The 53,674-nt window shown below is 74.1% G+C and carries 57 protein-coding genes (2 of these 57 cut by a window edge); 16 read left to right on the forward strand and 41 right to left on the reverse strand.

The window, feature by feature from the left end:
• From AB0O53_RS28965 to AB0O53_RS28980, 4 genes are all read right to left on the reverse strand, one after another.
• Positions 1 to 403: the 5' portion of a TetR/AcrR family transcriptional regulator gene (locus AB0O53_RS28965; RefSeq protein WP_350997180.1), read on the reverse strand. It extends 209 nt beyond the left edge of the window; 403 of the gene's 612 nt are visible here — the first part of the coding sequence; the start codon lies at positions 401 to 403; its stop codon lies beyond the left edge, outside the window.
• Positions 404 to 462: 59 nt separating this feature from the next.
• Positions 463 to 1,365: an NmrA family NAD(P)-binding protein gene (locus AB0O53_RS28970; RefSeq protein ID WP_365199509.1), complete on the reverse strand. Its 903-nt coding sequence runs from the start codon at positions 1,363 to 1,365 to the stop codon at positions 463 to 465.
• On the reverse strand, positions 1,362 to 1,787 hold the full coding sequence (locus AB0O53_RS28975) for a nuclear transport factor 2 family protein (RefSeq protein ID WP_365199512.1): 426 nt from the start codon (positions 1,785 to 1,787) through the stop codon (positions 1,362 to 1,364). Before AB0O53_RS28975 ends, AB0O53_RS28970 begins: the two co-directional genes overlap by 4 nt.
• A gap of 160 nt (positions 1,788 to 1,947) precedes the next feature.
• Positions 1,948 to 2,586, reverse strand: a complete 639-nt coding sequence (locus AB0O53_RS28980) for a TetR/AcrR family transcriptional regulator (RefSeq protein ID WP_350997188.1) — start codon at positions 2,584 to 2,586, stop codon at positions 1,948 to 1,950.
• Positions 2,587 to 2,663: 77 nt separating this feature from the next.
• Between AB0O53_RS28980 and AB0O53_RS28985 the strand changes: the two genes are divergently transcribed.
• On the forward strand, positions 2,664 to 3,203 hold the full coding sequence (locus AB0O53_RS28985; protein ID WP_365199515.1) for a DUF3995 domain-containing protein: 540 nt from the start codon (positions 2,664 to 2,666) through the stop codon (positions 3,201 to 3,203).
• 54 nt (positions 3,204 to 3,257) lie between these two features.
• Here AB0O53_RS28985 and AB0O53_RS28990 read toward each other — a convergent pair whose 3' ends face one another.
• From AB0O53_RS28990 to AB0O53_RS29010, 5 genes are all read right to left on the reverse strand, one after another.
• Complete coding sequence (locus AB0O53_RS28990; RefSeq protein WP_350997193.1) at positions 3,258 to 3,623, reverse strand: hypothetical protein; 366 nt, start codon at positions 3,621 to 3,623, stop codon at positions 3,258 to 3,260.
• A gap of 209 nt (positions 3,624 to 3,832) precedes the next feature.
• Positions 3,833 to 4,369 (reverse strand): GtrA domain-containing protein, encoded by a 537-nt coding sequence (locus AB0O53_RS28995; protein ID WP_365199519.1) that lies wholly within the window; start codon positions 4,367 to 4,369, stop codon positions 3,833 to 3,835.
• Between the two features lie 204 nt (positions 4,370 to 4,573).
• A complete protein-coding gene (locus AB0O53_RS29000; RefSeq protein ID WP_365199522.1) occupies positions 4,574 to 6,052 on the reverse strand; it encodes an RNB domain-containing ribonuclease in 1,479 nt (492 codons plus the stop codon).
• Between the two features lie 166 nt (positions 6,053 to 6,218).
• Positions 6,219 to 6,464 carry a protealysin inhibitor emfourin gene (locus tag AB0O53_RS29005; protein ID WP_350997202.1) on the reverse strand — a complete coding sequence of 82 codons (246 nt, stop codon included), beginning with the start codon at positions 6,462 to 6,464 and terminating at the stop codon, positions 6,219 to 6,221.
• 168 nt (positions 6,465 to 6,632) lie between these two features.
• Positions 6,633 to 7,439: an alpha/beta fold hydrolase gene (locus AB0O53_RS29010; RefSeq protein WP_365199525.1), complete on the reverse strand. Its 807-nt coding sequence runs from the start codon at positions 7,437 to 7,439 to the stop codon at positions 6,633 to 6,635.
• A 206-nt stretch (positions 7,440 to 7,645) separates the two neighbouring features.
• On the opposite strand from AB0O53_RS29010, the gene AB0O53_RS29015 reads away from it, so the two are divergent.
• Together AB0O53_RS29015 and AB0O53_RS29020 are read left to right on the forward strand one after the other, a co-directional pair.
• Positions 7,646 to 8,347: a DUF4232 domain-containing protein gene (locus tag AB0O53_RS29015; protein ID WP_365199528.1), complete on the forward strand. Its 702-nt coding sequence runs from the start codon at positions 7,646 to 7,648 to the stop codon at positions 8,345 to 8,347.
• Positions 8,348 to 8,530: 183 nt separating this feature from the next.
• Positions 8,531 to 9,652 (forward strand): nucleotide disphospho-sugar-binding domain-containing protein, encoded by a 1,122-nt coding sequence (locus AB0O53_RS29020; RefSeq protein WP_350997210.1) that lies wholly within the window; start codon positions 8,531 to 8,533, stop codon positions 9,650 to 9,652.
• Positions 9,653 to 9,734: 82 nt separating this feature from the next.
• On the opposite strand, the gene AB0O53_RS29025 is transcribed toward AB0O53_RS29020, so the two are convergent.
• Positions 9,735 to 10,433, reverse strand: coding sequence for an alpha/beta hydrolase (locus AB0O53_RS29025; RefSeq protein WP_365199530.1), 699 nt, complete (start codon positions 10,431 to 10,433; stop codon positions 9,735 to 9,737).
• Positions 10,430 to 11,023 carry a TetR/AcrR family transcriptional regulator gene (locus AB0O53_RS29030; protein ID WP_365199533.1) on the reverse strand — a complete coding sequence of 198 codons (594 nt, stop codon included), beginning with the start codon at positions 11,021 to 11,023 and terminating at the stop codon, positions 10,430 to 10,432. Before AB0O53_RS29030 ends, AB0O53_RS29025 begins: the two co-directional genes overlap by 4 nt.
• Before the next feature lie 72 nt (positions 11,024 to 11,095).
• On the opposite strand from AB0O53_RS29030, the gene AB0O53_RS29035 reads away from it, so the two are divergent.
• Entirely contained in the window at positions 11,096 to 12,277 is a 1,182-nt protein-coding gene (locus tag AB0O53_RS29035) for an FAD-dependent monooxygenase (RefSeq protein ID WP_365199536.1), read from the forward strand.
• 106 nt (positions 12,278 to 12,383) lie between these two features.
• On the opposite strand, the gene AB0O53_RS29040 is transcribed toward AB0O53_RS29035, so the two are convergent.
• From AB0O53_RS29040 to AB0O53_RS29060, 5 genes are all read right to left on the reverse strand, one after another.
• On the reverse strand, positions 12,384 to 13,250 hold the full coding sequence (locus AB0O53_RS29040) for an alpha/beta hydrolase (RefSeq protein ID WP_350997563.1): 867 nt from the start codon (positions 13,248 to 13,250) through the stop codon (positions 12,384 to 12,386).
• 140 nt (positions 13,251 to 13,390) lie between these two features.
• Positions 13,391 to 13,804 (reverse strand): response regulator, encoded by a 414-nt coding sequence (locus tag AB0O53_RS29045; protein ID WP_350997222.1) that lies wholly within the window; start codon positions 13,802 to 13,804, stop codon positions 13,391 to 13,393.
• A gap of 55 nt (positions 13,805 to 13,859) precedes the next feature.
• Positions 13,860 to 14,390, reverse strand: coding sequence for a DUF3291 domain-containing protein (locus AB0O53_RS29050; RefSeq protein ID WP_365199540.1), 531 nt, complete (start codon positions 14,388 to 14,390; stop codon positions 13,860 to 13,862).
• 38 nt (positions 14,391 to 14,428) lie between these two features.
• Complete coding sequence (locus tag AB0O53_RS29055) at positions 14,429 to 15,103, reverse strand: helix-turn-helix transcriptional regulator (protein WP_365199543.1); 675 nt, start codon at positions 15,101 to 15,103, stop codon at positions 14,429 to 14,431.
• Positions 15,104 to 15,290: 187 nt separating this feature from the next.
• Positions 15,291 to 15,806, reverse strand: a complete 516-nt coding sequence (locus tag AB0O53_RS29060; RefSeq protein WP_435886688.1) for a DUF2199 domain-containing protein — start codon at positions 15,804 to 15,806, stop codon at positions 15,291 to 15,293.
• 198 nt (positions 15,807 to 16,004) lie between these two features.
• Between AB0O53_RS29060 and AB0O53_RS29065 the strand changes: the two genes are divergently transcribed.
• Positions 16,005 to 17,315, forward strand: a complete 1,311-nt coding sequence (locus AB0O53_RS29065) for an MFS transporter (RefSeq protein WP_365199546.1) — start codon at positions 16,005 to 16,007, stop codon at positions 17,313 to 17,315.
• Between the two features lie 158 nt (positions 17,316 to 17,473).
• Positions 17,474 to 17,965 (forward strand): SRPBCC family protein, encoded by a 492-nt coding sequence (locus AB0O53_RS29070; RefSeq protein ID WP_365199548.1) that lies wholly within the window; start codon positions 17,474 to 17,476, stop codon positions 17,963 to 17,965.
• Between the two features lie 180 nt (positions 17,966 to 18,145).
• Here the strand turns inward: AB0O53_RS29070 and AB0O53_RS29075 are convergent, their stop codons facing one another.
• Positions 18,146 to 19,036 carry a tetratricopeptide repeat protein gene (locus AB0O53_RS29075; RefSeq protein WP_365199551.1) on the reverse strand — a complete coding sequence of 297 codons (891 nt, stop codon included), beginning with the start codon at positions 19,034 to 19,036 and terminating at the stop codon, positions 18,146 to 18,148.
• 465 nt (positions 19,037 to 19,501) lie between these two features.
• Between AB0O53_RS29075 and AB0O53_RS29080 the strand changes: the two genes are divergently transcribed.
• Positions 19,502 to 19,750 (forward strand): DUF8825 domain-containing protein, encoded by a 249-nt coding sequence (locus tag AB0O53_RS29080; protein ID WP_365199553.1) that lies wholly within the window; start codon positions 19,502 to 19,504, stop codon positions 19,748 to 19,750.
• Between the two features lie 111 nt (positions 19,751 to 19,861).
• A complete protein-coding gene (locus tag AB0O53_RS29085; RefSeq protein WP_350997241.1) occupies positions 19,862 to 20,314 on the forward strand; it encodes a hypothetical protein in 453 nt (150 codons plus the stop codon).
• 34 nt (positions 20,315 to 20,348) lie between these two features.
• On the opposite strand, the gene AB0O53_RS29090 is transcribed toward AB0O53_RS29085, so the two are convergent.
• Positions 20,349 to 20,978: a GNAT family N-acetyltransferase gene (locus AB0O53_RS29090; protein WP_365199557.1), complete on the reverse strand. Its 630-nt coding sequence runs from the start codon at positions 20,976 to 20,978 to the stop codon at positions 20,349 to 20,351.
• Positions 20,979 to 21,212: 234 nt separating this feature from the next.
• Here AB0O53_RS29090 and AB0O53_RS29095 point away from each other — a divergent pair, with 234 nt between their 5' ends.
• On the forward strand, positions 21,213 to 22,037 hold the full coding sequence (locus tag AB0O53_RS29095; RefSeq protein WP_365199559.1) for a peptidoglycan recognition protein family protein: 825 nt from the start codon (positions 21,213 to 21,215) through the stop codon (positions 22,035 to 22,037).
• A 145-nt stretch (positions 22,038 to 22,182) separates the two neighbouring features.
• Here the strand turns inward: AB0O53_RS29095 and AB0O53_RS29100 are convergent, their stop codons facing one another.
• Positions 22,183 to 22,821 carry a response regulator transcription factor gene (locus tag AB0O53_RS29100; protein ID WP_350997248.1) on the reverse strand — a complete coding sequence of 213 codons (639 nt, stop codon included), beginning with the start codon at positions 22,819 to 22,821 and terminating at the stop codon, positions 22,183 to 22,185.
• A gap of 156 nt (positions 22,822 to 22,977) precedes the next feature.
• Here AB0O53_RS29100 and AB0O53_RS29105 point away from each other — a divergent pair, with 156 nt between their 5' ends.
• The gene (locus AB0O53_RS29105) at positions 22,978 to 25,896 is read left to right on the forward strand and encodes a helix-turn-helix transcriptional regulator (RefSeq protein ID WP_365199563.1); all 2,919 of its coding nucleotides are present in this window, start codon (positions 22,978 to 22,980) and stop codon (positions 25,894 to 25,896) included.
• A 194-nt stretch (positions 25,897 to 26,090) separates the two neighbouring features.
• Positions 26,091 to 26,465 (forward strand): STAS domain-containing protein, encoded by a 375-nt coding sequence (locus AB0O53_RS29110; protein WP_350997253.1) that lies wholly within the window; start codon positions 26,091 to 26,093, stop codon positions 26,463 to 26,465.
• Positions 26,466 to 26,535: 70 nt separating this feature from the next.
• On the opposite strand, the gene AB0O53_RS29115 is transcribed toward AB0O53_RS29110, so the two are convergent.
• Both AB0O53_RS29115 and AB0O53_RS29120 read right to left on the reverse strand, forming a co-directional pair.
• Positions 26,536 to 27,489, reverse strand: coding sequence for an AraC family transcriptional regulator (locus AB0O53_RS29115; RefSeq protein ID WP_365199565.1), 954 nt, complete (start codon positions 27,487 to 27,489; stop codon positions 26,536 to 26,538).
• Between the two features lie 103 nt (positions 27,490 to 27,592).
• Positions 27,593 to 28,810, reverse strand: a complete 1,218-nt coding sequence (locus AB0O53_RS29120) for a cytochrome P450 family protein (RefSeq protein ID WP_365199568.1) — start codon at positions 28,808 to 28,810, stop codon at positions 27,593 to 27,595.
• A 210-nt stretch (positions 28,811 to 29,020) separates the two neighbouring features.
• On the opposite strand from AB0O53_RS29120, the gene AB0O53_RS29125 reads away from it, so the two are divergent.
• Positions 29,021 to 29,557, forward strand: coding sequence for an NUDIX hydrolase family protein (locus AB0O53_RS29125; RefSeq protein WP_350997262.1), 537 nt, complete (start codon positions 29,021 to 29,023; stop codon positions 29,555 to 29,557).
• A 37-nt stretch (positions 29,558 to 29,594) separates the two neighbouring features.
• On the opposite strand, the gene AB0O53_RS29130 is transcribed toward AB0O53_RS29125, so the two are convergent.
• A complete protein-coding gene (locus AB0O53_RS29130) occupies positions 29,595 to 30,167 on the reverse strand; it encodes a TetR/AcrR family transcriptional regulator (RefSeq protein ID WP_350997265.1) in 573 nt (190 codons plus the stop codon).
• Positions 30,168 to 30,314: 147 nt separating this feature from the next.
• Between AB0O53_RS29130 and AB0O53_RS29135 the strand changes: the two genes are divergently transcribed.
• Entirely contained in the window at positions 30,315 to 31,106 is a 792-nt protein-coding gene (locus AB0O53_RS29135; RefSeq protein WP_350997266.1) for an SDR family NAD(P)-dependent oxidoreductase, read from the forward strand.
• On the opposite strand, the gene AB0O53_RS29140 is transcribed toward AB0O53_RS29135, so the two are convergent.
• Positions 31,103 to 32,149, reverse strand: coding sequence for an MBL fold metallo-hydrolase (locus AB0O53_RS29140; RefSeq protein ID WP_365199573.1), 1,047 nt, complete (start codon positions 32,147 to 32,149; stop codon positions 31,103 to 31,105). The genes AB0O53_RS29135 and AB0O53_RS29140 overlap by 4 nt on opposite strands.
• A 201-nt stretch (positions 32,150 to 32,350) precedes the next feature.
• On the opposite strand from AB0O53_RS29140, the gene AB0O53_RS29145 reads away from it, so the two are divergent.
• Complete coding sequence (locus tag AB0O53_RS29145; RefSeq protein WP_365199576.1) at positions 32,351 to 33,358, forward strand: hypothetical protein; 1,008 nt, start codon at positions 32,351 to 32,353, stop codon at positions 33,356 to 33,358.
• Positions 33,359 to 33,379: 21 nt separating this feature from the next.
• On the opposite strand, the gene AB0O53_RS29150 is transcribed toward AB0O53_RS29145, so the two are convergent.
• The 4 genes from AB0O53_RS29150 to AB0O53_RS29165 all read right to left on the reverse strand — a co-directional run bounded on the left by AB0O53_RS29150 (position 33,380) and on the right by AB0O53_RS29165 (position 36,407).
• On the reverse strand, positions 33,380 to 34,546 hold the full coding sequence (locus AB0O53_RS29150; RefSeq protein ID WP_365199579.1) for an alanine--tRNA ligase-related protein: 1,167 nt from the start codon (positions 34,544 to 34,546) through the stop codon (positions 33,380 to 33,382).
• Between the two features lie 308 nt (positions 34,547 to 34,854).
• The gene (locus AB0O53_RS29155) at positions 34,855 to 35,493 is read right to left on the reverse strand and encodes a class I SAM-dependent methyltransferase (RefSeq protein ID WP_350997278.1); all 639 of its coding nucleotides are present in this window, start codon (positions 35,491 to 35,493) and stop codon (positions 34,855 to 34,857) included.
• Positions 35,490 to 35,858, reverse strand: a complete 369-nt coding sequence (cutA, locus tag AB0O53_RS29160) for a divalent cation tolerance protein CutA (RefSeq protein ID WP_350997280.1) — start codon at positions 35,856 to 35,858, stop codon at positions 35,490 to 35,492. The genes AB0O53_RS29155 and cutA overlap by 4 nt, the downstream gene beginning before the upstream one ends.
• Before the next feature lie 147 nt (positions 35,859 to 36,005).
• The gene (locus tag AB0O53_RS29165) at positions 36,006 to 36,407 is read right to left on the reverse strand and encodes a cofilin family protein (RefSeq protein ID WP_365199582.1); all 402 of its coding nucleotides are present in this window, start codon (positions 36,405 to 36,407) and stop codon (positions 36,006 to 36,008) included.
• Between the two features lie 299 nt (positions 36,408 to 36,706).
• Between AB0O53_RS29165 and AB0O53_RS29170 the strand changes: the two genes are divergently transcribed.
• The gene (locus AB0O53_RS29170; protein WP_350997286.1) at positions 36,707 to 37,252 is read left to right on the forward strand and encodes a hypothetical protein; all 546 of its coding nucleotides are present in this window, start codon (positions 36,707 to 36,709) and stop codon (positions 37,250 to 37,252) included.
• A 25-nt stretch (positions 37,253 to 37,277) separates the two neighbouring features.
• On the opposite strand, the gene AB0O53_RS29175 is transcribed toward AB0O53_RS29170, so the two are convergent.
• The 3 genes from AB0O53_RS29175 to AB0O53_RS29185 form a co-directional block, all read right to left on the reverse strand.
• Positions 37,278 to 37,793: an SRPBCC family protein gene (locus tag AB0O53_RS29175; protein ID WP_365199584.1), complete on the reverse strand. Its 516-nt coding sequence runs from the start codon at positions 37,791 to 37,793 to the stop codon at positions 37,278 to 37,280.
• Between the two features lie 81 nt (positions 37,794 to 37,874).
• Positions 37,875 to 39,158 (reverse strand): ClC family H(+)/Cl(-) exchange transporter, encoded by a 1,284-nt coding sequence (locus AB0O53_RS29180; protein ID WP_365199587.1) that lies wholly within the window; start codon positions 39,156 to 39,158, stop codon positions 37,875 to 37,877.
• A 3-nt stretch (positions 39,159 to 39,161) separates the two neighbouring features.
• Complete coding sequence (locus AB0O53_RS29185; protein WP_365199590.1) at positions 39,162 to 39,776, reverse strand: dihydrofolate reductase family protein; 615 nt, start codon at positions 39,774 to 39,776, stop codon at positions 39,162 to 39,164.
• A 270-nt stretch (positions 39,777 to 40,046) separates the two neighbouring features.
• Between AB0O53_RS29185 and AB0O53_RS29190 the strand changes: the two genes are divergently transcribed.
• The gene (locus AB0O53_RS29190) at positions 40,047 to 42,170 is read left to right on the forward strand and encodes an MMPL family transporter (RefSeq protein WP_365199592.1); all 2,124 of its coding nucleotides are present in this window, start codon (positions 40,047 to 40,049) and stop codon (positions 42,168 to 42,170) included.
• Here AB0O53_RS29190 and AB0O53_RS29195 read toward each other — a convergent pair whose 3' ends face one another.
• The 11 genes from AB0O53_RS29195 to AB0O53_RS29245 all read right to left on the reverse strand — a co-directional run.
• On the reverse strand, positions 42,171 to 42,908 hold the full coding sequence (locus tag AB0O53_RS29195; RefSeq protein WP_403140261.1) for an alpha/beta fold hydrolase: 738 nt from the start codon (positions 42,906 to 42,908) through the stop codon (positions 42,171 to 42,173).
• Positions 42,909 to 42,971: 63 nt separating this feature from the next.
• Entirely contained in the window at positions 42,972 to 43,793 is an 822-nt protein-coding gene (locus tag AB0O53_RS29200) for a DUF1295 domain-containing protein (protein WP_365199597.1), read from the reverse strand.
• Between the two features lie 43 nt (positions 43,794 to 43,836).
• Positions 43,837 to 45,177, reverse strand: a complete 1,341-nt coding sequence (locus AB0O53_RS29205) for a class I SAM-dependent methyltransferase (protein ID WP_434094449.1) — start codon at positions 45,175 to 45,177, stop codon at positions 43,837 to 43,839.
• A 35-nt stretch (positions 45,178 to 45,212) separates the two neighbouring features.
• The gene (locus tag AB0O53_RS29210; RefSeq protein WP_435886690.1) at positions 45,213 to 45,962 is read right to left on the reverse strand and encodes a DUF1365 domain-containing protein; all 750 of its coding nucleotides are present in this window, start codon (positions 45,960 to 45,962) and stop codon (positions 45,213 to 45,215) included.
• Positions 45,956 to 47,215, reverse strand: a complete 1,260-nt coding sequence (locus AB0O53_RS29215) for an NAD(P)/FAD-dependent oxidoreductase (protein ID WP_350997311.1) — start codon at positions 47,213 to 47,215, stop codon at positions 45,956 to 45,958. Before AB0O53_RS29215 ends, AB0O53_RS29210 begins: the two co-directional genes overlap by 7 nt.
• Before the next feature lie 123 nt (positions 47,216 to 47,338).
• Complete coding sequence (locus tag AB0O53_RS29220) at positions 47,339 to 48,091, reverse strand: anti-sigma factor (protein ID WP_365199604.1); 753 nt, start codon at positions 48,089 to 48,091, stop codon at positions 47,339 to 47,341.
• Positions 48,088 to 48,690 carry an ECF RNA polymerase sigma factor SigK gene (gene sigK, locus AB0O53_RS29225; RefSeq protein WP_350997316.1) on the reverse strand — a complete coding sequence of 201 codons (603 nt, stop codon included), beginning with the start codon at positions 48,688 to 48,690 and terminating at the stop codon, positions 48,088 to 48,090. Before sigK ends, AB0O53_RS29220 begins: the two co-directional genes overlap by 4 nt.
• Before the next feature lie 335 nt (positions 48,691 to 49,025).
• The gene (locus AB0O53_RS29230) at positions 49,026 to 49,451 is read right to left on the reverse strand and encodes an ATP-binding protein (protein ID WP_350997319.1); all 426 of its coding nucleotides are present in this window, start codon (positions 49,449 to 49,451) and stop codon (positions 49,026 to 49,028) included.
• A gap of 88 nt (positions 49,452 to 49,539) precedes the next feature.
• A complete protein-coding gene (locus tag AB0O53_RS29235; RefSeq protein ID WP_365199608.1) occupies positions 49,540 to 50,022 on the reverse strand; it encodes a hypothetical protein in 483 nt (160 codons plus the stop codon).
• Positions 50,023 to 50,282: 260 nt separating this feature from the next.
• Positions 50,283 to 52,988: a DUF6777 domain-containing protein gene (locus tag AB0O53_RS29240; RefSeq protein WP_365199609.1), complete on the reverse strand. Its 2,706-nt coding sequence runs from the start codon at positions 52,986 to 52,988 to the stop codon at positions 50,283 to 50,285.
• A gap of 470 nt (positions 52,989 to 53,458) precedes the next feature.
• Positions 53,459 to 53,674, reverse strand: the 3' portion of a protein-coding gene (locus AB0O53_RS29245) for an alpha/beta fold hydrolase (protein WP_365199611.1). Its footprint extends 744 nt past the window's final position; the window shows 216 of its 960 coding nt (coding positions 745-960); its start codon lies off the right edge, out of view — the gene reads right to left on this strand; it ends in the stop codon at positions 53,459 to 53,461.

Genomic DNA, 53,674 nt, shown 5'->3' on the forward strand with positions numbered 1-53,674 from the left:
CCTGGTAGGGGCTGCTGATCCCGGCGTCCTCCGCGGCGGACATGAGGTTCCGGTTCTCGATCTTGAAGGACAGGGCGGCGTCGAGGAGGTCCGCCACCTGTCGGCGCGGGGCGGATCCCGGCGTCTCCTGGACCTCCCGCACCGTGCTCCGGAGCGGTTCGAGGCGGGAGGTGATCACCGCGGCGATCAGGCCGGCGCGGTCGCCGAAGCGCCGGAAGAGCGTGCCCTTGCCCACTCCGGCGGCTGCGGCGATGTCGTCCATGGACACGCTGTGGGGGCTGCTGCTGGCGGCGAAGAGGGCGTCGGCGGCTGCCAGTACGGCCTCTCGGTTGCGCTGGGCGTCCGCGCGTTCGGTGCGCCCGGTGGGTTCGGTGCGCGCCGTGCGCTCTGCTCGTCGGGCCACGGGTCCTCCTCGGTCTGCGGCCTCTGCGGCCCCCGGGAATGATATTCACCCGGTGGGTGTCAGTGGCTCGCGGCCGCCCGCAGCTCCCGTTCGGCGAAGGCGCGGAGGGTGCCCGGGGGGCGTCCGGTGAGGCGCTCGACGGTGTCCGAGGTGCGGTCCTCGGCGCCGTCGGCGATGGCGCGGTCCATGGCTGCCAGCATGGTGGCGAACTCCAGCGGTATCTCGGCGGCCCAGCGGTCGCGCAGTTCCTCGAAGGTCAGCCGGCGGTGCACGACGGGCAGGCCGGTGACCTCGGTGACGATCGCGGCGACATCGGCGTAGCTCAGGGCCTGCGGCCCGGTGAGGATCAGGTCGGTGTTGGGGGCGTGTTCGTCGGTCAGGGCGCGTACGGCCACGGCGGCGATGTCCTCGGCGTCGATGAATCCGACGCGGCCGTCGTCCGCGGCCGTGAGGATGGCGCCGTCGTCGCGGATGGTGCGTGCGTGGGGGGCGGAGCCGGCGAAGTTCTGCATGAACCAGGAGGGCCGCAGCACCGCCCATTCCTCGAACAGGCCGGGCAGTCGCTCGTGCACCCGGCCCACGGCGGGGCCGCCCGCGGGGATCGCCGACGAGCTGAGCAGCACCGCACGGCGTACGCCCGCCTCGCGCGCCTGTCGGAGGAAGGGCAGCATGACTTCGGCCGGGTCGGGGGAGCCGGTGGGCGGGACGAGGTAGACGCGGTCGACGCCGTCCAGGGCCCCGGTCCAGGTCGCGGGTTCGTTCCAGTCGAAGCGGACGGGCTGCGCGCCCGGCTGCGGGGTGGGGGTGGGGGTGGGGGTGCGGCCGGCGGCCTTGACGCGGCGGCCCTCGGCGATCAGTCCGGCGGTGACTCGGCGGCCGGTGGTGCCCGTGGCCCCGATGACCAGCGTGGCGTGGGTGCCGTCGGTGGCGTGGGTGTCCGGGGTGGCGGGGGTGGTCGTCATCGGGTCGCTCCGGTGAAGTCGGCGCCCGGCTGGGACGCGGCGAGGGGGTTCCAGTAGTCGCGGTAGGAGGTGATGAGGCCGTCCACGACCGTGACCACGGCGATGTAGGTCATGTCGTAGGGGGTGTCGGTCTTCACCAGCCGGCCGACCCCGCGCATCTCGACCACGATCGTTTCGGGGACCGTGGTCTGATGGATCGTCACTTCGGGGAAGTCGTGCAGGTCGACGTGGTCGGGGTAGTGGCGCATGTACGCGGCGACCGCGGCCCTGCCTTCGAGGCGCGGCGGCCAGCCTTCGGGGGCGAAGGGGAATTCGAGGACGCCGTCGGCGTCCCACAGGTCGACCCAGGCGGTGATGTCCTTCGCCAGCAGCAGGCTCAGGCCGTGGCGGTAGAGCTCCGCAGCCGTCATGGGGATGGTCATGGTCGGGACTTCCGTTCCGCTCGAAGGGGCAGCGATGCCCGGCGCCGCACGCGAACGCGGCGACCACAAGAAACGGACCATCGGTCCGTATGATCTCGAGCGTACGGACCGTCAGTCCGTTTAGCAAGCGCGGGACGCTGCACGAGTCAGCCGTGCGGGTTCAGCCGCCCGCCTCCGAGCCCACCCCTCCGCCCGTCCGGCGATCCGTGGCGCCACCGGACGCCGGCGGCGCCCCCAGGAGGGAGACGAGGTGCTCCAGCGCCGCCTCGGCGGCCGGCGTGCCGGGCACCACCTCGGGGACGATGTCCGGTGCGGTGCGGCGGAGGTCCAGCCAGCCCAGGTACGCGGCGTACGCGGCCACCGCGCGGCGGCGGGCGTCGGCCGGATCGAGCCCGAGGTCGGCGAACACGGCCTGCAGGTACCCGATCCGGGTGCGGGTCACCCGGTCGACCACCTCGGCCACCGCCGGGTGGGCGGCGCGGGCGGCGCCCAGCGCGGGTTCCAGGCCGGCGATCTCCTCGTCACCGAGGGCGGCGAGCAGCAGGGTCCGGACGCGCGTCCAGGGGTCCCCGTGGGCACCGACGGCGGCGATGACCTCGGTGGTCGCGTGCCGCTCCCAGGCTTCCAGGGCGGCGACGAGCAGGGCGTCGCGGTTCTCGAAGTGCCAGTAGAAGCTGCCGCGCGAGACCCCCAGTTCGCGGGCGAGGACGTCCACGGCCACGGCGGCGACACCTCCTCGGGCGAACGCCCTCAGCGCCGCCATCGTCCAGTCCTCTTTGGTCACTCGCCCCTTCGCCATGATCCGTACAGTAGTGTACTGAACATCCATACAGCACTGTATGGACAGGCCGGTGGGCATCGCGGGGAAGGGGACCGATGGACACGACGACGGGAACAGGGACCGGAACAACGGCACTGACGGGCAAGGGGAGTTCGGGGGGCGAGGCAGGGGCGGCCCCGCGCTCCGTCCGGGCGGCGGCGGTCGTCGCGGCCGGCGGCCTGGCCGCGATCGCCGCCCTGCACGCGGTGTGGGTCCGCTCGCCGTGGCCGCTGGGCTCCCCGGCCGAACTGGCCGAGGTGGTGGTGGGTACGGAACAGGAGGCCCTGCCCTCCGCCGCGGCGACGGCCGCGGTCGCCGGCCTGCTGGCCGCGGCCTCGGGCATGGTGCTGGCCGGCGCCCGCCCGGACTCCGCGCTGGGCCGCGCACGCCTGGTCCGGGCCGGGCTGTGGACCGTATCGGCGGTACTGGCGGCACGGGGGCTCGGCGGGCTGGTCGTCTCCGGCCTGGACCTGCAGCAGGCGCCGGCCCGCTACACGGAGATGGACCTGCGGCTCTACTCTCCGCTGTGCCTCGCGCTGTCCTCCCTGACCGGCTACGTCGCGACGCGCACCCGGCGCCGCGCCCACGGGCGATGAACCGGGCGCCGCGGCCGGCCCGCGGGAGGGGCCGGCCACGGCGTCCGCGGTCGGTCAGGAAGTGCGCTTCAGGGTCCAGGTGTTGGGGCTGAGGCTCGGGACGGCCGAGTACCGACAGCCGCTGGAGTAGTAGGTGCTGACGATGGTCCAGCCGGCGGGCGGCCACGTGGACGCGCAGGCGTTGACCTGGGTGCCGACGGGGTAGCCTCTCAGGTCCTTGATCTGCTTCATGTTGGGGGTGAAGCCGGAGCCGCACCCGGCACTGTTCCACCACTGGACGTCCACCCAGCCGTCGGGAGTGAGGGCGTTGGCGCACATGTTGACGGTGTCGCCGGGGGCCGCCGAGGCGGGGCTTGCGGTGACGGCGAGCGCGGTGAAGGCCATGGTGGCCAGGGCAACGCCGTAGCGAGTGCGGATCACGGGACGTTCCTTCCTCGGCGCGCTGGGATCGCCGCCGACGGTCGGCAGGCCGTGCCAGGCGCCGCGTCATTGCTATCCGACCGCTTCATGCTGCAGAAAGTGACCTTTTGGGCATAACTCTGCGATCGTTTAGAGCCGTTGCCCGGCCTCGGCTCACGGCGCCGGTGCCCTGTCCGATGCCGATGCCGATGCCGATGCCCCCGGAAGGGTCAGGCGGCGCGGCAGAGTTCCGCGGCCTTCGCCGGGGCCGCGGCGCGGCGCACCAGGGCCGCGGGCACGGGGCCGGCCCCGCGGAGGGCGTCCGCGGAGCGGGAGTGGCCGCGGGCGAAGACGACGAGTCGGAGCACCGCGAACCGTGCGACGCCCGCGCACGCGGAGGCCGACAGGTAGACGACCTGCTCCAGTACCGGATCGGGGGCCGCCACCAGGTGGCGCAGGGCCAGCATCGCCACGCAGGTCACGGCGTACGCGGCCACGGCGGACCCGGCCGACTGCGCGTGCTGGCGCCGGCTCGCGCGACCGCCCGCACCGAAGGTGAAGCGGGCGTGGAGCTCGGTGGCCAGGAGCGTGGAGACCGCGGTGATCAGGGCGTTGGCCAGGATCCAGGGGATCCAGGAGGCGAGTGCCCCCACGGCGAAGCTGGAGGCGAGCCCCACCCCGCCGCCGCAGAGCACGAAGCGGGCGAAGGCGGTGATGGCGCCGGGCCGCACTGCCCGCCGCCCACTCCTGCTCTGCACTGTCTCCATGATCCGACCCCTTCGACGGCCCGCCCCGCGAACGCGCCCCGGCCGGTGAGGCCGATGGGCGCGCCACCCATGACGCCATCATGGCGCATGAATGGCACCACGTCGAGCCATTATTGACGCCATGTGGGGCCGAAGCCATTGACTACGCAGGTCAGAAGTAGTGCCAACGCGGCCAATTTCGCGGCCGTCACGCCTGAGGGATGGTCACTCCTGCTCCTGCACCAGGCTGAAGAGGACCCGCCTGTTCTTGTCGGGGAAGGCGGGATCGGCCCGTTCGAGCCTGACCCGGGCGCTCGCCCCCAGTTCGAGGTCGACGGCCGCGGAGGTCACCCGGCCCAGCACGGCCGGCTCCGCCAGTTGGACCTGTCCCTCCCGCGGGTTCGGCTGCGCGAGTTCCGCGTCCGTGTCGATGACCACGGCGTCGAAGGTGCTGCCCACCCTCTCCATGAGCAGGGCCGCTTCCACCAGGTCCACGGACTGCCGGTCCGCCGCACTCCCCTTGGCCTTCTCCATGGTGCCCGGCAGGTCGCCCAGCGCCGCGAGCGCCCACTCGGGCGGCTCCCGGTCCGCGCTGGCGGCCACGCACAGTTCGCCGGCGTACCGGTCGACCAGGCGCCGCAACGGGGCCGTGCAGTGCGTGTACGGTGCCGCGATCGCCGCGTGGACCGTCTGGGCGGGGATGTGGTCGTGGTCGGGGAAAGACTTGTAGACCGACTTCAGCAGCAGGGCGCCGGCCGCCTCGTGGAGGAAGGCCGCGTGCTTGTGGTCGTGCGGATCGAGGGAGCGGATCAGCTCGGCGTACGAGACGTGGTGCGGCCAGTCGATGCCGAGGCCCCGGGCGATGCGGTGCAGTCGCGTGACCTCGTGGGTCGGGGCCCGGTCCTGGGTCCGCAGGATGCCGGGGCCGCCGTTCAGCATCATCGTGGCCGCGGCCATCCCGGTCAGGAGGGAGATCTGTTCGTTCCAGCCGTCGGCGGCCAGTGCGGCCCGGTAGCTCAGCCGGAACGATCCGTCCTCGAAGGTGACCTCCTGATCCGGCAGGCTGAGCGAGATGCCGCCCCGCTCGGCCTCGACGGCCTCGCGCAGGGTGCCGATGTCGCGCAGCAGCGCGAGGGACTCCTCGGCGGTGCCGGAGTCGATGGCCCGCTGGACGCCCGCGTAGTCGAGCCTGGCCCTGCTGCGCACGAGCGCGCGGCTCACGGACGACCGGGTCACCTCGCCGTGCGCGTCGAGGTCGTGCTCCCACAGCAGGGCGGGGACCTTCTGGTTCGGCAGCAGGCTGGCCGCGCCCTCGGAGAGCGCGGGCGGGTGGAGCGGCACCTTGCCGTCGGGGAAGTACAGGGTCTCGATCCGCTTGCGGGCCTCGGCGTCCAGGGCGTCGTCGGCGGTGACGAAGGCGGCCACGTCGGCGATGGCGTAGTGGACGCGGAACCCGCCACCGGGCCGCCGCTCCAGGTGCATGGCCTGGTCGAGGTCCTTCGAGCCGGGCGGGTCGATCGTGAAGAGCGGCAGGTCGGTGGCGTCCCGGTCGGGGAGCCGGGGCGCCCGGGCAGCCGCTTCGGCCGCCGCGAGTACGGGCTCGGGGAAGCCCGAGGGGGCCTGCAGGTCGGTCCGCAGCTTCTTCAAGGCGGTGGCCAGCGCGGCCTTGGCCGCTTCGGACATGCGCATCGGGCGGCGTGGCATGCCCCGAGCGTAGGGCGGCGGGCGGGCACCGGCACGGCGGGCGACCCGTCCGGGTGCGGCAGGGCCGGGCGGGCCGCCGGGGCAGGAGTCCGCGGCGGCCCGCCCGGCCCTCGTGTGCGGTCTCCGCGCGGGCGGACTCCGCGCGGGCGGTCTCCGCGCGGGCCGGTCAGGCGCCCACGCCGAGGACGGTACGGATCAACGTGCGCTGGGCGTCGGACAGGCACGGGTCCTGGAGGTCGAGCACCTCGTCGTCGACGGTGATCCGGTAGCGGTACCCGTCGGGCACGGGGGCGACGGCCCGCTGGGCGAGCTCCTCCAGGTCCGCCGCGTCCGCGCGTCCGGTGGTGTCGAGTGCGCTGAGCTTCTCCAGGCCGCCGGCGAAGCCTCCGGAGCGGGTGACCGTTATCAGCATGGCCGTTCCTTCCTGTTCGCTGGTGTGTCGCACGGTCTGCGTGTCGCAGCCATGGCCGCGCATGCCCCGAACCGCGGCCCGCTGACACGGAGCGGGCGCCGGTCGGTACGAACGTCCGGAAAACGCCGTCGCGGACGCACCGCCCGGCCGGCCCCACGCAGGCGCGGGTCACAGGGCGCGCTCGACGCGCGTGAGCCATTCGGCGAGGAGGGCGCGCAGCAGTTCCGGCTGTTCGTGCGGCAGGGCGTGTCCCGCGTCGTCGACCACGGCGAGCGAGGCGTGCGGGTAGCGGAGGGCGAGGTCGACCGCGGCGGCATGGCCGACCGTCGCATCCAGCCGCCCGGCCACGACCGCCGTCGGCCCGGGGTACGCGGGCAGGGGCTCGTCCGCGAGCGCCCAGCGTTCGCCGATCCGCTCCAGCGCCGCGCGGTCCACGAGGGCCGCGGCCGGCTCCACGTAGCGCCGGTGGCGTTCGAGCATCTCGGGTGTCTGGATGACGAAGTAGCTCCGGAAGACGTCGTCGCCGATGGCGCCCGACTCCCCCGGCTCCCGCGCCCCTTCCGGTCCGACGACCACGCGGTGCGCCGGGACCTCGCGCACTCCGGGCAGCAGGGGGCACACGAGCGCCAGGCCGGCGACCCGCTGCGGGCTCCGGGCCGCCATCGCCCGCGCGAAGTGGGCACCGGCCGAGTGGCCGACGAGGAGGTACGCGGTCCCGCCCGTGACCTCGTCGGCGAAGCGCAGCAGCGTCTCGACGACGTCGTCGGCGCTGCGCAATGCCGCGGGTGCGGCCGTCCGGCCCATTCCGGGGAGGTCGGGGTAGATCCGCCGCAGTCCCGCCACGTGGGCGAGGGCCGGCTCGAAGCAGGCCTCGGCCTCGCGGTGGTCGACGCCGGCTCCGTGGAGCACCAGCACGGGCCGGCCGGCTCCGTGCTCCACGGCGTGCACCACCACCCGGCCCGCTCGGATCTCCATCCCCGCATGCTAGGGGTGTCGTGCCGATCCGGCCGGACGGGCGGGGCCCGAGAGCGGACGGGGCACGGTCACTTGGACGGAATGGTGTCCTTCACGTCCTGAGTGCGTAACGGTCCCGGGGCGCGCGGATTTCGGTCGTCCCTCAGGGCAGAACCGAAGCGTCGACCGCACTGTTCAAGCCATGTGAAGGCACACGGGGGGCCACCATGCGCACTGCCCGCAAGAGCTGGAAGACCTGCACCCTCGGGGCCGTGGCCGTCGCCGCGCTCCTTTCGTCCGCGGCCTGCGACTCCGGCGGTGCGGACGGGCGGGGGAACCCGGCCGCGTCCGGTGCTGCGGGTGCGCCCGGCGCCGGGACGCCGTCCGGTACCCCGGCTCCGTCCGGAACGACAGCCCGGCCCGGCGGCGGCGCCGGTACGTCCGGACCCTCGCAGAGCCCGGGTGGCGGCGACACCGCCGTCGCGGCGTGCAACGACAACGACCTCTCCATCGACACGTCGGGATGGCGCCAGGACTCGGGCCGGCACCTCCTCATCACCGCCACCAACTTCACGGACAAGCCCTGCATCCTGTACCACCACCCCTACGTCCGGTTCGGCACCGACATCGGCGATCCGATCCCCCCGGCGGGCTCCGCGCCGCGGGCGGTCGCCACGATCGGCCCGAAGGAGAAGGCGTACGCGGGCGTGTTCGTCTTCCGGGCGGGCCAGCGGACGAGGACCGTCACGTCGATCTCGCTCGGCTACCAGGACCGCGCGCCGGGCAGCAACAGGGACGTGGCGTCGCTGGACATCAGGCTCTCGGACGAGGTCGGCTCCCTGACCGTCGGTCCCGACCCCCGTGTGACGTACTGGAACACCGATCTCCGTGCCGTCGAGGACCTCCTGTTCAGGTCCGGCAAGAGCTAGGCCCAGGGCCCGCAGGTGTAGCCGTAGCCGGAAGGCACGCCTTGCCCGCGGTCCTCCCAGAACGTCTGGTTTTCGATCTCCCACGGGGAACACCGGACGCCTTCGCGTCAGTTCACCGGAGGGAACCGGGGGCGGGCCCGCACCGCTCGTCCCCGACCGTCAGACGATGGGCAGGGAGAAACCGTGCGCGTACTCTTCACCGGCCCGGCATCGGCCGGGCACCTCTTTCCGATGATCCCGACCGCGCAGGCCTTACGGGCCGCCGGGCACGAAGTGCTGTTCGCGGGCTCGCAGCCGCTCCACCAGCTGCGCCAGGCAGGATTCCCGGTCGTCGAGATAGGCGACGGCCGCTCCATCCGGGACGTGTTCGAACAGTCCACGGACGAGGAGGTGCGGTATGTCGCGACCGACCTGACGACCGACCAGATCCTCGACAGGGCGGCCCACGGCTTCGCCCTCCTGTCCCGCCCCACCGTGGAGGGTCTGCTGGACGTCGCCGAGAGCTGGGGCGCCGACCTGCTCGTCTACGACTCCTTCCAGGCCTCGGCCCCGCTGGTCGCCGCCAAGCTCAAGATCCCGTCCGTGATCCAGAACTTCGGCGTCACCTCCGGCCACGACATGGTCGCCCGGCTCGCCGCCAACTTCACGGAGGCGTACACGACGTTCGGGGTGGCCGGGCCCGCCGAGCCCACCGCGCTGAACATCGTCCCCGCCTCCCTCGGCGGTGATCCGGATGGCCTGCGGATGCGCTACCTCCCCTACAACGGCGGCGGATTCGTCCCCCGCGAACTGCTCCGCCGCGGCACCCGGCCGCGCGTGGCCGTCACCCTGGGCACGGTGCTCACGGAGATGGACGGCGTCCGCGCCATCGTCCGCCTGATCGAGGCGGCGGCTTCGGTGGACGCGGAGTTCCTGCTCGCCGTGGGCGACACCGACCTCGCACCGCTCGGCACCCTCCCGGACAACGTGCGCCCGCTGCCCTGGGTCCCGCTCGCCGAGCTGCTGACCGCGTCGGACGCGCTGGTCCACCACGGCGGGTCCGGCACCCTGCTCACCGCCCTCCAGGCCGGGCTGCCCCAGCTCCTCCTCCCCCAGGGCGCCGACCACTTCACCAACGCCGATGCCCTCACCGCGACGGGCGCCGCCCTGCGCTCCGCCTCCGACGACGTCGACGCCGCGCTCCTGAACCGGCTGATCGCCGACCCTGACCTGCGCAAGGCCGCGGTCCGCCTCCGTGCGGAGAACGCCGCCCTGCCGACCCCGGCCGAGACGGTCCCCGCCCTGGAGGCCCTGGCCTCCGCCTGAGGCGCCTGCGCGAAGCCGCCCGGGCGCGGGCCCCGGGCCGGAGTCCGGAGGGGAATCCCCGTCCGGGCTCCGGCCGCAGCGCTCAACGAGCCTCTGTGACTGGCTGGTTACGGCCGGGCGCGATGCGGGTGGGGAGCAGTTCTCGCAGGAGTTCCACGACGAGGTCGGGCCGGCCCACGAACGGGGAGTGGCCCTTCTGCCATGTGCGCACGTCGGTGCAGCGGGCGGCCATGGTCCGCTGGAGGCCGGGGTCGACGGCGCGGTCCTCTGCGCAGATGACGTAGGTGGAGGGAGTCTCCTTCCAGCTGTGGTGCCGCGGCACCCCTCGTCCGCAGCCCGGGGCTTGTGCGCGCAACAGGCCGACCGCCTGCGCGGCGAGGGGTTCGGGGCAGTCGCCGTAGAGGGCGTCGACGGCCCGGCCGGGGTGCAGGGTGGTCGAGCCGTCCGGCTCGGCCACGATGGCGTCCTTGAGCCGCTGGGACGCACCGCCCCACGTGGCCGCGCTCTCGCCGGCGTCGAGTACGAACGCTGCCAGGTAGACCAGGTGGGCTGCTCCGCGAACCCCTGTGATCACCGACCCTCCGTAGGAATGGCCGAGGACGACCGGCGGCTCGGACAGCGCGTCGACCGTGGCCTGGACGGCGGCGGTGTCAGCGGCCAAAGAGCCCCGGTGGAGCTCGGGTACGGCGACCTCGGTTCCGTCGCTCCGCAACCGTTCCGCCAACACCGCGAAGTGCCCGGGCCGGTGGTACAGGCCGTGAACAAGCACCACAGAAGTCAATGCGTTCGTCTCCTCGGGTCGGTCCAGGCCGTCTGGCGCAGTGCCGCCGCGGCCAGGCCTTCGAGGGCCTCGCGCGCCACGTCCCCGCCGCTCACCAGCCCGTCGAAGACCAGGCCGTCGAGGCAGGTCAGCAGGGTGTGGGTACGGTTCTCGACGTCCCGGACGCCGTGCTCGGCCAGGAACAGGCGGACGGCCTCCCGGCCGGCGTTCTCGCGCGGTACGAGGATCTGGCGGAGTTCGGGGTCGCGGACGCTCTCCACGGCGCAGGCGTAGCGGGCGAGCGAGCGGCGGCGGCTCTCGCCGGTGAGCCGCCGCCGTACCAGCAGCGCCATGGCGTCGACCAGTTCCTCCGTGGTGCGCAGGGGTGGCAGTCGCTCGGCCATCATCTGCAGTTCCGCCTGGTCGAGTTGGACGAGACGCGTGACGAGTGCGGTGAGCAGCGCCGCCCGGGTGCGGAAGTACGCCGACGTGGTGCCGGGCGGCATGGCCGCCCGGCGGTCGACCGCGCGGTGGGTCAGGCCGCGGATCCCTTCGTCGGCGAGTACGTCGAGAGCCGCGTCCGCGAGCAGGATGCGCCGTTCCAGAGCCATGACTCCTTTCTACACCTGTAGACATTCGACTACCCTCACCCTTCTACAGGTGTAGAAGGGTGAGGGTGTGTCATGAGCAACACAGCAGTGGTCGTCGGAGGCGGCATCGGCGGGCTCGCCACCGCCGTGGGTCTGCGCCGCATCGGCTGGGCGGTCACGGTCGTCGAGCGGTCGTCCGTGCTCGACGACGCCGGGGCGGCCATCTCGCTCGCGGCCAACGGCCTGCGCGCCCTGGACGAACTCGGCGTCGGCGCCGCGGTACGGGAGGCGGCGCACGGCCAGTACAGCGGCGGCACCCGTACGCCGGCGGGGCGCGTGCTGTCCCGGATGGACGGAGAGGCGCTGGAGAGGGCGGTCGGCACGCCGATCATGGGCATCCCCCGGTCCACCCTCCACCGGCTGCTGCGCGAGTCCCTGCCGGGCCAGGCGCTGCTGATCGGATCGGAGGCCGGCGCGGTGCGGCCCGCCGGGCCCGGGAAGGTCGGGGTCGAGGTCGGCCGCAGCGGCACGGTCCTGGAGGCGGATCTGGTGGTGGCGGCCGACGGGGTCGGCAGCAGAGTGCGGGGGCTCCTCTTCCCCGACCACCCGGGGCCGGTCTACAGCGGATCGACGGTACTGCGCGCGATCACCGAGCACGCCGTGGACGCGGGCACCGACTTCGAGCTGACCTGGGGGCGTGGGGCCGAGTTCGGGCACATCGCCCTGCAGGACGGGCGGGCCGAGTGGCATGCCGTGCTCACCCTGCCCGCCCGGACGCGGTTCGCCGACCCCCTGGCCGAACTGCGCCGCCGGTTCGGGGGCTGGCACCCTACGGTCCCCGCGCTGCTCGACGCGACCCGTCCCGGAGCCGTGCTCCACCACGACGTGCACGAACTGCGCACGCCGCTCGCCTCGTACGCGGTGGGCCGGGTCGCGCTGGTCGGCGACGCGGCGCACGCGATGACCCCCAACCTAGGGCAGGGCGCCTGCCAGGCCCTGGAGGACGCCGTGACCCTGGCCGCAGTACTGGACACCGGGGACGACGTCGCGACCGCACTCGCCCGGTACGACGCCTTGCGCCGGCCCCGCAGCCAGGCGGTCGCGCGGGCCGCCCGGCAGGCGGGGCGGATGGGCCACGGGCTCGCCCATCCGCTGGCCGTCGCCCTGCGCAACACGGCGATGCGGCTGACCCCTTCCGGGGTCTCGATGCGCGTGATCCTCCGGCACCACGACTGGGTGGCACCGCGGCTGGGCGCGCCGTCCGCGTCGAACTGAGGGCCCCGCGCGGGGCCGGGGCAGGGCCGCCGGGGCCGGGGCAGGGCCGCCGGGGCCGGGGCTCCGACCGCGCCACGGCCCCCGGCCTGCCCCCGGGCCGGGCGCGTCAGACCGACACGGTGAGTTCGGCGACTTCACCCAGGACCCGGGCCGCCTGCGCCGGGTCGACGAGCCACTTCAGGTGGCTGCCGTCGAGGGTGCGGACGTCGTACGGGTTGTCCGGCGTCAGGGCATCGCCCTCGCGGATCAGCCGGTCCTGCAGGGCGAGCGGGAGGCTCGCGTCGTCGGCCAGGCGCACGAAGGTCTTCGGGACGCGGCCCCAGGTGCCGGCCTGCGCCCGGTCGGCCGAGGTGCCGACGTCCAGGTTCTCGTCGGGCTGGAAGGTGTTGAGGAAGGTCAGGAACTCCTCGTCGGTGCCGTCGGCGAGGAAGGCCGCCTTGAACGCGGCGAGGGCGGCGGGGTCCGCCGTACGGAAGTTGACGCGCAGCAGGCCGAGTTCCGCGGGGTTCCCGGCCAGCGCCAGGCTCAGGGAGGCGACGTCGACGCCGGCCATCTCGGGTTCCGCGTAGTAGCCGCCGACCTCCAGGTCCACCGGGGCCCAGGCGGCGACGTAGACGATGCGGTCGATCAGGTCCGGCCGCGCGTTGGCGGCTGCGGTGGCCGTGATCCCGCCGCGGCTGTGCGAGACGAGGATCACCGGCCCGTTGCGCTTGGCGCGTTCCAGGACGCCGATCAGGTGCGCGGCGTTGTCGGCGAGCGTGACGCCCCGGGTCGAGCCCGGCGCGGCGGCGAGGCCGGCGGGGTCCTGCGGTGCCTGATAGGCACGGTGGTAGCTCGCCCCGAAGCCGTGGCCGGGCAGGTCGACGGCCACGGAGCGGTGTCCGAGGAGGCCGAGTTCGGCCTGGAGCGGCGCGAAGGAGAAGGAGTTCGCGAAGGCGCCGTGCACCAGCACGAAGGTCGGGATCGGCTGCATGTGTCCGCTCACTCGCTCTCTGTCGGGCTTGGGGATCCGACGGGTCACCGGTGGCGTGACAGTACGCAGAAGATGATCATCCGACCAATCGGTACGGGCTGTTCCGGCCGACTTTCGGTCGACTTTCGGCCGGTTTCCGGTCAGGGCATCTCGTCGGGGTCGCAGCTGGCCCGCCGCAGCCCGATCGTGCGCAGGGCCCGCATCAGGGCATCGAAGTCCCCCTCGCGCACGACGTGGACGGCTCCTTCGACCGCGAGGCCGGACACCGCGCGGGGCACCTGTACGGCAGGGGTGCGCAGCACCACGCCGCCGGGCGGGTCCAGATCCCGCACCCCGCGGAACACGCGCAGGACCCCCGGGTCCGCGTCGATGCTGTCGAGTCCGGCCGGCAGGGACATGACGGTGATGTCGGGCAGCAGGACGCGGGCGTGCGCGAGGGCGACGGCGGGGTCGTGGGCGTGCGACACGACCTGGAAGTGCGGGTTGCGCTGGATGCCCGAGCGCAGCAGTTCCAGTTGCTCGCCGTCGGGAACGCCGACCACCAGGACCGTCATCACCCTCCCATCCTGCTTTCGGGTGCACGGCGCGGCGACCGGAGAGGCGTGGACCTCAGGGACGCACGGAGGGCACGGGTGCCCGGAGGTCCGCGGCCGCCTCGGCCGCCTCGGCCGCCTCGGCTGCCTCGGCCGCGGTGAACGAGGAGGCGAAGGTGAAGGCGCGCGGGGAGGGTCCGTGCGCCCGCAGTTCACCCAGCCGCTCCAGCGCCTCCCCCACGGTGGGCCGGTGACCTGCGGGAATCCACCAGAGCACCAGGTGCGCCTCGACGTGCCGCTCGAACCATTCGCGGCGCCGGCGCATCACCTCCAGGTGTCCGCTGCGGTAGGCGAAGTCCCACAGGGCCTCCTGGGTCTCCCACACCGACAGGTTGACGATGACGTGCTCGCCGGCCGGGCGCAGGCCGGTGGCGTCGCCCTCGCCCTCCTCCACGAGGCGCCACACGAAGCCGGGCGCTCCGTCCGCGGCCGAGTTGACCGGATCGAGCATCTCGACGAACGGCGCGATGCGCGGGTCGTCGAGGGGGTGGAGAAGTGTGGCGACGTTGAGCTGGGCGAGGTGGGCGCCGTGCGCGGGTTCGGTCATGGCCTCATCCCAGCACGGCCCACTTTTCTATGTCAACACTAATTGTTTTTAGAGCCTTCGACCACCACGCAGCATTCCCCGGGCCTGGCATCCATGCGGGCGCGGACCGGGCCTTCGCCACCGAGCAGCCCTTCCAGCAGGGCGAGGTTCATGCCGCAGACGAGCGGCGGGAAGCGTTCGGCGACGGCGTGGAACGGGCAGTTGCGCATGCGGACGACCGGCCCTTGGCCGCTCCCGTCCCCTGCCGCCTCTTCCAGGTGCGGTTCGTAACCGCGGGCGGCCAGCAGCTCCATGGCCTCTGCGAGGCCGCCGCAGGGCGCCGCGGCCCCGCGCAGGGACTCACCCCTGCGGTGCGCGGCCGCGCGGAGCCCGGCGTCCAGTCCGGCTTCCTCGGCAGCCTCGGCCAGCAGGTCGGCGGCGGTGCGGTAGTCGCGGGCGGGCAGCGAGACCGACCGCTCGACCCGCGCCCGCGTGTACACCTTGGCCGGGCGGCCCGCTCCCGGCCCCGAGCGCCCCGTCAGCCGGCGGCTGCCGCTCTCCAGCAGCCCCGCCTCGGTCAGCCGGTCCAGGTGGTGCGCGGCGAGCGTGCGCGCCACTCCGGCCGCCTCGGCGGCCTCGTTGCGGCCGACCTCACGCCCCTGGGCCGCCACGTACTCGTACAGTCGGCGGCGCACCGGATCCTGCAGCACCGCGATCACGTCGATGTCCTTCACCGGGCCATTCTAGAAACAACCCAGGTTGGAGATAGAGAGAGCACGGCGGAGCGCTGTCCGCCGCATGGGGCCCCGCCCCGGGAGCGCGCGGATCTCCGTCACGGCGCCTCCTGGGGACGGTCCGGGGCGACTCGACCTGACGCAATCTGCGGCCGTCGGCCCTCCTCCGCTCCGCCCCGGGGCAGGGCTACGCGCCGTCGGCGTGGCGCACGGCCGCGGCGATCTCCCGCACCCGGTCCAGGGTGATCCCCGTGCGCTGTTCCACGGCCAAGGGGTGGTCGGTGGGTTCGAGCTCGATGGAGGGACGTTCACCGACGGGGCGGGTGTGGACGTGGGTCTTGAGGTTCAGGGGCGTGGCCGGGTAGACCGGCAGCTCGGTGGTGAGCCAGCCGAAGTACGGCTTCTCACCCTCGCGGCCGGGGCTGTCCCACAGGTCCGCCGCCCGGGAGAAGTTCTCGCGGCTCAGCGAGACCCACACGCCCCAGGAGAAGACGTCGTCGCTGCCGATGACCGGTATCTCGATCAGGCCCTTGACGAAGTAGTGCCGCCCCCGGACCACGCACTGGTCCGGCGAGAGCAGGCAGTCGTCCGCGTCGGCGAAGGCCGGATCCCACACGGCGGGGGCTTCGGCGGTGTAGTTCAACGGCAGCTCGGGGTGGTGGGCCCCGCAGCACGAGCAGGCGAACCCGGAATCACTGGTCATGGGCCCTGATCGTAGTGATCGGCTCCGACATCGCGGACCGTGCGCGGGCTGCGGCGCGGGGGCTGCGTTCGCGCCGAGCGTGACGCTTCCGCCGAAAGGTGAAGATCACCTCACGCACCGTTTCCCGGGGCAGGGTCGTGCAGGTCGGTCGCCTTGACGTGCGTGGAAGTACTCGTGGACCTGAACCTGACCCGTGTAATGCGCTCTTCGCCGTACTGGCCCGTGGTCACCCACCCGACGCTGCGGCGGATCCTCCCGGGGTTCGCCGTCTCGTCGCTGGGGGACGGCATGGCCGTGCTGGCGGTGAGCTGGCTGGCGATCGAGCTGGCGCCGGCCGCGGAGCGCGGCTTCTGGGTGGCGCTCGCGGCGGCCGCGTACACCCTGTCCGGGGCAGTGGGCGCTCTGCTGCTCGGCCGCTTCCTGCGCCACTGCCGACCGACGCAACTGGCCGGGTGGGACGCGGCGTTGCGCGCGGCCGCGCTGGGGGCGGTCCCGGTGCTGCACGCCTTCGGCGCGCTCGGGATCGAGGGGTACGTCGCGCTGCTGGCGGTCTCCTCGGTGCTGCACTCCTGGGGGCAGGCGGGTGTCTCCACGCTGATGGCCAGGGTGCTGCCGGAGCGCGACCACCTGGCGGGCAACGCCGTGCTGGCGGGTGCGGGGTCGGTCGCCACGGTCGTGGGGCCGCCGCTGGCGACGCTGCTGATCGCGTTCGGGGGCCCGGCGACGGTGCTGGCCGTGGACGCGGCGACGTTCGTCGTCCTCGCGGTCACCTTCCTGGTCGTGGTCCCCCGGGACGCGGTCCCGCAGCCGGCGGGCGACACGGCCTCGCGGACGGCCGGTTTCGCGGTGATCCGCCGCGTCCCGGCGCTGTCCGGTCTCCTGGCGCTGAGCTTCGCGTTCTTCCTCCTGTTCGGCCCGGTGTACGTGGCGCTCCCGCTGCACGTCTCGGACGACCTGGGTGCGTCGGCCGGCCTGCTGGCGACGTACTACACGGCGTTCGGCATCGGGGCGGTGCTCGGGTCGGTGCTCACCGGGTTCCTCGGACGGTGGCGGATGTGGCCCACGACGGTCGGCATCGTGATCGCCTTCGGTGTGCTGATGCTCCCCCTGGGCCTGGGTGCGCCGACGACCGTGTCGGCCGTCTGCTTCGGCGCGGCCGGGCTGCTCTGGCCGCCCTACTCCTCGCTGTCGACCGCCCTGTTCCAGCGCTCGACGCCCGATGCCCTGCTGCCGCAGGCCCTGGCGGCGGGTTCCGCCGTCCGGGTGCTGGCGGTCCCCCTCGGCACCGCGATCGGCGGCCCCCTGGCGGCGGGCCTCGGCGCGGCCGGGACTCTGCGGCTGTCCGGTGCGGGGATCGCCGTGGTGGGTCTGGCCGCCGCGGCCGCACTGGCCCTGCGCGCCGCGCGGCCGCGCCGCGAGCCGCCGGCGGACGCCACGGAACCGGGCGGCGCGAAGCCGCCGGCGGGGACGGGCTCGGGGGCGGGCTCAGGGGTGGGGGTGCGGCCGTAGACGGGCGGAGCCCGGTCGCACCCGCGAAGGGTGACGGCTCCCGTCGCCCACGGTGGCTCCTTCCTCCCGGAACGGCGGTGATCCCGTTAGGGCGGCCCTCGTGCGGGTGAGAGATCAGTGGAGTCGCGCCTGCACTCAGCGAACCGGAGGGCTCCGCCATGAAGTACACCGTCTCGATCGAGATCGCGCTGCCGCGGGAGAGGGTGGTCCAGCTGCTCGCCGACCCGGCGGTCCTGCCGCAGTGGCTGCGCGGCCTGGTGCTGCACGAGCCGCTGAACGGCCTGCACGGGCAGGTCGGCACCAGGTCGCGGGTCGTGCTGCAGACGGGACGGCAGAAGGTCGAGTGCACCGAGACCATCACGCGCCGGGAACCGGCGGACCTGCACGGGATCCCGGAAGGGAGCGTCGTCCACTTCGAGCGCGAGATCGTCGCCGACGGCATGTGGAGCGCCGTGCGCGACCGGCTCACCGAGGCCGGCCCGGACGCGACGCTCTGGGTGAGCGAGAACGAGTACCGCTTCAGCGGCCTGCTGATGCGGCTGGTGGGGCGCGTGATGCCCGGTGCGTTCCGCAAGCAGTCGCAGCAGCACATGCAGGATTTCAAGGCGTTCGCCGAAGAGGGCAAGGACGTCCGCGAGACGAAGGCCTGATGCGCTGACGGAACACCGGCGACGGGGCAGGACCCGGACAACCACCTGATCAGGATGCTCCGCACCCCGCCGCGGCACGTTCGTGCAGGACGGCCTCCCGCAGGTGCAGGTCCACGATCCGGGGACCCGTGCCGCCGCCCGAAGTCGCCGGACTGCCGGCCGCCGACCGGGCTCAAGGTGTCAGAACGGTGGTTCGCTGGAGGGGGAACCGGCCCAAGGATCGTCGATCGGTGCGGTCCGCGGGCGCTGCTGAAGGACTTGCACCGCTTCCTTGATGCGGCCGAGATCGATGAGGTGCTCGGCACGGAGTGAGGCGTTGGAGTCCGGGTGCCGTTCGAGCACGGCGGCGGCTTCCTCGGTACGGCCGGTTCCGGCGAGCAGGCCGGAGAGGGACCGGGCCGCGTACCAGGTGTCGCCTTCGGGGTGCGCCCGGGCCTGCTCGATCGCTTCGTCGAGCAGGCCGCAGTCGGCCATGAGGGCAAGCCGCATCCGGAAGAACTCCCCGTCCTCGGCACCGCCGCGGCGGGCCTTGAGGGCGTCGAGGTAGGCCAGGCCGTCGCGGGCCCGGCCCTGATCGGCGTACAGCTCGCACAGGGTGTGGACGATCCAGTCCTCCGCGCCGCCGGGCCGGTCGGCAAGGGTGCGCATCACCGCGATCGCCTCCTCGATCCGACCGTGCCGGGCCAGCAGCCGGGACAGCGGGACGGCCACGTGCCACAAGCCGTCGGAGTTCTCGGCGAAGGTCCGGTAGGCGGCGATCACTCCTTCCACGTCGCCGCGCTCCTCCAGCACTTCGGCCAGGCTCTGTGCGGCGTGCCCGTGATACTCGGAGGCCGCGTACGCGCGCAGTTCCTCGATCCGGTCGTGCCTGGCCAGCAGGTCGGCCAGCGCGTCGCGGCCGTTGACCGACGTGGCATCCCGGCGGCGCAGCAGGGCTGTCGCCTCCTCGATCCGGCCCTGCCGTTCCCGGACGGCGGCGAGCAGAGGGAGGGCGTTGGACGGTTCGAGTCGCAGCCTGCCGCAGTCGGGGTCGTCGCAGGCCGGGACCGCCGCCGCGACGCGAGCTTCCAACAGCGCCGCGACCTCCTCGTCACGGCCGTCGGCTTCGCAGACGTCGACCAGGCAGTCCGCGAGGAAGCCAGTCCTCGATCCCGGGCCGTAGCAGCGTGAACGCCTCGGCGGCCCGGCCGTGGCGGGTCAGCAGGCGAGCGAAGAACTCCAGAACCGTCCGGTCCCCCCGCTTCCGCGTACGGGCGGCACAGCGCGATCGCCTCCTCGGCCCGGCCCCAGCCCTCCAGCAGCTCGGCCCGGGCCTGGGCCGCCGGCCACCAGCCCGTTTCGATGTACGGCGAGAGGACCTCCAGCGCCTGCTCGTACTGCCGTCGATCGCCGAGCAGCCGCGCCCACTCCCACGCGCAGAACCACTCCCCGCGCCCCGCCTGGAACTCCACCTCCGCACCCTGGACCCCACCTCCGACACGGCCTCACATCCGCCGATGGTCGCGCCATTATTCGAACATGTGTTGGAATGGATGGGTGAGGCCTTCATTCCGGTTCCCCGATGACCTGGTCGCCCTTCAAGAGGCGTGGCTGCGGACGTACGACGAGCTCGCGCAGGTGCCCGCCGAGGGAGGGACCACCGTGTTGCGGCGTCGGCTGATCGCGCTGTCCTGTCGCCTGTGCGCGCATCCCCACTGGAGCGCCCCCGAGGGCCGGCGCGCCGGCGCCGTCGAACTGCGGCGCGCCGCCCGCAGCCGGAGCCGGGCGGGCCGGGAGGCGGCCTGACGGCTTCCGCACCCGTTCGGGCGAAAGATCCCGCGAGACCTTGCCGCCCACCCCCCGCCACGCGCCATGGTCGGTGCGGAGACGGGGAACTCGGACGAAGGGTGTGGAGCGTTGTACCTGAGGCGCATCGGAACGATCCTGGCCGCGGCGGCGATGACCGTACTGGCCGTGCCGGCCACGGCCGACGCCGCCGCCATCGCCTGCGGCGGCGGGACGTCCACCGGCCGGGTGGCGGTCAACGGGTGCATCAGCGCCGAGCGCGGATCCGCCGGCAGGTTCCCCACGCGCGAGATCACGGCGTACATCAAGGCACGCAACACCGGGCCCCGGGGGCTCGACGTCGCCTACGAGGCGTCCTTCCGCGTTGTGGACGGCGGCCACTGGGAGAAGCTGGGCAGCGGGCGCACCCACGTACGCGCCGGCGAGTCCGTCGGCCCTCTCGAGGTGGGGAGCAGCACCCGGGTGTGCGGCCCCGTGAAGGTCGAGATCCGCGTGCGCGCGAAGGCCGGCGGCGCCGGCTGGAGCGGCTGGTCCCCGGCGGCGACGAGGCAGTGCCAGACCTGAGCGGCGACCTGTCCGCGCCCGAGGGCGGCAGGGGTCAGCCGCGCCACATCGGCCACAGGGTGGGCCCGCCGCCCGGGAGGCGGAGCTCACCGGTGACCCGGAAGCCCAGCCCTTCGTAGAAGGGGATGTTGGTGATGTTGCTGGACTCCAGGTAGGCGGGTTGTCCCAGCCGGTCGCACTCGGCCAGCTGCTGGCGCAGCAGTGCGGAGCCGACCCCCATCCCCTGGAGTCCCCGGTCCGTGCCCACCGTCGGCAGGTACCAGTGCGGCGCGTCCGGGTGGGCCTCGTGCAGGGTGTTCTGGACCTCGCCGGCCCGCGGCATCCCCCGGAGGCCGAAGACGCGCGCGTACCCGGGCAGCGCCGCCAGTTCCCGCACCGCGGAGGTCTTCCAGCACCCGGGCCCCGACCAGAGAGCCGCGCCCAGCAGTCGGCCGTCCCGCGTCACGGCGACCCGGACGCCGCCCGGGCGCGGCCGCTGCTGGCGCTGGGCCAGCCGGAAGTAGCGGGCGATCCGGCGTTCCCGGTCGACGGCGGGGACCATCCACGCCATGACCGGGTCGTCGGCGAAGGCACGGGCCAGGAGCGCGGCGATCGCTGCGGACTCGCTGGGCCGGGCGGGCCGGATGCCGTACCCGGCGGGCGGCTCTGCTGGGCGTCTGCTCATGGGAGCACGGTAGGCAGCCGGGCCCGGCCGCAGCGGCCGTAGGGCGGTGGACACGCCGTGCGGGCCACCCGCTCCGCGTGCCCGGCGCCCGTGCCTCCCGTGCCGCGGTCCACGGCCGTCCGACCGCCCCGCGGCGGCCGGTCGGGGAGAGTCCGGCGGCCGTTCGGTGTGTCGGCGCGGTGCGTACGGCGGGGCTCCCTTGAATGGGCAGCCTCCTACGGAAACGGGCACCGTATGACCCTCCCCGCACCGCACCGGGCATCGGCTCCGGCAGCGGCATCAGCTCCGGCACCGGCGACCGCCTCGGCCTGGTACTCCCGCCGGTCGGTTCTCACGGGCGCGTTCGCCCTGGCCACGGCGGCGGCGCTGCCCGTCGCCGCGGCCGGGCGCGCGTACTCGGCGGCCGTGCCGAACATCATCGGCTGCTCCACCTGGGGCGCGCGGGCCGCGTCCGAGCCCGTCGTCGTCCTCGCCAACCGGCCCGAGCGGATCGTCGTCCACCACACGGCGACGGCGAACGTCACGGACTACTCCAAGCAGCGTGCGTACGCGCTGGCCAAGGCCATCCAGACCTACCACATGGACGCGCAGGGCTGGATCGACACCGGGCAGCACTTCACCGTCAGCCGCGGCGCCTTCGTCCTGGAGGGCCGCCACAACAGCCTCGCGGAGCTGAACACCGGCAGGCGCCAGGTACGCGCGGCGCACTGCGTCGGGCAGAACACCGTCTCGATCGGCATCGAGAACGAGGGCACCTACACCTCGGCGACGCCGCCCGCGGCGCAGTTCGCGGCGCTGGCCGACCTGTGCGCCCACATCTGCAGCCAGTACGGCCTGCCCGCGTCGGAGATCTACGGCCACCGCGACTTCAACGCCACGTCCTGCCCCGGCGACCGCCTGTACGCCCTGCTGCCGACCCTCCGCAAGGACGTCGCGGCCCGCCTCGGCACGCCCCTGTCGGAGTCGGAGGAGGATCCGGTGTGGGACCTGGTGCGCCAGGCCACCGGGCGGCCGGCCGCCACGCTCGGGGAGTACCTGCCCGCAGGCCTGCTGCGCTGACGGAGCGCCGCGCACGACGTCCGCCTCCGCGCCCGCGCCGGCCGCAGTCGCGCCGCCCGCAACCGCGCCCGTGCCCGCGCCGGCTGCAGTCGCGCCCGCCGCGCCGCCCGCAACCGCGCCCGTGCCCGTGCCCGCGCCCGTGCCGTCAGATGTACCCCTCGCGCAGGGCGTACGCCACGGCATGGGCGCGGTTGCGCAGGTGCAGGCGGGTGGTGAGACCGTGCATCACGTTCTTCACGGTGCGCTCCGAGTAGGCCAGCTTGCCGGCGATCTCGTCGGTGCTCAGCCCGTCTGCGATCAGTCGCAGCACGTCGACCTCGCGCTGCACGAGGCCTGCGGCCGGGGCGCCCGGCAGCCCCTCGGCGCTCCGCTGCATGCTGCCGACCTGGGTGATCAGCCGGGCTATCAGGTCCGAGGGCAGGTCGCCGTCGCCCCGGGCGGCCGCGCGGACCGCCTGGAGGAGCCGGTCCTCCGTCGCCTCGCGCCGCCAGACGATGGCACGGACCCCGCATTCGACGACCTGGAGCAGTTCCGCCTCCCGCAGGGCCCTCGCGACGAGGACCACCCGGGTCCCCTCGGTGCGCGTGAGCCGCCGCAGGCGCGACAGCGTCGTCTCGTCCAGCGCGTCGACGAGCAGGACGGCGACCGTCCCGGGGCGTCCGGCCATCTCCTCGACGAGCTCGACCTCGGGCTGCCGGCGCAACTGGCCGTTCGCTCCGGCGTGGGAGAGCGGGTCCGATGCGTGGACCTCGACGGGGATCCTGGCGCGGGCACTCAGAGCCATGACCGAACATCCTTAAGTGAGCGGAGCGCGTGCAACACGCCGAACGTGCTTCGAGAATCGTGCTGTTGCGGTCGGTCCGCCGACAATCGTGGCTCACCACGAGATCAACCACGAGATCGATCGCCGGATCGACCACCAGATCGCCAGGAGCGTGTGATGGCGTCCCTTTACGAACGTGCAGACGCACTCGCCCTGTTGTCCTGCGAGGCGCGCCGCGCCCGGGCGGGCTCCGGGCGGCTGCTGCTGTTCCGCGGGCCCACGGGGACGGGCCGCAGCGCGCTCCTGCGAGCCTCCATATGTCACGGCGCCGACCACGGCATGCAGGTGCTGACCGTCTCCTGCTCCCCCGAGGAATCCGGCGAACCCCTCGCTCCCCTGCGCAAGATGCTCTGCCCCGCCGCGGGGTGCGGGCAGGACGACGACGACCCGGCGATGGATCCGGGCCACCGGCGTCACGCCGACCGGCTCTGGCGGCTGCTGTGCTCGCGGGCCGCCGAGGCCCCGCTCCTCCTCGCCGTCGACGACGTCCACCTCGCCGACCACGCGTCGCGGCGCTGGCTCCTCGACGCGGCCCGGCGCCTCGCCGCGCTGCCCGTGCTGATGGTCGTGACCGAGCGCGTCCAGTACGACGTCAGCCCGCCGAGGCCCGGATTCAGCCACGGCCTGGCACCCTCCCTCGTACGCGCCCACACCTGCGGCCCGCTGGGCCGGTCGGCCGCCGAGGCGATGGCCCACGAGGCTTTCGGACCCGACACGGACCCGGCCTGGACGCAGGAGTGCGTCGCCGCGTCCGCCGGCCATCCCCTCCTGCTGCGGGCCCTGTTGGACGACCTGCGGGTCGTGGCCCCCGACGGCGGCCGTTCTGGGAGCGCTCTCCCGGACACCTGCGCCGACCTGTATCCGGGGGCGTTCGTGGCCGCGGTCACCTGGTGGCTCGACAGCGCGGGCCACGAGACCGCCACCGTCGCCCGCACCCTGGCCGAGGTGAAGGGGTGCGCCGGGCGGGCGGACGAACGCGACGTGCCCGGGCGGGAATGCCTGCTCGCCGCGGTCACGGGCTCCGGGCCGGCCCGGGTCCTCGGCTGGTCGACAGCCATGACCCGGCTCGGCCTGCTGCGTCCGGACCCCGTGCAGGGCGACCTCCGGTTCGCCCATCCCCTCCTGCGGGACGCCGTCCTCGACGGCTGGTCCCACGAGCGGCGCGAGGCCGTGCACCGTGCCGCGGCAGACTTCCGCTACCGCCGGGGCGACAGCGCCGAGGAGGTGGCCGGGCACCTCCTGCGAACCGGCCCGGTCGGCATGCCGCGCTCGGCGGCCACCCTCCTGGACGCCGCCGCCGAGGCGACCAGGGCGGGCCGGACCGGCGACGCCGCCGACTACCTGCGGGGCGCGCTGGACGAACCGCTGGCCCCCGGACCGCGGGCCGAGGCCCTCGTCGCACTCGCCACGCTGGAGGCCGCGACCGAGCCCTCCGGCGGAATCCCCCGGCTGACCGAGGCGTTGCGCCTGCGGGAGCGCCCCCGCGACCGGGTGCTGACCGCGATCGCCCTCGGCACCGCGCTGACCCGCCGCGGCGAGAGCCGGGCGGCGCTCGACCTGCTGCGCGGTCTCGACGGCGTGCGGGAGGATCCCGTCCTGGCCCGGACGGTACTGGCGGCGTCCGCCCTCTTCGCGGAGCGGGACCCGGCCCTGGGCCGCGCCGTCCACGCAGAGTTGGGCACCGCGCGGGGCGGCGACGGCGAAACCTCCGCCGGCACGCGCGGCACCGCCGGCGCCACCGGCCCGTCGGGTCCCGCCCTGCAGGTCCTGCGCCTGCGGTACGAGGCGGCCGCCGGCCTGGTCACGGCCGAGGAGGCCCTGCGCCGGCTGCGCGGACTCACCACGGCCCCCGAGGATCCGCTGGCGGCGCCGTACCTGCTGGGCGCGGCGGCCTGCGTGGCCCAGTGGGCCGACGCACTGGACTGGGCCGACCAGCTCGCCGCGGCCGGTCTCGCCGGGCACCGGGTCTCCCCGCTGCATCCCGCCCACGACCTGCTGCTCCACGTCCGGATCGACACGGCCGCGGCCCGCGGGGACTTCGCCCGCGTGCTGACGTACGCCGAGGAGAACGGCCTGCCGGTGGACGGTGCGGGTCCCGCGGCCGCCGGCAGTCTCGCCGCCCGGGCCGTCCTCGCCCTCGTCCGGACGGACCGGCTCGCCGAAGCCCGTCGCCTCGCCGACGGCGTCACCGTCACCGCCGGCAGCGTGGAGGACGACGGGGAGGCCGGCCGCTTCCGCTACGCGCGTGGAGTCCTGCGCGCCGCCTCCGGGGACCGGCACGGCGCCCTCGCGGACTTCCTGGCGTGCGGTCGCAGCCGGCTCGGCGGGGAGCCGGCCGGCCCCGCGGTCACGCCCTGGCGGTCGGCGGCCGCCGAGGTCCAGTGGGCGCTGGGCCGCCCCCGGGAAGCCCTCGCACTCGCCGACGAGGAGTACCGGCTCGCCACGGCGTGGGGAACCCCGCGGGTGGTGGGCCGCGCCCTGCGCGTACTCGGCGAGGTCACCGGCGGGCGTCGAGGCCTGGCGCTCGCCGAGCAGGCCGTCGAACTGCTGCGCGGCGCCCCGCCCGCCCCCGGGGCGGTCCCGGAACCGGAACTGGGGCTGGAGCTGGCGCCCGCCCTGGTCTCGTACGGCCGGCTGCTGACCGCCGCGGGCCATCCGCGCCGGGCACGGCCCCTGCTCCGCGAGGCCTCCGTGATCGCGGAACGCCTGGGCGCCGCGGGCCTGCTGACGCTGACCCAGGACGTACTGCGCGTCGGCGGCGCCCGCACCGGATCCGCCCCGCTCACCGGTGAGGCCGCCCTGACCGGAAGCGAACGCCGTGTCGCCGCGCTGGCCGCGGACGGCCGGACCAACGCCGAGATCTCCGACCTCCTGCACCTGGCCAGACGCACCGTGGAGACCCATCTGACCAGCACCTACCGCAAGCTCGGCATACAGCGTCGCGCCGATCTGGCCGGTGCGTTGACCATGACCGCCATGACCGCCATGACCACCGCCCCGTCGCGCCGGGAACCGGGCCGCCCCGGCACGCCCTGACGCGACGCGACGCGACGCGAGGCGAAGCGACGCGAGGCGAGGCGAAGCGCCGGCGTCACGGCCCGGCCGCCTGTCCGCCGAACGAACACCCGGCGCCCTTCGTCCACGGGGCTGTACGCGCCCGTCGGCCCGGATAGCGTCGGGGCGGGTGGCCCGTGCCGAGGTCCGCCCGGGCCCCCGAAGGCAGGAACGAGATGAGCCCCCTGGCCGCCCGCGGTCCGCACAGCGTCACGCTCGCCACCCGGGCCGACCGCAGCGTCATCACCCTCACCGGCGACATGGACCTCGACCACGTCGAACCCTTGCGCACGGCGCTCCGGGAGGCCTGTACCGCTCCCGCCGCTCCGGCACGGGTGGTCGTCGACCTCGCGCGCCTCGACTTCTGCGACTCCGCCGGGCTCAACGCCCTGCTGCACGCGCGGGCGCTGTGCGCGTCGCACGGGCGGACGCTGACGCTCGCCGATCCCGGCCCGCAGGTCCACCGCCTGCTGTGCATCACGGGCGCCGACCGGGTGTTCGACCTCGCCGTCTCCGGTGCGCCCGACGGGCCTCCCGGCACCGGACGGTGACCGTCGGCCACCGCGGCCTCTGACGCCCCGGTGGTTGCCGTCGTCGTACCTGCGTCGCCGTTGCCGTCGCTCAGCCGGATCTGAGCGTGACCGAGGGCGCCACACCGTACTCCTGCCGGTAGGCGGCGGCGAAGCGGCCCTGGTGGGCGAAGCCCCAGCGTCCGGCGACGCCCGCGACGGTGGCGGCGCCCGACGGATCGGCGGACAGCAACTCCGCGTGGGCACGGGCCAGCCTGACCCGGCGGAGGTGGCCGAGCGGCGTCGTGCCGGCATGGCGCGTGAAGGCGTACTGCACCGCGCGCGGCGTGACCGGGATCGAGGCGGCGATGTCGGCGAGGGTGATGTCGCGGTGGGCGTTGGCCTCGATGAACGCGACGGCGCGGCGCAGGGTGTCGCTGTGCGCGTCGCGCGTGTCGCGCGGGGCGGGCGCGTCCTCGCGGGCGGTGTTCGGCAGGGTGCTCAGCACCGTCGCCGCCAGGTGCTGGGCGGCGGTCGAGACCAGCAGCCCGTCGGGGGCCGCCGATCCCCCGCCGTCGGCGAGGACGTGGTCGCGGAGGTAGGCGACGGCCGCGCCGAGCCGCCGGTTCTCGGCCGGGCCGACGGCCCGCGGGCCGGTGATCCGGACGTCCCGGCCGGCGGGGACGGAGGCGACCCGGCCCAGCAGGCGGGGGTCGAACATCGTGATCGTGTACCGGGCTTCGCGCACCTGCCCCTCGTACGGCCGGTCGGGCGGGGCGATCAGGAAGGTCTCGCCGGGGCCGAAGACCTCCTCGCGGCCTCCGGTGGTGTCCACGATGGTTCCGCTGTGCATCGTCACCAGGCACACCTTGCCCAGGCAGTCCGCGTCGTAGCCCATCGTGTAGCCGAAGGACAGCCGGTCGACGCTCAGCCCGCCGGCCGCGGTTCGGGAGATCCGCGCCCGGGTGTCCGCGGGGCGCCCGCCGATCTGCATGGGGGTGTAGGCGGCGGACAGGAACGCCTCGGTGGCCTCCAGGTTCCCGCTCTCGAAGAAGAGGTTCGTCATCGGGCCCTCCATCGCCGCACGGCGCCCCGGCACGGCCGCCGGCCGCGGGCGCCTCCAGTATGCCGCCGCCCCGCCGTCCGGCCGTCCGGGTGGACTCGGCCGGTCAGCCCGTCCCGAAGGTCACCGGGAGGCTCAGGGGTCCGCGCAGTCCGCCCGGGCGCCAGCGGATCTCGTCCGGTGCCACGGCCAGGGCGAGCCCCGGCAGTCGGCGCAGGACGGTACCGATCGCGATCTGCCCCTCCAGCCGGGCCAGCGGCGCGCCCAGGCAGTAGTGGACGCCGTGGCCGAACGCGAGGTGGGCGTTGTCCTGCCGGGTGATGTCGAGGCGGTCGGGGTCCGGGAACCGTGCCGGGTCGCGGTCGGCGATGGCCGACGCGATCAGGACGGTCGCGCCGCGCGGGATGGCGGTGCCCGCGATCTCGACGTCCTCGCGGGCGAAGCGGGCGATGCCGGGGTTGACCGGGCCGTCGTAGCGGAGGAACTCCTCGACGGCGCTTCCCAGGAGTTCCGGTTCGGAGCGCAGGAGGTCGAGCTGGTCGGGCCGGGCGAGGAGCATGGCGATGCCGCCGCCGATCAGGTTGACCGTGGTGATGTAGCCGGCGGCGAGCAGCAGGAAGACCATGGCGATGAGCTCGTCCTCGCTCAGCCGCTGTTCCTCGTCCCTGGCGGTGATCAGGCCGCTGAGCAGGTCGTCCCCGGGGTGTGCCCGTTTGTCGCGGATGAGGCCGGTCACGTAGGCGCGCATGTGCTGCCACGCCTCGTTCACCACGGCGGGGTCCGGCGGCTCCGCGCCGCGCATGATCATGCGGTCGGTCCAGCGCTGGAAGTCGAGCCGGTCGTCGGCCGGTACGCCGAGCAGTTCGCCGATGACGGTGACGGGCAGCGGCAGCGCGAGGTCCGCGACGAGGTCGGCGCGGCCGGCCGGTGCGATCACGTCCAGGAGCCGGTCGGTGACGGCCTGGATCCGGGGCCGCATCTCCGCGACCCTGCGGGCGGTGAACGCCTTGGAGACCAGGCGGCGCAGGCGGGTGTGGTCGGGCGGGTCGCTGCGGAGCATGTTGCTCAGCATCGACTCGCGCTCCGTTCCGGGCAGCTGGGCCAGGAGCCGGGGGTCCGCGGCATCGCGCACGTCGCTGCTGAGGCGGGGGTCGGACAGGGCCGCGAGGCCGTCCTCGTAGCGGGTGACGAGCCAGGCGTCGAGGCCGCCCGCGGCCACCACGCGGCGTACGGGGCCTTCCTCGCGCAGTTCCCGGTACAGCGGGAAGGGGTCCGCGAGGAACGCCGGGTCGGCGTAGGGAAGAGGGACCGGCCGCTCACTCATCGTGCCTCCAGGAGTACGACGCCACTGCCATGGGAAGTGAGGATATGCGTCCGAGTCTCCACGAATGCTGCTTTTCGGTCATGGCGGACGAGCCGTACTCCGTCAGGACGGCCCGTCAACCCTCCTCGTCAATGGCAACCTGATGGCCTGTCGATTACCGATGGACACGTGATCTGGGCCAAGGCCCACTGCGGAAAGTATGATCAAGAAATGGCTGACATGACCGAAACTACGCCAGGCTGGCTGACCAGTGACGAGCTGGACGCGGCCAGGGCCCAGATGCCGATCCTGTACGTCGAGGCCGTTCCCGTGCGCGTCGACGACACCGGCGAAGTCACCAGCATCGGACTGCTCCTGCGGATCGGTGCGGACGGAACGATCAGCCGGACGCTGGTGTCCGGCCGCGTCATGCACCACGAGCGGATCCGTGACGCACTGCTGCGGCACTTGGAGAAGGACCTGGGCCCGGTCGCCCTGCCCCTGGTGCCGTCCTCCCTCCAGCCCTTCACGGTGGCCGAGTACTTCCCCACGGCCGGGATCACGCCGTTCCACGACCCCCGCCAGCACGCGGTGTCCCTCGCCTACGTCGTACCGGTGACGGGTGACTGCCGTCCCCGTCAGGACGCCCTGGACCTGGTGTGGTTCAGCCCGCAGGAAGCGGCCTCGCCCGCCGTGCAGGGCGAGATGCCGGGCGGCCACGCGGTGCTGCTGAAGCAGGCGCTGGCGCACGTGGGGCGCGCCTACTGAGGCGGCCGCCCCCGGGCGGTCACCCGGCCCTTCCTCCCTACGAGGTCTGGGCCGGGGCGAACCTCGTGAGGATCAGCAGGGTGTCCACGAGGTCCTCGGCGGGTGCGCCGGTGGCCAGGCGGCGCAGCTGCTGCCCGAAGACGAGGGCGACGGCCACGCCGGCCAGCCGCTGCGGATCCGGGACGCCCAGTTGGGTCAGGATCCGGGCCGCCAGCAGGTCGTAGGCGGCGAAGCAGTCGGCCGCGGCGGCCCGTAGCCGTTCGTCGCGGCCGGCCTGGACGTAGAGCTCGAAGGGCGCTATGTGGCGGCTGTCGAAGGCGTTGCCGCCCGCCACCTGCGCCACCACCTCGGCGGCCTGGCCGATGTCGAACTGCTCGTCGGAGCATGCGTCGGCCAGTGCCGTGAAGTGCCGGGTCTCCTCCGCGACGAAGTGCAGCAGGCTCTCGCGCAGCAGCTCGTGCTGGGTGGCGAAGTGATAGGTGACGGAGCCGAGGGAGACCTCGGCCTCTTTGGCGATCCGCCGGTTGGTGACGGCGGCGATGCCGTCCTGCCCGATGATCCGCAGTACGGCGTCGATGATGCTCTGGCGGGTGGCGGAAGCGTGGGGCATGTCCGCATTCTGCCCCATCGACCTGCGGGGCCGTCCCCGCGGGGCCGCGGATCCGGGCGGGCCCGGTGTGGACAAGCAGCGACGCTGTCCATACTGTTCGTTCGAACGAACAGAAGCCCAACACCGCAACGCCGCACGGGAGTCGTCGTGGAGATGTCCGGATCGAACGTTCTGCTCACCGGGGCCACCGGAGGCATCGGCTCCGCCCTGGCCGCGCGGCTGACCGCGCACGGGGCCCGCCTGACCGTCACCGGCCGTCAGGAGGCGGCCCTCAAGGCCGCGGCGGACGCCTGCGGGGCGCGGGCCGTCGTCGCCGATCTGGCCGTCCGGTCCGATGTCGTGCGCCTCGCCGAGACCTGCGCCGACACGGACGTCCTCGTCGCGAACGCCGCGCTGCCCGCCAGCGGCGACCTGCTGGACTACACGGAGGACCAGCTCGACCGCGCCCTCGACGTCAACCTGCGGGCGCCCCTGCTGTTGTCCCGGCTGCTCGCGGAGCACATGGTGGCCCGCGGCCGCGGGCACCTGGTGCTGGTCGGATCCATCTCCGGCAAGGCGGCCACCAAGTCGACCTCCCTGTACAACGCGACGAAGTTCGGGCTGCGCGGGTTCGCCCTCGCCCTGCGCCAGGAACTGAGGGGCACGGGCGTGGGGGTGTCCCTGGTCCAGCCCGGCTTCGTCCGCGACGCCGGAATGTTCGCGGCCACCGGCGCCTCCACCCCGAACGGCATCAGGACCGTCACGCCCGGCCAGGTCGCCGACGGCGTCGTCCGGGCGGTCCGCCGCGACCTGTGCGAGGTCAACGTCGCCCCGCTGGAGCTGCGGCTGCTCAGCGCCGTGGCCGGCCAGTTCCCCGGCTTCGCCGAGCGGATCCAGGCCCGCGCGGACGTCGACGGCTCCGTACGGCAGATCGTCGACGCCCAGCGCTCCCGCCGCTAGGAGGGTCCGGCGGCGCTCCCCCGCCGACGGGACCAGGGGGCGTCGGGGTCGGCGGCCGGTTGCGGGCGCAGGCCCAGTTCGTCGAGCTCGTTGAGCGCCATCATGGCCGTGAACATCGGATTGGGGTTGGCGCCGCCCACCCCGAGTTCGGCGAGGGCCCGCGCGTAGCGGGCGGTGAACTCGCTCGGGACGATCCGCCCGCCCCCGCCGGTGAGTGCGAGTGCGGCCCCCTGCAGGGCGGCGGCCTGCTCCAGCAGCCCGTCCAAATGGGAGACCGCTTCGGCGCCGCGGCGCAGGGCGAAGGTGTGCCCGTCGGTGAGGACCGCGGCCTCCCCCTCCTCGAAGAGCCCGGCCGCGGCACCGAGCACGGTCTGGATCTTGAGCTGGTCGGCGTCGTACATCGCACCGCGGGCGCCGTTGCCCTCGTCGGACAGGTGCAGGACGCCGCAGTCCCTCAGGTGCACGATCACGTGCCCGGCGCAGTGACCCTGGCTGCGCAGCACCCGGACCGCGCCCTCGGCGAAGGTCCAGCCGGTGAACCGGTGCGAGCCGATCCGGATCAGCTCCAGCGGCCGTTCCTCGTAGGTCCGGGTCGCCGCGGCGAAGGGCCGCATCGGCGTGAAGAGCGACACCACCCGGGCCGTCAGTGCGGGCACCGGCAGCGGCGCCGCCCAGGCGATGCGCCCGAAGGACCGCGCCCAGTAGGCCTCCGGGTCCCGCATCTGATCGAGGTCGCGGGCGGGGACCCAGTGCTCGGCGGGCACCCCCAGTTCGTCGGCCAGGTCGTTGTTGCCGACGTGGTCGAGGTGGCCGTGGGTGGTCAGGACCAGCGCCCGGGACCAGGGCCCGACGCGGTCGGCCGCCGTACGCAGCGCCCTGCGGAAGGCCGTCGTGACGCCGCTGTCGACGAGCACCAGTGTGTCGCCGGCCCGGTGCACCAGGGCGTTGGCGACGTCCGGCCGATCGTGCGCGAGGTCCAGTTCCCGGCCGAGGACCAGCACGGTCCTGTCGTCGATCTCGATCAGGTCACCGAGCACGGTCATGGATCCTCCTGCGGTCCGCTCCGGGCCGGTCGGGGCGGATCGGCCCGGAGCCGCTGCTCGGGGGCCGTCCGGCACCAGTTTCCCGCCGCCGGACGCACCCCGCACCAGCTCCCGTGGTTCCCGTCGGGGGCCGCGCGGGCCGCTGGGCGCCCCGGCCGGAACCTCCCTACGCTGGGAGGGGGTACCGGATGGGGTGAAGCCATGGCAGCGCAGCCCGCAGGAGTACCGCGCCCGTCCCGGCGGATCCGTGCCGTCGCCACCGTCCTGGCCGTGGCCGGCGCCTGTCTGGTGGCCGGGTACCCGGATCCGGGCCGGGCGGCGGCCGCGGCCCCGGCCGCCGACTGCGAGACCGCGCCGGCGGACAGCTTCTGGCGGGCGCCCGTGGACACGCTCCCCGTCCACCCGGACTCCGCCCGGTACGTCTCGTCGATCGGCGCCTCCGCGCCCCTGCACCCCGACTTCGGTTCGGGGCTCGTCGACGGCCGGCCGATCGGCATTCCCATCACCGTCCCGGACGCGGCGGTGCCGGAGTCGAAGGTCTCCTTCGACATCGCCGAGGAAAGCGATCCGTCGGGGTACCGGATCCCGCAGAACGCCCGGATCGAGAACGGTCCGGCGAGCGACGGCGACCGGCACGTCATCGTCTGGGACCGCGGTCTGTGCAAGTCCTACGAGCTCTGGAACGCGAAACCGCTGGGGGGCAACGCCTGGCACGCCGGCGGCGGCGCGGTCTTCGACCTGCGGAGCAACGCACTGCGGCCCGACGGGTGGACGTCGGCCGACGCGGCCGGACTCGCCATCCTGCCGGGCCTGGTGCGCTACGACGAGGCCGCGTCGGGGCAGGTCGACCACGCGATCCGCATCACGGTTCCGCGCTCGGACCGGAGCTACGTGTGGCCCGCGCGGCACCAGGCGGGCGCCGCGGCGGACCCCGCCCTGCCGCCGATGGGGTTGCGGCTGCGCCTCAAGAGCTCCGTCGACACCTCACAACTGGCCCCGCAGGCCAAGGCGGTCGCCGACGCCCTCAAGAAGTACGGCGCCATCGTCGCCGACAACGGCTCGGCCTGGTTCGTCTCCGGTGAGGAGAACGCCGCCTGGGACAACGACCAGCTCGCCGGGCTCAAGGGCTTCAAGGGGTCCGACTTCGAGGCGGTCGACGCGTCCGGGCTGCAGCGGTCGCCCGATTCCGGCGCCGTCGTGCCGCGGTGAACCGCCCCGTCGGCTCTTCGCCTACTCCTGGCGCAGGGTGGTGACCAGGTCGCGCGGCAGGCCGTGGGTGTCGTGGAGGTAGTGGAGGTCATCCTCGGTCAGCACGCCGCGGAACCGGGGTCGGGCGAGCACCTGCCGGCCGCGCTCCAGGAGGCGGCGGAACCGCTGTTCCTCCTCGGTCAGGTGGCGGAGCACATCGCCCGGCCGCATGTCCTGCCGGAAGTGGTCCAGGGTGTGCCGGACCAGCTCCTCCGGGAGGTCACCGAGGCCGCGCGAGGGGTCGTCGCGCCACAGCAGGGTGAGGACCCGTCGCACGAGCCGCCGCAGGACGTAGCCCCGGCCGGTGTTGGCGGGGCGCACGCCGTCGCCGAGCACGACGACGGCCGAGCGCAGGTGGTCGCAGACGATGCGCAGCGAGGTCTCGTCCAGGTGCCACAGGGCCGGAACGAGGCGGCGCCAGGGGTCGAAGACGTCGCATTCGAAGACGGACGGCTTGCCCTGGAGCAGTGAGGCCAGCCGTTCCAGGCCCAGTCCGGTGTCGACGTTGCGCCGGGGAAGGGGCACGAGGGAGCCGTCGCCTTGGCGGCGGTGCGTCATCGTCACGTGGTTCCACACCTCGACCCAGCGGTCGTCCTGGGTGGGTGTCGAGCGGGGCGGGCCGTCGCCGCTCCACAGGAAGATCTCCGAGTCGGGGCCGCAGGGGCCGACGGGGCCGTTGGACCACCAGTTGTCGTCGGCGGTGAGTTCGACGGGGACGCCCTTGTCCTGCCACAACCGGAGGGAGTCGGTGTCCGGGCCGGTCTCGTCGTCGCCGCCGTGGACGGTGGCGTACAGCAGGCCGGGATCCACGCCCAGCCCCTCGGTGAGGAGCCCGTGTCCCCAGTCGAGGCTGAGCGGTCCGTCGTAGTCGCCCAGGGACCAGGTCCCGAGCATCTCGAAGACCGTCAGGTGCGTGGCGTCGCCGACCTCCTCCAGGTCCGTGGTGCGCAGGCAGCGCTGTACGTTGACCAGCCGGCTGCCCAGCGGATGGGGGCGGCCCTCCAGGTACGGGGTGAGCGGGTGCATGCCGGAGGTGGTGAACAGCACGGGGTCGCCGGGCGGTGGCAGGAGCGTCGAGCCGAGGATCCGGCGGTGGCCGCGCTCCTCGAAGTACTCGACGAACGTGCTGAGCAGGTGTTCGGTGTTCATGGGGTGGCTCCTTCGCATCACAGCGGGAAGGGGCACCGGAGAACGGACCGGGCGGGTCTCCGGCCGGGGCGGGGATGCCACGGCATGGCCGACGGACCGTTTTCCGGTCGCCGGGGAGAGGGGAAGGTCAGGCGGCGGCAACCGGCGAGCTGGTCGCTCGCGCGGTCGCGGTGGTGCTGGAGCCGTTGACGTTCATGCGGGCAACGGTAGCGCGGGCAGGCGGCCGGGGCACGTGGATTTCGCCGGGCCGGTACGCCCGTCCGGCCCCTGCGCCCCGCCCGTCCGTCGCGGCCGGCCTCACGCCACGGCTACCCGGCCCGCATCAGGAGGTGGCCCCGGCGGAAGCGCTCCTCGGCGCCCGGCTCCCGGAGCATCCGTCCGACCTCGGCGAACCCGGCCTCGCGGGCCATCCGCGCGAGGTCGTCGACCGGCCATCGGTAGGCGGTCGTCACCTTGTGGTCGAAGGCCGCCACCGGCCCGCCCTCGGCCTCGAAGAAGGCGAGCAGGAGGGTTCCGCCGGGGGCCAGCACGCGGCGGAACTCCGCGAAGTAGGAGGGGAGTTCCGGCGGTGGCGTGTGGATCACCGAGTACCAGGACACGATGCCGCCGAGCGCGCCGTCGGCCAGGTCCAGGGCGTCCATCGAACCGACGTCGAACCGCAGGTCGGGGTGGGCCCCTCGGGCGAAGTCGATCATGGCCGGTGAGAGGTCGACACCGAAGACGTCCAGCCCCAGGTCGCGCAGGTGCGCCGTCACGTATCCGGGGCCGCAGCCCAGTTCGGCCACGGGCCCCGCACCGCCGGTCCGGGCGAGGTCGGCGAACGCGGCGAGGACCGAGCGGTCCAGCGGAACGCCGTCGAGACAGTCGCGGGCGAGGTCCGCGTAGAGGACGACGACGGCGTCGTAGGCGTCGGACGTCGCACGCAGATGGGCGGGGAGTCCGGTCACGGGGTACCACCTTGGGGCGTCACGGGACCCGGGGTCCGCTGTCGGCCCGCGGAGGTCTCCTCGACCGCCCATGCCAGGTACCGCTCCGAGGTCGCTGCCGCCGGGAGCACGATCCACTGGGGCACGTCGCGGGGGTGCCGCTCGTGCACCCACGCCTCCAGGCCGGCGACGGCGTCCGCGGTGGTCGTGAAGAAGACCCGGTATCCGCGTTCGTGGCGGAGCACGCCCTTGTCCCGGTGGAAGAGGGTCATCCGCGCCTCGACGTCGGCGGCGGCCGCCAGCCTGGCCTCCACCGCGCCCTGCGCGATCTCGTAGGCCTTCGACTCGTCGTTCACGGTCGTCAGCGCGATCACCACGTTCGCCACGTGCGTCCTCCTGGGTCGGGTTGCGCCAACCCTACGGCGGGAGTTCGCGTGCACCGCACGGCATGCAGCTTCGTGATCATGAAACAGCGGAGTGCCGGCACCACCGACCAGGCCCCTGCCGATCCGGCCGCGGCCGCCGGGGCCGTCTCAGCCGGCCAGCGCGACCAGCCTCCGGTACGCCAGTTGGTCCGCGCGCCGCGCGGTGAGGTGGACGCGGACGTCGGCGAGGTGCTCCTTCAGGGCGGCGTACCCGGCCGTGTAGGCCTCCTCCTGCTCCTCGGCCGCCGGCGGCATCCAGAGGATGAGCAGGAGCTCGTTCCTGCGCGTGCCCTCCGGGCTGGCGAAGGAGAGTTCGTGGACGACCAGCCGGGGCTCGTGCGGGGGCATGCCCTGCACCAGCTCGTCGTGCGTCAGATTGCCCTCCAGCTCGGGGACCAGGGAGTCCGGGGGATCCGCGAGGCGGAGGACCACGGTGTTGACCTCCCGCTGCTCCCTCAGGTGGTGGACGGCGGCGAGGCTGCCCTCCGACAGGCCGATCGCGCTGCTCATGGGGGCTCAGTTCTCCGTGCTGGTCGGGTCCGGGCTCCGGCGAGGTCCGCCGGTGGTGCTCCCCGACGACGCCGACCGGCCCGTGCATCCTCACGCCGACGCACGCGCGGTGCGGCGTACCGGGCCGCGGTGCGGGCAGAAGTCACCCGGCCGGCCGCACGCGGTCCCGCGCGACGCGCGGCGGGCGCGGGGCGGACGGTGGCGGCCGAACGGCCGTGCCGGGTACCGAAAGTGGGTAGGGAGCTGTCTGCCGCGGCGGGCCGGACCTGCCGCACCGGGCGTTCGGTTCAGGGGGGACTGTGGCACTGCTCGATCAACTGCCCGCGCTCGTGGGCGTCGTGGTCGGTTCGCTCGGCTCCTACGCCGTGCAGACGCTGACCGAGCGCCGGAGATGGGCACGGCAGCGGGAGGAGCGCTGGGACGAGAAGCGCTTCGAGACGTACGGCCGTTACGCCAACGCCCTCAAGGCGCAGCTTCGCCTCACCCAGCGCATCGGGGCCTCCCTCGGGTACTCGGACGTCGTGGATCCGCTTGCACCGGCGGACGGTCTGCCGCTGCTCGCCGACGCCGAGTCGCACCGTGCGACGGAGTGGGAGGCCGTCCTCCTCGTGGGGGACGCGGCGACGGTCGCGGCGGCACGGCGCTGGCACGAGACGATCTGGACCATCCAGCTGCTGATACGGGAGGACTCGGTCGACGGCGAGATGTGGACCAGGGCGCACAGGCTGGCGAGCGCGGCGCGCGACGCCTTCTACGAGAGCGCGCGGCGCGACCTCGGTATAGGGGGCGCTCCCCCGCCGCCCGGACAGTGGCCGAGGGAATGGCGGGCCGAGCTGTCCGGGTGAGCGTGCTCCGGATGGGCGGCCTCCCCTAGGGAGCGGTGGGGCGGGCCTCCAGGTGCGACTTGAGGTTGCGCAGCGTCGTCCGGATGTTCTTCCGCTGGAACTCGGCGAAGGTGTGGCCGCTCGTCGCGATCCTGTCGAACGCGTGGGCCACCGGGTCGGGCCAGCGGCGGCGGTCGTCGGTCCACGTCTCCGTGACCTCGGTGCCGCCGGGCACGGCGGTGAAACGGTACTCCCACGTGGCGATCGGGCCGGGGAGCCACGGGCGGCGCAGGCCTATGGCGTGGACCCGGAACCGGAAGAGCCGGTCCGGGTCGGCGGCCGTGACCGTGCAGCGGGTCGTCCAGCGCAGCGGTCCGCGCTTGTTGCGGCCGTCGAAGACCATCCCGACCCGGGTCGCGGTACCGGGTCCTTCGGCCGGGGTGGCGCCCAGGTTCTCCGGGCTCCAGCGGCCCATCAGAGCGGGGTCGGAGACGTGCTGGTAGACCGTCGACGGGTCGGCCGCGACGAAGACGGTGTCGTGGACGCTGAACGTGCGGGGCATGGGGCTCCCTCCTCGGAGCACGACGGTAGCGTTCGCCGTCCCGTCGCCCACCGGCGCCCCCGCCGCGCGCACCGCGATCCGTCAGGCCCGTTCCAGCATGCGGCGCCGCAGCGCGTCGTAGACGGGCGGGCTGCCCAGCCGGTCGGCCGTCACGGCCGCGGCGAAGCAGGCCGTGAGCAGGGGCAGCAGCAGCCCGCCGGCCCCGGTCATCTCCGTCACCAGGACGATGCCGGTGAGCGGTGCCCGCACCACGCCGGTGAAGACGGCGGCCATCCCCACCACGGCGAACGCGGCCGGACCCGCCGTGCCGTCCGGCAGCAGCGGGGAGGCGAGCGTGTGGGTGAGCGTCCCCCACAGGGCTCCCAGGGCCAGCAGCGGGGCGAACAGCCCGCCGGGGGTGGCGGTCGCGTAGCTGAGCGGGCCGGCCACGAACCGTACGGCGAGGCAGACGGCCAGCGCGGCGGCGGTCAGGCTCCCGCCCGCCAGCAGGCGCTCGCTCAGCTGGTCGCCGCCGCCGGTGAGGAGCGGGTCGAAGGCCATGAGCGCGCCGACCAGGGCCCCGATGGCGGCCGCCCGGACCACGAGGGGCACCCGGGTCAGCCGGTCGCACGCCCGCAGGGTCCCGACGACCAGCGCGCTGTAGGCGGCGCCCAGCGCCCCGGCGCTCACCCCGTACAGCAGGAACACCGGCAGCATCCACAGCGGTGGGGCGGGGACGGCCTGCAGGGCGAGGACCGGGGCGTCGCCCACGATCGGCTGGGAGACGGCCACCGCCGTGACGGTGCCGACGAGGGTCAGCAGCACCAGGCGGGGCCGCACCGTACCGGTCACCTCCTCGCAGACGAACACCAGCCCGCCCAGCGGCGCGGTGAACGCCACCGCCAGACCCGCCCCGCCGAGCGCGGAGTGCAGCATGCGGGCGTCCTCGGCGTCCAGCCGGCCGCGCCTGCCCGCCCCGGACCCGATCGCGGCGCCCATGTGGACGATGGGCCCCTCCCGGCCCAGGACCAGGCCCGAGCCGATCGCGACGAGGCCGCCCACGAACTTCACCGGCAGCAGCCAGGGCGACCGGACTTCGGCCTCCTGCCGCCACACGGCCTCCACGTGCTGGATCCCGCTGCCCGCGGCGTGCGGGACCCTCCGGGCGATCGCGCAGGCCACTGCCGCGCCCACCGCGGTGAGGGCGACGGGGATCAGCCGGCCGGCCCCGCCCAGCACGGCGGACGCCTCCACGACCGAGGCCCGCAGCAGGTCGGCGTGTGCCAGGCACCAGCGGAAGCCGCCGCCGACCAGCCCGACCAGGCACCCCGCCAGCGCCGCGACCGCGAAGGCACGGCCGTCTGCCCACTTCCGCCCGGGAGACATCCGCTAGTGCCGGGGCAGGTGGGTCTTGGCGTCCTCGTACGTTCCCTCACCGGGTGCGGCGGCCACGGCGTAGAAGAGGTTCAGCACACCGGTCCGGAAGGTCTCGGCGGAGAGCAGCTCCAGAGGCACCGGGGCCGCGTCCGGCTCGAAGAGGCGCAGGCCGCCGCGCACGGCGATCGGGTGCAGCAGGAGGTTCAGTTCGTCGAGCAGCCCGGCGGCCAGCAACTGGCGTACGACGGAGACCGAGCCGCTGATCCATACGGGAGCGCCGGTGCCCGGCTCCTCCTTCAGGGCGGCGACCCCCGCGGCGAGGTCGCCGCGGAGCTGTTCGCAGTTGCGCCAGGTGAAGGCGAGCGGGCTGTCCGAGACCACGATCTTGCGGGCGTCGCCCAGCACCCGGGCGAACGGCGCGTCCTCCCCGCCCGCCGCTTCCCGCTGCGGCCAGCCGCCGGCGAAGCTGTCGTACGTCCTGCGCCCGAGCAGCAGGGTGTCGGCCCGGCCGAGGGTGGCGTCGACGGCGGCGCCCATCTCCTCGTCGAAGTAGGGGAAGTGCCACTGGTCGGGTGCCTCGACGACACCGTCGAGCGACATGAACAACTGCGCCTTGATCTTCCGCATACCGCTCTCCGGGGTCCGGGCGTCGGGGGGTGTGGGGCGTACCGTCCGCGTACGGGCCCATCCAAGGGCACCCGGTGGCGGGTTCCCGGTGCATTCACCCGCACGGCGGCTGCGTCACGCGCCCGTGAGCGGCGACTCGGGATTGCGAGCGAACAAGTGCAACCCGATGGGTCCCCCGGCCGGAAGTGCGGGTGAGGGGACGCCGTTGCCGGCGCCCCCGGCACGGACTCCGTTCGTGCGACCGCTCACGTCACGGCCGAGGGAACCTCATTGAGAAACGCACCGCGCTGGGCCCGCTGGATCGTTCCGCTCGCGCTGCTGCTCGTATGGCTCGGCATCGGCGGAACGCTGGGACCGTACGCGGGGAAGCTGCGCGAGGTCGCCACGAACGACCAGGCGGCGTTCCTCCCGCGCAGCGCCGAGTCGACGAAGGTCATCGAAGCCCGCAAGGCCTTCGAGGGGGCGCAGTCCGTCCCGGCCGTCGTGGTGTGGACGTCGAACGGGGCCCGGGTGACCGTCGGGCAGCAGGAGGCGGCCGCGCGGGCGCTCGGGGAGCTCGCCGGCCGGCCCGGGATCACCGCCCCGCCCTCGCCGCCCGTCCTCTCCGACGACGGGCTGGCCGTGCAGGCCGTCGTGCCGCTCGCCCCCGACCTGGGCGAGGAACTCCCCGCGGTCCTGGACGAAGTACGGCAGGCGGCGCAGCAGGTGCCGGGCACCTCGGTCGGGATCGCCGGCCCGGCGGCCACCCAGGCGGACCTGTCCGACGCGTTCGCGGGGATCGACGGGCTGCTGGTGGGGGTGGCCCTCGGGGCGGTGCTGCTGATCCTGCTGCTGGTCTACCGCAGCGTGCTGCTCCCCCTGGTGATCATCATCAGTGCGGTGTTCGCGCTGGGTCTGGCCTGCGCGGTGGTCTACGCCCTGGCGGCGCGGGGCGCCGTCCGCGTGGACGGCCAGGTCCAGGGGATCCTGTCGATCCTGGTGATCGGGGCCGCGACCGACTACGCGCTGCTCGTCGCGGCGCGCTTCCGCGAGGAACTCGTCGCACGGGGCGACCGGGCGGACGCGGCGCTGGCCGCCGTGCGCCGGTCGGCCGGGGCGGTCACCGCCAGTGCGGCGACGGTGGCCCTGGGGCTGCTGGCCCTGCTGGCGAGCGACCTGACAAACAACCGGGCGCTCGGGCCGGTCGGCGCGATCGGCATCGTCTGCGCGCTGCTGAGCTCGCTGACCTTCCTGCCGGCCGTCCTGGTCCTGCTGGGCCGCACCGCGTACTGGCCGGCCGTACCGCGCCCGGCCGAGGCCTCGGCCGAGGGGCACCGCGTGTGGCGCCGTGTCGCCGCTCTGATCGACCGGTCGCCGCGCCGCGTGTGGGTCTCCACCTCGGTCCTGCTGGTGGTGCTGGCCGGCTTCTCCCCCGCGCTGTCGTCCAAGGGGGTGCCGCTGGACGAGATCTTCGTGAACGACGCGCCCTCGGTCGGCGCGCAGCAGACCCTCGCCCGGCACTTCCCCGGCGGCTCGGGCAATCCGGCCGTCGTCATCGCCGACGCCGACCGGGCCGGCGAGGTACGGGCGGCCGCGGAGGGCACGGACGGCGTCGCCGCGGTCGTACCGGTCACCGCGGGCGGCGGCCGGCCGGGGTCGGGGGCTCCGCTCGTCGTGGACGGCCGCGTGCGGCTGGACGCCACGCTGGAGGCGGCGGCGGACAGCGACGACGCGAAGGGGACGGTCCAGCGGCTGCGCGAGCGCGTGCACGCGGTGCCGGGTGCCGACGCGCTCGTCGGGGGTTACACCGCCCAGCAGTTCGACACCCAGCAGACCTCGGCCCGCGACCGGACCGTGATCGTGCCGGTCGTCCTCGGCATCATCCTGCTGATCCTGATCGCGCTCCTGCGGTCCGTGCTGGTGCCCGTCCTGCTGGTGGCGACGGTCGCGCTGAACTTCCTCGCCACGCTGGGCGTTTCCGCGCTCGTCTTCGAGAACCTGCTGGGCTTCAGCGGAACCGACGCGTCCGTACCGCTGTACGGGTTCGTGTTCCTGGTGGCCCTGGGGGTCGACTACAACATCTTCCTGATGTCCCGGGTCCGCGAGGAGACCCTCGCCCTGGGCACCCGTGAGGGCGTGCTGCGGGGGCTCGTGACCACGGGCGGCGTCATCACCTCCGCCGGCGTGGTCCTCGCCGCGACCTTCGCCGCGCTGATGGTGATCCCGCTGGCCTTCCTCGTCCAGATCGCCTTCATCGTCGCGTTCGGTGTCCTGCTGGACACCCTCGTCGTGCGTTCCCTGCTGGTGCCGGCCCTGATCATCGACATCGGCCCGCGCGCCTGGTGGCCCAGCGCGCTGTCCCGCCCGGGCACGGGCGCCGGGCCGCGGACCGCATCGGCGGCGCGGGCGGGGTGATCACCACGCCGACCCGGGTGTCCCGGTGGCGGAGCCTTCGGGACCCCCGGTGCCTTCGGGGCCTTCCGGCCCAGCGGGGTCGGCGGAGTCCTGGAGGCCGCCGGGGAACGGGGCGAGTCCGAGGAGCGCCGCGGCGGCTCCCGCCGCGATCCGGTGCCACATCCCGGCGTCGCCGATCATGGCGTGGCCGCCGCGGGGCATCCTGATGCCGCGCACCCGGGCCTCGGCCCTCCGGGCGCGTGCGAGGTAGGCCCAGGTGTCCGCCGCCCGGGTGACACGGTCGTGCTCGTCGTGGAGGGCGACGACCGCCCGTGCGCGCAGATGGGCGGCGGGTTCGCCCGGCGGGCACCAGGGGGCGAGTGCGACGACCCCCGTGACCTGCGGGTCCTCGGCGGCGCGCAGGGCGGCGCGGCCGCCCATGGAGTGCCCGACGAGGACGACGGGTATCGGTCCGGCGACGGCGCGGAGCTCGTCCAGGGCGCGGCGGACATCGGCGACGGGATGCGCGTGCCGGCCGTTCCAGCCCCGGTACCGGTAGCGGACGTGGGCGACGAGCACGTCGGAGTCGGTGGTGGCGCGCGTGACGGCGGCGGCGAACGGCCGCATGCGCAGGGCGGGCAGGTTCAGCCGGGGAGGCGGGCTCAGGGCGTCCGCCCGGCCGCCGTGGAGCAGCAGGACGGCGGCGGTCGCCCGCTGCGAGAGCCGGTGCCCGCGGGCGGGGACCAGGGCGGCCCGCACGGGCGGCTCCCGGTCCGTGTCCCCGCCTCGGTCGTCGACGGCGTCGGGTGACGGGTTCACACATCAACTCCTGTGTTCCGAGGGGTGGCGGCGGGGTGGGAGCGGGAGGAACCCGCTCGTGCGGGCGGCGTACTCCGCGTAGCCGGGGCGGCCGGCCATGTGCTTCTCCAGCAGGCGTTTTCCGCTGCCGACGGTCAGCAGCAGCGTCATGACGACCGGGGAGACCAGGCTCAGGAGGGCGGTGGGCCAGCTGGTGCAGGCCAGCAGGTACAGGCCCCACCAGACGAGGCTGTCGCCGAAGTAGTTGGGATGACGGGTCCAGCCCCACAGGCCTCGGTCCATGATGCGGCCCCGGTTGGCGGGGTCCTCCTTGAACCGGGCAAGCTGCCGGTCGCCCACGGCCTCGAAGCCGAGTCCCGCGGCCCACACGAGCAGCCCGAGCACACCGAGGATCCCCACCGGCGCGGCCGCGTACGAGGCCACCTGGACGGGCAGCGAGATCAGCCAGACCAGGGCGGCCTGGAGGAGGTAGACGGTGCGCAGCGCGTACCAGGTCCGGTTCCCGGGCGCTTTGTCGAGGAGCGCGGTGTAGCGCGCGTCCTCCCCGTGGCCGCGGGAGCGCCATGCGATGTGGGCCGACAGCCGCAGCCCCCACACGACGGTCGCCGCGGCGACCAGCAGCCGCCTTTCCGGGTCTCCGTGTCCGGCGGAGAGCAGGTAGCCGGTGGTGGCGACGGCACTGAAGGCGACTCCCCAGGCGATGTCGACGACGCGGTGCATGCGCAGGCGCGTTCCGACGGCGAACGCGACGAGCAGTACGGCCGTGGAGACGGCCGCGGCGACCGCGAGGTTGACGGCGAGGGCGGCCCAGGCCGTGCCGTTCACGTCCCCTCCCCGGTGGAGGCGGCGGCAGCCTGCCCGGCGCGTCTCATCGCGGGATCCCGTCGGTGAGGACGATCTGGCGGACGTCCAGGTAGCGGGAGCGGAACCCGGCTTCCGAGTAGGCCAGGTAGAACTCCCAGAGCCGCTGGAAGACGGTGTCGAAGCCCAGGTCGGAGACGGTCCGGTGGCTCGCGGTGAACCGTTCGCGCCACAGCCGCAGGGTCTGCGCGTAGTGCTCGGCGAAGCCCAGGTCGGACTCGGTGCGCAGGCCGGCCTCCGCCGCGTGCTCGGTGATGGCGCGGCGGGAGGGGATCAGGCCGCCGGGGAAGACGTACTTGCTGATCCACGTGTGCGTGGCGGCGGTGTTGAGCATCTGCCGGTGTCCCATGGTGATGGCCTGGAGGGCGACGCGCCCGCCGGGGCGGAGCGCGCGGCGCAGGGCGGCGAAGTAGGAGGGCCAGTACTCGGCGCCGACGGCCTCGATCATCTCGACGCTGACCACGGCGTCGTACCGTCCCTCGGCGTCACGGTAGTCGCACAGCCGGACGTCGACGCGGTCGCCGAGCCCGGCGGCGTCGATCCGGGCGCGGGCGAGTTCTGCCTGTTCGGTGGAGAGGGTGAGGGTGGTGACGCGGGCGCCGCGGGCTGCGGCGCGCAGCGCGAGCTCTCCCCAGCCGGTGCCGATCTCCAGCAGTTCGGTGCCGTCCGTGACGTGCGCGAGGTCGAGGAGGCGGTCGATCTTGCGGTGCTGGGCGGCGGGGAGGTCCTCGAACCGGGCGGGGAAGCCGGTGAAGACGGCGGAGGAGTAGCTGAGGGTCGGGTCGAGGAAGGTCGCGAACAGGTCGTTGGACAGGTCGTAGTGGCGGTGGATGTTCTCGCGTGCGCCGTGGCGGGTGTTGCGGTCGCGGCCGGGGCGGGCGGACACCCACAGCGCCCGCAGGCCGCGCAGCGGGGCCGGGACCAGGTCGTCGACGTGCGTGGCGAGGACGGTCAGCAGGCCGGGCAGGTCGTCGCTGTCCCATTCGCCGGCCATGTAGGACTCCCCGAAGCCGATCAGGCCGTCGCGGCCGATGCGCCGGTAGAAGGCGTCGGGGTCGTGGAGGGTGATGTCCGGGCGGCGGGTGGTGCCGGTTTCGGTTGCGGTGTGGTCGCGTACGTCCAGGGGGAGCCTCTTGAAGGCTCCGCCCACCAGGTGTGCGGCGACGGCGGTCCGGGCGGGGCTCGCGGCCGGCGGCCGGGCCACGTCCGGCCAGCGCGCGGGGTCCGCCCGCTCGGGGGACCCGGTGGCGCGGGCGGAGGTCCGGGGCCGGGAGTCCGGCGGCAGCGCCCGGTCGCCGGGCCTGCGCGGCTGGTGGTCTGTCGTGGTGGCCGTCGTCGTCGTGGTCATCGCGGTCGTCGTGGTGGTCGTGGTGGCCTGGCGGGTCACGGAACCATTCCCTTCTGCGGGGTGTGCCGGGGGCGGGGCTGTACGGGCAGGCCGCGCAGCAGCAGGCGGACGCCGTGGAGGCGGATCCCGGCCCAGACGGCGGCGGTCGACCAGGGCCTGCGGGCGGCGGCCCGCAGGAGGGCGCGGGGCGTGGCGGGGCGGGCGCGTCCCCGCACGGTGGCGGTGAACGGCCGGCCGGCCTCGGTGTCGAGGTGGACCGTCAGGTCGAGGCGTTCCCCGGGGAGCGGCAGGCGCATCCGGTAGTGGCCCTCGACCGGGAAGAACGGCGAGACGTAGAACCGCTTCTCGGCCCTCGTCCCGCCGCCGGCGTCCGGGTGCAGCAGGTAGCAGTGCCGCTGCCCGTAGGTGTTGTGGACCTCTGCCACGACGCACACCAGGGCCCCGGACGCGTCGTGGCACCAGTAGACGCTGAGGGGGTTGAAGACGAACCCGAAGACGCGGGCGTGGGCGAGCATCACCACGCGCCCGCCCGCGATGTCTATGTCGCGGGTGGCGAGGAACTCCTCCAGGCCGGCACGGATGGTGGGGGCGCGGCCCGCGAAGTGGTCACGCGGGTCGAACCGGGCGAGCGGGCGCAGCGCGCGGGGCAGGACCGGCAGCCGGTCGAGGTCCACGCACCACAGGTAGGTGCGGTGCCGGACGTCGTGGCGCACCGGCGCGGTACGGGTGTGGACGACCAGGCACTCGTACAGCGCGGCGGAGGGCGCCGCCTCCCCGGTCACCAGAGCACCCCCAGGGCGCGCGCGGCCGCCGCACCGGAGCGGCAGCCGTCCTCGTGGAAGCCCCAGCCGTGCCACGCTCCGGCGTAGGCGGTCACGCCGGTGTTCAGACGCGGCAGTTCCTTCTGCGCGGCGACCGAGGCGGGGGTGTAGACGGGGTGCTCGTAGAGCATGCGGCGCACCACTCGGCGGGCGTCCACGCGGTCGTCGGCGCCCAGGCTCACCACGTAGTCGGCGCCCTCGGGCAGGTTCTGCAGGCGTCGCATGTCGTAGCTGACGCGGACGGCTTCGGCGGAGGGGTCGCAGGTCGGCAGGTGGTAGTTCCAGCAGGCGCGGGCGCGGGGAGAGCGGGGCAGGAGGCGGGTGTCGGTGTGCAGGACCGTGGGGTTGGGCTCGTAGGTGAAGGCGCCCAGGAGCCTGCGCTCGTCCGGGGTGGGGTCGGCGAGGAGGCGGAGGGCCTGGTCGGGGTGGGTGGCGATGACGACGGCGTCGTAGGTGTCGGTGGCGCCGTCGCCGGTGGTGACGCGCGCCCCGCGGGCGGTCCGCGCCACCGCTTCGACGGGGCTGGAGGTACGGACGCGGTGCACGCTCTTGGCCACGGCGTCGACGTAGGTGGCGGAGCCGCCGGTGACGGTCTTCCACTGCGGGGAGCCCGTGACCGACAGGAGGCCGTGGTGGTGGAGGAAGGTGAAGAGGTGGGCGGCCGGGTAGGACAGCGCGGTGCGTGCGGGGCACGACCACACCGCGGAGACCAGGGGGAGGGCGAAGTGGCTGACGAAGTACGGGGAGAAGCCGCCCTCGCGGAGGAAGTCGCCCAGGGTGACGTGGTGGGAGGGCGGGTCGGCGAGCAGCCGCCGGGCCTTGCGGTGGAAGACCGGCACCTGCGCGAGCAGGTGCAGGTAGCGGCCCCGCAGCGCCGCCCGTCCGGTGAACAGTGCGGCCGGGCCGCGGGCGCCCGCGTACTCCAGCCCGCAGCCGTCGCACCGTACGGACATGCTCATCTCGGCGTCCTGGGTGGCGATCCCCAGCTCGCGGAAGAGCCGCAGCAGGTTCGGGTAGGTGCTCTCGTTGTGGACGATGAACCCCGAGTCCACACCCATGGGCCGCCCGTCCGGGCCGGACAGCTCATGGGTGTGGGCATGGCCGCCGAGTCGGACGTCGGCCTCGTAGAGGGTGACCTCGTACGAGCGCGCCAGGACGTGGGCGGCCGTCAGGCCCGCGATCCCGGCTCCGACCACCGCTGCTTTCCGGTCTTCCACCTCGGCACTCCCGCCACTCGACGCGCCGCCGGATGCGGTCGCTCACCCGTACTTCGCAGCGGACGGGCGGGTGGATTGGTGGCGGTGGGATCGCGGTGCGATGCGGTCGGGGACGGGCCGTTCTCAGGTGGGCAGGGCCATCAGGAGGAGGGGGGCGGTGGTGGGGCGGCGGGAGCCTCCGGCGGGTTCGAGGGTGAGACCGACGGCGCCGGCTCCGGCGGTGTCCCCGTCGATGAGGACGGTGCCGTCCTGGTGGATGAACCCGGCCGGCCGCATGGTGCCGTCGTGGTCGAGCCACAGCTGGTAGGTCGTGCCGGGAGCGGGAGCGGGCAGCCCGGCGGCGGTGAAGGCGGCCCTGTTCTGGCGTTCGGAGGCGACGACCGTGGTGGCCGCTCCGTTGCTGGCCCGGCCGTGCACCGTACGGGCGTCGGGTGCGGCCAGGACGGCGCTGACGTCGTCGAGGCGCTGCTCGGCCCGGATCGCCCGCTGCTGGTACTGCTCGCTCTGCTGGTTCTGCCAGGCGGCGACGCCCGCGAACGACGCGGCCGCGACCACACTGGCGGCCAGTGCGAGGGGGACGGCCCGGCGGCGCAGGGCGCTGCCGAAGCCGGCGGTCGGCGCGGAGCCGGTGACCCGCGGCGGCAGCTGGCGGACACCGTCGACGGCGGCCATGACGTGCTGCTTCATCGCCGGCGGCGGGGTCTGGGCGGCGGCGTCCGCCAGGCGTGCGGCGGTGGCCTCGAACTCCGCGACCTCCTCACGGCACGCCTGGCAGTGCGGCAGGTGGTCGGCGAACGCCACGCGCTCGGCGGGGTCCAGGGCGTTGAGGGCGTAGGCGGCGGCGAGGGTGTGGACGTCGGTGTGGTGTTGCTTCATGTGGTCACCCCCATGCAGTCGCGGAGCCGGATGAGCCCGTCGCGCATGCGTGTCTTGATGGTGGGCAGCGGTGTGCGCAGGGCTTCGGCGACCTCACGGTAGGTCAGGCCACGGTAGTAGGCCAGCGTCACGGCCTGGCGCTGGAGTTCGGTCAGGCCGCGCATGCACCGGCGTACCTGCTCGCTCTCCAGACGGGTCTCGACCTGCTCGGCGACCTCGTCGAAGGCCGTCTGGTGCTCGCGGGCGGCCTGGGCCTGTTCCCGGTCGGCGGACGCCTGGGCGGAGCGGACCCGGTCCACGGCCCGCCGGTGGGCGATGGTCGCCGCCCAGGCGGCGACGCTGCCCTGGCCGGGCCGGTAGCGGGCGGCCTGCCGCCACAGGTCGATCATGACCTCCTGGGCGACCTCCTCCGACTGGGACCGGTCGCGCACGACGCGGACGACGATGCCGAAGACCATGGGCGCGAGGGCGTCGTAGAGGGAGGAGAAGGCCTGTTTGTCTCCGTGGGCGACCTTGTCCATGACCTCGGCGAGGTCGCTGCGGCCGGCATGACTCGCCCTGCCGGAGCGGCCCGGCCCGAACGGGATTGGTTGGTTCACCGGGCGGGCTCCGGCCGGGGCGACAAGGCGAAGGGGCAGCCGGTGCCGGCCGTCCGGGGGCGGGGTGTCCATCGCATGGTGGTCCTTGTCCTTGTCCGTGGTCTCGTCCGCGGCACGGGGCCGTGTCGTGCGGGGTGTGCTGTGGGTGTGTGAGTGGGGGGAGGTGGGGTGTGCTGTGTGGGGTGTGTGGGGTGTGCTGTCCGACCGCTTCTTCGGGTTCTTCGTAGCGGACGCGCGTACGGATGGCCCGACATTTGGCAAAAGCAGCAGATGAACGTGTCGGCGCTGTCGGGCGGGCGGTTCGGTGGCGTACCCTCCCCCGCCCGTGCCACGGCTCAGTGCGCGGGCCAGGTGACCACCGCGATGACCTGCTTGCCGAGGGGTGCGGGGCTGACGAAGAGTTCGGCGCCGAGGGCGCGGATGATCTCCAGCCCGCGCCCGCGGGTGGCGAGGCGGCCGCGGCTCTCGTGCCGCCGGGGCAGTGACGGGGAGGCGTCGCTGAGGGCGATGCCGGCCCGGCCCGATTCCACGCTGAGGGTGAGCGCGTAGGGCGGCGGGGCGTGCTGGACGGCGTTGGCGGTCAGCTCGGAGACGATGACGAGGATGTCCTCGGCGGTGTCGTGCGGGCAGGCCACGGGGTGGACGGCGAGCAGCCACGCAGCCATGCGGCGGGCCTCCCGTGCGGCCTGCGGCCCTGGTGGCAGGGGGTGGTGCACCGTTGACGGCCGCGTGAGGGGTGCGGTGGCGAGTGCGGTGTCCATGACGCTTCCTGGTTCCTGATCGCGGAGGGCGGATCGGCGGGGGTCCCGGGGCGCTGCCCCCGGGACCCCCGCCGCTCCCCGGCCGGTGCTACCACTTGTCGTGGCAGTTCCAGTGCCCGGGGACCCAGTGGTTCACCGCGTGGCCGGGGACCCAGTGCTGCTTCCAGTAGCCCTTGCTCCACCAGCCGTCGTGCCACTTGCCGTGGTGGTCGCGGTAACCCTCGTGCCAGGTGCCCTGGTGCCACGTGCGTTCCCAGTGGCCCTTGCTCCACTTGTGGGTCGTCCAGTGGCCCTTGACCCAGGTGCACCGGTCGTGGTGACGACGGTCCCAGCGGTCGTGCCGGTTGTCCCGGTTGTCCCGGTCATGCTTGCGGTCGCGGTTCCAGTCGCGGTCGCGGTTTCGATCGCGGTCGTTGTCACGGTCGCTGGTGAGCGCGGAGTTCGCCGTCGCCGGGGCTGCCGCGGGGGCGGCGCTCGCCGTGCCGGACAGGCCCAGCAGTGAGCCACCGGCCAGCAGTCCTGCGGACGCGGCTCCGACGACCAGGCGCCTCATGTGCCGTGTTGCGGTCATCGGGCTCACCTCCTCCCTTTCATCAGGTTCGTCAAGCATTCGGCTTCGTCTGCTCCTTCACCATCTGGAGCGTCACCACAGATTCGTGACGAACGGAGTGAAGGATTGGCAAGAGCGTCAGAACGTCATATCTCTCTCCCTTCGGAGTGCGTGCCGTGAACCCTGTCGACCCTGTCCGGACCGTCTCGCGCTCGGCGCCGGTTCGGAGTTCGGGTCCGGGTCCGGGTATGGGTGCGGCCTTGGCTGCCGCATCGGGTGGGCTACCTGAGCAACGGCTCGTCCTCCCGGCTCCCCGAACCGCCGGAGTGGCCCGACCGGCTCTGCGCGGGCCCCTGGTCGGGGGCTTCCTGAACCCGCTCGTTCCGCGGCAGGGAACCGGACTCCCGCCCGGACCCCGGCTCCCCGCCGCGGCCGTCCGTACCGGACTGCCGGTGCCCGGTCCCTTCGCCGGAGGCCTGTTCCCCGGGCTGGACGCCGTTGCCGGTGCCCGATCCCTGCCGGGGCGCCTTGCCGGTGCCAGTGCCTGTGCCTGTGCCGGTGCCGGTGCCCTGGCCTGTCCCCTGGACCGCGCCCTGGTGGGACCTCGTACCCGTGCCCTGCCCCGGCACCTTGCCGCTGCCCTGGCCGGAACCCTGCCCGGGAGTCGTGCCGTTGCCCTGACCGGATCCCTGTCCCGTAGCGCTGCCCGTGCGCGGGGCGGGCTGCCGGCCGGGGGCCTGGCCCGTGCCCTGCCCGGAACCCCCGCGGGGAGCCTTGCCCGTACCCTGACCGGAACCCTCGCCCGTGCCGTGGCCGGTACCCCGGCCCGTCTCCTGCCGGGAGTTCTGGCCCGGAGCCTTCCCCGTTCCCTTGTCCGGCCCCTGGCCGGTCCCTTGGCCGGTTCCTTGGCCCTGGCCGGAGCCGTTGCCCGGCTCCCCTCCCGGCACCTTGCCGGTGCCGTTGCCCTTTCCCTGGCCGGGCGCCTTGCCCGAACTCTCGCCGGCCTCCCGGTCCGGGCCCTTGTCCGTCGTGCCACCAGGCTGGTGGGGGACCGTCCCGGGGGCCCGGCCCGACCCGTTGCCCGACCCCTGCTCCTGTCCCGGCGCTTTCTCGGGGGGCTCGCCCTGACCCGGCACCTTGCGGGTGCTCTCGCCGGTTTCCTGGCCCGGCACCTTGTCCGGCTGCCCGCCAGGCTCGTGCGGCACCGACCCCGGCTCCTCGCCCGGGCGGGTCTCCGGCACCTGGCCCGTGCCCTTCTCAGGCACCGTCGCCGGCGCTTTTCCCGGCTGCTCGCTCTGCCCCCTGCCTGACTCCTTGCCCGGCACATCGCCGGGACGCTTCCCCTGGCCCGTGCCCGGCTCCTTCGCAGGTTCCTTGCCCCGGCCCGTGCCCGGCTCCTTGCCGGGGACGGTCTCAGGTGTCCCCGGGTCCTTGCCCCGGCCGGGATCCGACTCCCCGTCCGGCACCCTTCCCGGCTCCTTTCCCGGAACCGGCTCGGGTGCCTTCCCCGAGTCCTTGCCCTTCTCAGGCACCGTCGTCGGTGCTTTTCCCGGCTCCTCGCCCTGACCCGTGCCGGGCTCCTTGCCGGGCACATCACCGGGGACCTTCCCCTGGCCCGTGCCCGGCTCCTGGCCGGGGGCGGTCCCGGGAGCCTTCCCCGGTTCCTTGTCCGGCACCTTCCCCGGCTCCTTGTCCGGCACGTTCCCCGGCGCCTTCCCCGGGGCCGTTCCGGGAGCCTTCCCCGGCTCCTTGCCCCCGGCCGGATCCGACTCCCCGTCCGGCGCCTTTCCCGGCTCCTTGCCGGGGACCGGCTCGGGCAGCTTCCCCGGGTCCTTGCCCCGGGCCGGATCCGGCTCCTGGCCCGGCGCCTTCTCCGGGACCGTGCCAGGGGCCTTGCCCGGGTCCTTGCCGCCGCCCGCGCCGGGTTCCTGCGGCTTCTTCCTCGGCTTCTGGTCAGGGACCTTGTCCGGTGCCGCCCCCGGCACGTTCGCCGGCTCGTGGCCCCGGTCGCTGTCCAACTCCTTCGCGGGGGCCTGGTCCGGAACCCTGCCGGACTCCTCCGCAGGGTTCTTCCGCGGCTCCTTGCCGGGCTGCTTCCGGGGGCCTCCCACGGGCTCGCGGGCGGGGCCGGGGACCTCCGGATTCCGCTGCTCCGTGTCGGTGGCCGGGTTCGTGCGGACCGAACCCTGATGGGCCGGCGGCAGGGCCGGGTACGGCGACCCGGCCGGCCGGCCCGGCGGCGGTTCGACCTCGCGGTCGGCCCGTCCACGCGCCGCCCCGCTCGGGCGCTCGTACCACGCCTTGCGGTCCCGGTCGAAGACCGTGACGGCCTTCACCGGCTTCGCGGCCGGTTTGACCGCCACCAGCTCGGCGGAGCGGAACGAGGACCACTCCTTGCCGCTGAGCCGGGCCTTCCCCTGGACCGCGACCGGCGGCGTCAGGGGATTGCCGCACGCGCACCGGACCCGCGGCACACCGTGACCGTCGACCAGTACGGACGTACCGGCCTGCAGGATCGCCTGGTAGCCGGTCGGGGCGTCGTCCTTGTACCCGTGGTTGGTGACCCGGGTGTCCCAGCCCAGCCGGACCGGCGTGAGCGAGCGCAGGTAGGCGGGGACCCCGGCCGGCCGGACGCCCACCGCGGTGGCGAAGGCGTTCCCCTTGTCCGTGTGCTCCGTGAGGAACTTGATCTGCTTCTCCACGTCGCAGCTCGCGATGTTGCGGGTGCCCCCGTAGAGCCCGGGGTGGCCGCCGTCGACCTCCAGGGTGCGCGCGCCGCTCGTACCGCCCTGCACCGTGCCGGTGCTCTCGGGCGGAGCGACGGGCTCCTCGGGCCCCGTGGCCGTCGAGGGGGTGAACGGATCGGGCCCGGCCGCCGCGGCGGCCTCCAGGAAGACCTCGCCGCCGGCCGCGGTGTTGCCGCCCAGCACGGTGAAGCCGAGGACCACCGCCGAGACGACGACCGCCGCCGTGCTCGCGCTGACCACGGTCCTGCGCGACCTCCAGCGACTCTTCGGGCGCCCTCCGTCCCCGCTGTCGGGCGGAGGCACGGAAGACGCCGAAGGGTGGGACGGGGGCGGCGGCGGAGGCATCGGCGGGGGCGCGTCGGGCACGGGTGCGGGCTGCGGTTGCGAACCCTTGCCGGACAGCGGGCCGGGGGGCGGGCCCGAAGGGTGCTCGGACGACGAGGACAGGGAACTCATGACGCCCGCCCCCTGACATGTGGCACCGGACCAACGATGGTGACTCGCATGCGCTCGCTCCTTCTGGCCGTCAACGCCTCCACATCCCGGAGGGGAACCGTCGGAACCGGTGCCGTGAACCGGTAGCCGGCGACACCGATGGGGCCACGTGGTGGGTGTGCGCCCTGTGAGCCCGTGTCTTGAGTAAGCCGTCCGCTCCCCCGCCGCGTCATGTCGCGACCATTCGGGACTTGACAGCCCCGGCGGAAGACCCGCTAGGAGGCCTCGGGGCCCGTCCCCGGCAGGGTCGCGGCCCGGTCCGCGACCAGGCGGACCGCCGCGATCGTGAGGTCCGGGTCGTGGAGCTGGACGTAGTGGTCACTGCCGGTCGCCAGCAGGTGGGGGGTCTGCGGCCGCAGCGCCACGAGCGCCTCCTGGGCCTCGGGCCAGGCCCTCTCCAGCTTCGCCAGGAGGTCCCTGGACATGGTGGC

The sequence above is a fragment of the Streptomyces erythrochromogenes genome (genome assembly GCF_040684695.1).
Taxonomy (GTDB): domain Bacteria; phylum Actinomycetota; class Actinomycetes; order Streptomycetales; family Streptomycetaceae; genus Streptomyces; species Streptomyces erythrochromogenes_C.

What these genes read in the sequence shown, in the direction of transcription:
- AB0O53_RS29230 (WP_350997319.1), bottom strand. Translation starts at nt 49,451, where the DNA reads ATGGACACCGCACTCGCCACCGCACCCCTCACGCGGCCGTCAACGGTG.
- AB0O53_RS29010 (WP_365199525.1), bottom strand. Translation starts at nt 7,439, where the DNA reads ATGGAGATCCGAGCGGGCCGGGTGGTGGTGCACGCCGTGGAGCACGGA.
- AB0O53_RS29005 (WP_350997202.1), bottom strand. Translation starts at nt 6,464, where the DNA reads ATGCTGATAACGGTCACCCGCTCCGGAGGCTTCGCCGGCGGCCTGGAG.
- AB0O53_RS29110 (WP_350997253.1), top strand. Translation starts at nt 26,091, where the DNA reads ATGAGCCCCCTGGCCGCCCGCGGTCCGCACAGCGTCACGCTCGCCACC.
- AB0O53_RS29105 (WP_365199563.1), top strand. Translation starts at nt 22,978, where the DNA reads ATGGCGTCCCTTTACGAACGTGCAGACGCACTCGCCCTGTTGTCCTGC.
- AB0O53_RS29125 (WP_350997262.1), top strand. Translation starts at nt 29,021, where the DNA reads ATGGCTGACATGACCGAAACTACGCCAGGCTGGCTGACCAGTGACGAG.
- AB0O53_RS29065 (WP_365199546.1), top strand. Translation starts at nt 16,005, where the DNA reads ATGCGCTCTTCGCCGTACTGGCCCGTGGTCACCCACCCGACGCTGCGG.
- AB0O53_RS29180 (WP_365199587.1), bottom strand. Translation starts at nt 39,158, where the DNA reads ATGTCTCCCGGGCGGAAGTGGGCAGACGGCCGTGCCTTCGCGGTCGCG.
- AB0O53_RS29115 (WP_365199565.1), bottom strand. Translation starts at nt 27,489, where the DNA reads ATGACGAACCTCTTCTTCGAGAGCGGGAACCTGGAGGCCACCGAGGCG.
- AB0O53_RS29150 (WP_365199579.1), bottom strand. Translation starts at nt 34,546, where the DNA reads ATGAACACCGAACACCTGCTCAGCACGTTCGTCGAGTACTTCGAGGAG.
- AB0O53_RS29060 (WP_435886688.1), bottom strand. Translation starts at nt 15,806, where the DNA reads ATGACCAGTGATTCCGGGTTCGCCTGCTCGTGCTGCGGGGCCCACCAC.
- AB0O53_RS29100 (WP_350997248.1), bottom strand. Translation starts at nt 22,821, where the DNA reads ATGGCTCTGAGTGCCCGCGCCAGGATCCCCGTCGAGGTCCACGCATCG.
- AB0O53_RS28995 (WP_365199519.1), bottom strand. Translation starts at nt 4,369, where the DNA reads ATGGAGACAGTGCAGAGCAGGAGTGGGCGGCGGGCAGTGCGGCCCGGC.
- AB0O53_RS28970 (WP_365199509.1), bottom strand. Translation starts at nt 1,365, where the DNA reads ATGACGACCACCCCCGCCACCCCGGACACCCACGCCACCGACGGCACC.
- AB0O53_RS29145 (WP_365199576.1), top strand. Translation starts at nt 32,351, where the DNA reads ATGGCAGCGCAGCCCGCAGGAGTACCGCGCCCGTCCCGGCGGATCCGT.
- AB0O53_RS29030 (WP_365199533.1), bottom strand. Translation starts at nt 11,023, where the DNA reads ATGGCTCTGGAACGGCGCATCCTGCTCGCGGACGCGGCTCTCGACGTA.
- AB0O53_RS29000 (WP_365199522.1), bottom strand. Translation starts at nt 6,052, where the DNA reads ATGCCACGCCGCCCGATGCGCATGTCCGAAGCGGCCAAGGCCGCGCTG.
- AB0O53_RS29130 (WP_350997265.1), bottom strand. Translation starts at nt 30,167, where the DNA reads ATGCCCCACGCTTCCGCCACCCGCCAGAGCATCATCGACGCCGTACTG.
- AB0O53_RS29120 (WP_365199568.1), bottom strand. Translation starts at nt 28,810, where the DNA reads ATGAGTGAGCGGCCGGTCCCTCTTCCCTACGCCGACCCGGCGTTCCTC.
- AB0O53_RS29050 (WP_365199540.1), bottom strand. Translation starts at nt 14,390, where the DNA reads ATGACCGAACCCGCGCACGGCGCCCACCTCGCCCAGCTCAACGTCGCC.
- AB0O53_RS29140 (WP_365199573.1), bottom strand. Translation starts at nt 32,149, where the DNA reads ATGACCGTGCTCGGTGACCTGATCGAGATCGACGACAGGACCGTGCTG.
- AB0O53_RS29090 (WP_365199557.1), bottom strand. Translation starts at nt 20,978, where the DNA reads ATGAGCAGACGCCCAGCAGAGCCGCCCGCCGGGTACGGCATCCGGCCC.
- AB0O53_RS29175 (WP_365199584.1), bottom strand. Translation starts at nt 37,793, where the DNA reads ATGCCCCGCACGTTCAGCGTCCACGACACCGTCTTCGTCGCGGCCGAC.
- AB0O53_RS29165 (WP_365199582.1), bottom strand. Translation starts at nt 36,407, where the DNA reads ATGAGCAGCGCGATCGGCCTGTCGGAGGGCAGCCTCGCCGCCGTCCAC.
- AB0O53_RS29045 (WP_350997222.1), bottom strand. Translation starts at nt 13,804, where the DNA reads ATGACGGTCCTGGTGGTCGGCGTTCCCGACGGCGAGCAACTGGAACTG.
- AB0O53_RS28985 (WP_365199515.1), top strand. Translation starts at nt 2,664, where the DNA reads ATGGACACGACGACGGGAACAGGGACCGGAACAACGGCACTGACGGGC.
- AB0O53_RS29035 (WP_365199536.1), top strand. Translation starts at nt 11,096, where the DNA reads ATGAGCAACACAGCAGTGGTCGTCGGAGGCGGCATCGGCGGGCTCGCC.
- AB0O53_RS28980 (WP_350997188.1), bottom strand. Translation starts at nt 2,586, where the DNA reads ATGGCGAAGGGGCGAGTGACCAAAGAGGACTGGACGATGGCGGCGCTG.
- AB0O53_RS29070 (WP_365199548.1), top strand. Translation starts at nt 17,474, where the DNA reads ATGAAGTACACCGTCTCGATCGAGATCGCGCTGCCGCGGGAGAGGGTG.
- AB0O53_RS28975 (WP_365199512.1), bottom strand. Translation starts at nt 1,787, where the DNA reads ATGACCATCCCCATGACGGCTGCGGAGCTCTACCGCCACGGCCTGAGC.
- AB0O53_RS29040 (WP_350997563.1), bottom strand. Translation starts at nt 13,250, where the DNA reads ATGCAGCCGATCCCGACCTTCGTGCTGGTGCACGGCGCCTTCGCGAAC.
- AB0O53_RS29235 (WP_365199608.1), bottom strand. Translation starts at nt 50,022, where the DNA reads ATGACCGCAACACGGCACATGAGGCGCCTGGTCGTCGGAGCCGCGTCC.
- AB0O53_RS29205 (WP_434094449.1), bottom strand. Translation starts at nt 45,177, where the DNA reads ATGACCACGACGACGACGGCCACCACGACAGACCACCAGCCGCGCAGG.
- AB0O53_RS29095 (WP_365199559.1), top strand. Translation starts at nt 21,213, where the DNA reads ATGACCCTCCCCGCACCGCACCGGGCATCGGCTCCGGCAGCGGCATCA.
- AB0O53_RS29185 (WP_365199590.1), bottom strand. Translation starts at nt 39,776, where the DNA reads ATGCGGAAGATCAAGGCGCAGTTGTTCATGTCGCTCGACGGTGTCGTC.
- AB0O53_RS29015 (WP_365199528.1), top strand. Translation starts at nt 7,646, where the DNA reads ATGCGCACTGCCCGCAAGAGCTGGAAGACCTGCACCCTCGGGGCCGTG.
- AB0O53_RS29220 (WP_365199604.1), bottom strand. Translation starts at nt 48,091, where the DNA reads ATGAAGCAACACCACACCGACGTCCACACCCTCGCCGCCGCCTACGCC.